At 56.4% G+C, this 57,671-nt stretch carries 51 protein-coding genes and 1 tRNA gene (2 of these 52 only partly in view); 25 read left to right on the top strand and 27 right to left on the bottom strand.

The window, feature by feature from the left end; translation table 11 throughout:
- Positions 1 to 101 carry the 5' end (the start) of a zinc-finger domain-containing protein gene (locus NAC44_RS07800; RefSeq protein ID WP_250939806.1) on the bottom strand. Its footprint begins 145 nt before the window's first position, so the window shows 101 of its 246 coding nt (coding positions 1-101); the start codon lies at positions 99 to 101; its stop codon lies off the left edge, out of view.
- Between the two features lie 309 nt (positions 102 to 410).
- Here NAC44_RS07800 and NAC44_RS07795 point away from each other — a divergent pair, with 309 nt between their 5' ends.
- The 4 genes from NAC44_RS07795 (at position 411) to NAC44_RS07780 (ending at position 3,048) form a co-directional block, all read left to right on the top strand.
- Complete coding sequence (locus NAC44_RS07795) at positions 411 to 1,187, top strand: alpha/beta fold hydrolase (RefSeq protein WP_250939804.1); 777 nt, start codon at positions 411 to 413, stop codon at positions 1,185 to 1,187.
- A gap of 87 nt (positions 1,188 to 1,274) precedes the next feature.
- The gene (gene cysE, locus NAC44_RS07790) at positions 1,275 to 2,111 is read left to right on the top strand and encodes a serine O-acetyltransferase (RefSeq protein ID WP_250939802.1); all 837 of its coding nucleotides are present in this window, start codon (positions 1,275 to 1,277) and stop codon (positions 2,109 to 2,111) included.
- Positions 2,112 to 2,305: 194 nt separating this feature from the next.
- Positions 2,306 to 2,509, top strand: a complete 204-nt coding sequence (locus NAC44_RS07785) for a DUF3126 family protein (RefSeq protein WP_250939800.1) — start codon at positions 2,306 to 2,308, stop codon at positions 2,507 to 2,509.
- A gap of 188 nt (positions 2,510 to 2,697) precedes the next feature.
- Positions 2,698 to 3,048 (top strand): phasin family protein, encoded by a 351-nt coding sequence (locus NAC44_RS07780; RefSeq protein WP_250939798.1) that lies wholly within the window; start codon positions 2,698 to 2,700, stop codon positions 3,046 to 3,048.
- A gap of 84 nt (positions 3,049 to 3,132) precedes the next feature.
- Here the strand turns inward: NAC44_RS07780 and parE are convergent, their stop codons facing one another.
- Positions 3,133 to 5,169, bottom strand: a complete 2,037-nt coding sequence (gene parE / locus NAC44_RS07775; RefSeq protein WP_250939796.1) for a DNA topoisomerase IV subunit B — start codon at positions 5,167 to 5,169, stop codon at positions 3,133 to 3,135.
- A gap of 405 nt (positions 5,170 to 5,574) precedes the next feature.
- Here parE and NAC44_RS07770 point away from each other — a divergent pair, with 405 nt between their 5' ends.
- The gene (locus NAC44_RS07770) at positions 5,575 to 6,453 is read left to right on the top strand and encodes an alpha/beta hydrolase (protein WP_250939794.1); all 879 of its coding nucleotides are present in this window, start codon (positions 5,575 to 5,577) and stop codon (positions 6,451 to 6,453) included.
- Positions 6,454 to 6,740: 287 nt separating this feature from the next.
- Here the strand turns inward: NAC44_RS07770 and NAC44_RS07765 are convergent, their stop codons facing one another.
- Positions 6,741 to 7,175, bottom strand: coding sequence for a CBS domain-containing protein (locus NAC44_RS07765; RefSeq protein ID WP_250939792.1), 435 nt, complete (start codon positions 7,173 to 7,175; stop codon positions 6,741 to 6,743).
- Positions 7,176 to 7,362: 187 nt separating this feature from the next.
- On the bottom strand, positions 7,363 to 8,154 hold the full coding sequence (locus NAC44_RS07760) for a rhomboid family intramembrane serine protease (protein ID WP_250939791.1): 792 nt from the start codon (positions 8,152 to 8,154) through the stop codon (positions 7,363 to 7,365).
- 198 nt (positions 8,155 to 8,352) lie between these two features.
- Here NAC44_RS07760 and NAC44_RS07755 point away from each other — a divergent pair, with 198 nt between their 5' ends.
- Positions 8,353 to 10,269, top strand: coding sequence for an acid phosphatase (locus tag NAC44_RS07755; RefSeq protein WP_420839899.1), 1,917 nt, complete (start codon positions 8,353 to 8,355; stop codon positions 10,267 to 10,269).
- Positions 10,270 to 10,928: 659 nt separating this feature from the next.
- The gene (locus NAC44_RS07750) at positions 10,929 to 11,540 is read left to right on the top strand and encodes a PilZ domain-containing protein (protein WP_250939789.1); all 612 of its coding nucleotides are present in this window, start codon (positions 10,929 to 10,931) and stop codon (positions 11,538 to 11,540) included.
- A gap of 197 nt (positions 11,541 to 11,737) precedes the next feature.
- Here NAC44_RS07750 and NAC44_RS07745 read toward each other — a convergent pair whose 3' ends face one another.
- Positions 11,738 to 11,887 (bottom strand): DUF1127 domain-containing protein, encoded by a 150-nt coding sequence (locus NAC44_RS07745; RefSeq protein ID WP_250939787.1) that lies wholly within the window; start codon positions 11,885 to 11,887, stop codon positions 11,738 to 11,740.
- Between the two features lie 924 nt (positions 11,888 to 12,811).
- Between NAC44_RS07745 and NAC44_RS07740 the strand changes: the two genes are divergently transcribed.
- From NAC44_RS07740 to tig, 4 genes are all read left to right on the top strand, one after another.
- Positions 12,812 to 13,942: a DUF2157 domain-containing protein gene (locus NAC44_RS07740; protein ID WP_250939786.1), complete on the top strand. Its 1,131-nt coding sequence runs from the start codon at positions 12,812 to 12,814 to the stop codon at positions 13,940 to 13,942.
- Positions 13,935 to 14,510: a GDYXXLXY domain-containing protein gene (locus NAC44_RS07735; protein ID WP_250939784.1), complete on the top strand. Its 576-nt coding sequence runs from the start codon at positions 13,935 to 13,937 to the stop codon at positions 14,508 to 14,510. The genes NAC44_RS07740 and NAC44_RS07735 overlap by 8 nt, the downstream gene beginning before the upstream one ends.
- A gap of 140 nt (positions 14,511 to 14,650) precedes the next feature.
- A tRNA-Leu gene (locus NAC44_RS07730) sits at positions 14,651 to 14,735 on the top strand.
- 192 nt (positions 14,736 to 14,927) lie between these two features.
- A complete protein-coding gene (gene tig, locus NAC44_RS07725; RefSeq protein ID WP_250939782.1) occupies positions 14,928 to 16,364 on the top strand; it encodes a trigger factor in 1,437 nt (478 codons plus the stop codon).
- A 498-nt stretch (positions 16,365 to 16,862) separates the two neighbouring features.
- Here tig and NAC44_RS07720 read toward each other — a convergent pair whose 3' ends face one another.
- Positions 16,863 to 18,506 carry an acyl-CoA dehydrogenase family protein gene (locus NAC44_RS07720; protein ID WP_250939780.1) on the bottom strand — a complete coding sequence of 548 codons (1,644 nt, stop codon included), beginning with the start codon at positions 18,504 to 18,506 and terminating at the stop codon, positions 16,863 to 16,865.
- 275 nt (positions 18,507 to 18,781) lie between these two features.
- Here NAC44_RS07720 and NAC44_RS07715 point away from each other — a divergent pair, with 275 nt between their 5' ends.
- The 5 genes from NAC44_RS07715 to dprA all read left to right on the top strand — a co-directional run bounded on the left by NAC44_RS07715 (position 18,782) and on the right by dprA (position 23,627).
- Complete coding sequence (locus NAC44_RS07715; protein WP_250939778.1) at positions 18,782 to 19,342, top strand: nucleotidyltransferase family protein; 561 nt, start codon at positions 18,782 to 18,784, stop codon at positions 19,340 to 19,342.
- 246 nt (positions 19,343 to 19,588) lie between these two features.
- The gene (locus NAC44_RS07710; protein ID WP_250939776.1) at positions 19,589 to 20,530 is read left to right on the top strand and encodes an aspartate carbamoyltransferase catalytic subunit; all 942 of its coding nucleotides are present in this window, start codon (positions 19,589 to 19,591) and stop codon (positions 20,528 to 20,530) included.
- Between the two features lie 10 nt (positions 20,531 to 20,540).
- On the top strand, positions 20,541 to 21,833 hold the full coding sequence (locus NAC44_RS07705) for a dihydroorotase (protein ID WP_250939775.1): 1,293 nt from the start codon (positions 20,541 to 20,543) through the stop codon (positions 21,831 to 21,833).
- A gap of 9 nt (positions 21,834 to 21,842) precedes the next feature.
- Positions 21,843 to 22,472 (top strand): glycerol-3-phosphate 1-O-acyltransferase PlsY, encoded by a 630-nt coding sequence (plsY, locus tag NAC44_RS07700; RefSeq protein ID WP_250939773.1) that lies wholly within the window; start codon positions 21,843 to 21,845, stop codon positions 22,470 to 22,472.
- A 3-nt stretch (positions 22,473 to 22,475) separates the two neighbouring features.
- On the top strand, positions 22,476 to 23,627 hold the full coding sequence (gene dprA / locus NAC44_RS07695; RefSeq protein WP_250939771.1) for a DNA-processing protein DprA: 1,152 nt from the start codon (positions 22,476 to 22,478) through the stop codon (positions 23,625 to 23,627).
- Here dprA and NAC44_RS07690 read toward each other — a convergent pair.
- Positions 23,611 to 23,817: a hypothetical protein gene (locus tag NAC44_RS07690; protein ID WP_250939769.1), complete on the bottom strand. Its 207-nt coding sequence runs from the start codon at positions 23,815 to 23,817 to the stop codon at positions 23,611 to 23,613. The genes dprA and NAC44_RS07690 overlap by 17 nt on opposite strands.
- A 361-nt stretch (positions 23,818 to 24,178) precedes the next feature.
- Between NAC44_RS07690 and topA the strand changes: the two genes are divergently transcribed.
- From topA to NAC44_RS07670, 4 genes are all read left to right on the top strand, one after another.
- Positions 24,179 to 26,881, top strand: a complete 2,703-nt coding sequence (topA, locus tag NAC44_RS07685) for a type I DNA topoisomerase (protein WP_250939768.1) — start codon at positions 24,179 to 24,181, stop codon at positions 26,879 to 26,881.
- Positions 26,882 to 26,967: 86 nt separating this feature from the next.
- The gene (rnr, locus tag NAC44_RS07680) at positions 26,968 to 29,244 is read left to right on the top strand and encodes a ribonuclease R (RefSeq protein WP_420839906.1); all 2,277 of its coding nucleotides are present in this window, start codon (positions 26,968 to 26,970) and stop codon (positions 29,242 to 29,244) included.
- Positions 29,245 to 29,354: 110 nt separating this feature from the next.
- Complete coding sequence (locus tag NAC44_RS07675) at positions 29,355 to 29,795, top strand: DUF983 domain-containing protein (RefSeq protein WP_250939764.1); 441 nt, start codon at positions 29,355 to 29,357, stop codon at positions 29,793 to 29,795.
- Positions 29,796 to 29,831: 36 nt separating this feature from the next.
- Entirely contained in the window at positions 29,832 to 30,020 is a 189-nt protein-coding gene (locus NAC44_RS07670) for a hypothetical protein (protein WP_250939762.1), read from the top strand.
- Between the two features lie 13 nt (positions 30,021 to 30,033).
- Here NAC44_RS07670 and NAC44_RS07665 read toward each other — a convergent pair whose 3' ends face one another.
- On the bottom strand, positions 30,034 to 30,276 hold the full coding sequence (locus NAC44_RS07665; RefSeq protein WP_250939760.1) for a hypothetical protein: 243 nt from the start codon (positions 30,274 to 30,276) through the stop codon (positions 30,034 to 30,036).
- Here NAC44_RS07665 and NAC44_RS07660 point away from each other — a divergent pair.
- Both NAC44_RS07660 and rpmG read left to right on the top strand, forming a co-directional pair.
- Positions 30,266 to 31,450 (top strand): MFS transporter, encoded by a 1,185-nt coding sequence (locus NAC44_RS07660; RefSeq protein WP_250939758.1) that lies wholly within the window; start codon positions 30,266 to 30,268, stop codon positions 31,448 to 31,450. The genes NAC44_RS07665 and NAC44_RS07660 overlap by 11 nt on opposite strands.
- 93 nt (positions 31,451 to 31,543) lie before the next feature.
- Positions 31,544 to 31,711, top strand: coding sequence for a 50S ribosomal protein L33 (gene rpmG, locus NAC44_RS07655; protein WP_153436600.1), 168 nt, complete (start codon positions 31,544 to 31,546; stop codon positions 31,709 to 31,711).
- 1,251 nt (positions 31,712 to 32,962) lie between these two features.
- Here the strand turns inward: rpmG and NAC44_RS07650 are convergent.
- Positions 32,963 to 34,336: a PleD family two-component system response regulator gene (locus tag NAC44_RS07650; protein WP_250939757.1), complete on the bottom strand. Its 1,374-nt coding sequence runs from the start codon at positions 34,334 to 34,336 to the stop codon at positions 32,963 to 32,965.
- An 11-nt stretch (positions 34,337 to 34,347) separates the two neighbouring features.
- Positions 34,348 to 34,719, bottom strand: a complete 372-nt coding sequence (locus NAC44_RS07645) for a response regulator (RefSeq protein WP_250939754.1) — start codon at positions 34,717 to 34,719, stop codon at positions 34,348 to 34,350.
- Positions 34,720 to 34,840: 121 nt separating this feature from the next.
- Here NAC44_RS07645 and NAC44_RS07640 point away from each other — a divergent pair, with 121 nt between their 5' ends.
- Positions 34,841 to 35,149, top strand: coding sequence for a DUF3572 domain-containing protein (locus NAC44_RS07640; protein ID WP_250939752.1), 309 nt, complete (start codon positions 34,841 to 34,843; stop codon positions 35,147 to 35,149).
- Positions 35,149 to 35,814 (top strand): hypothetical protein, encoded by a 666-nt coding sequence (locus NAC44_RS07635; protein WP_250939750.1) that lies wholly within the window; start codon positions 35,149 to 35,151, stop codon positions 35,812 to 35,814. Before NAC44_RS07640 ends, NAC44_RS07635 begins: the two co-directional genes overlap by 1 nt.
- A gap of 80 nt (positions 35,815 to 35,894) precedes the next feature.
- Here the strand turns inward: NAC44_RS07635 and NAC44_RS07630 are convergent, their stop codons facing one another.
- Positions 35,895 to 36,170, bottom strand: a complete 276-nt coding sequence (locus NAC44_RS07630) for a hypothetical protein (RefSeq protein WP_250939748.1) — start codon at positions 36,168 to 36,170, stop codon at positions 35,895 to 35,897.
- 80 nt (positions 36,171 to 36,250) lie between these two features.
- Here NAC44_RS07630 and dnaE point away from each other — a divergent pair, with 80 nt between their 5' ends.
- On the top strand, positions 36,251 to 39,736 hold the full coding sequence (dnaE, locus tag NAC44_RS07625) for a DNA polymerase III subunit alpha (RefSeq protein WP_250939746.1): 3,486 nt from the start codon (positions 36,251 to 36,253) through the stop codon (positions 39,734 to 39,736).
- Between the two features lie 285 nt (positions 39,737 to 40,021).
- Here the strand turns inward: dnaE and NAC44_RS07620 are convergent, their stop codons facing one another.
- The 16 genes from NAC44_RS07620 to nuoH all read right to left on the bottom strand — a co-directional run.
- A complete protein-coding gene (locus NAC44_RS07620) occupies positions 40,022 to 41,251 on the bottom strand; it encodes a L,D-transpeptidase family protein (protein ID WP_274706817.1) in 1,230 nt (409 codons plus the stop codon).
- Between the two features lie 163 nt (positions 41,252 to 41,414).
- Positions 41,415 to 42,701, bottom strand: coding sequence for a DNA polymerase IV (locus NAC44_RS07615; protein WP_250939744.1), 1,287 nt, complete (start codon positions 42,699 to 42,701; stop codon positions 41,415 to 41,417).
- A 217-nt stretch (positions 42,702 to 42,918) separates the two neighbouring features.
- On the bottom strand, positions 42,919 to 43,608 hold the full coding sequence (locus NAC44_RS07610; protein ID WP_250939742.1) for an ABC transporter ATP-binding protein: 690 nt from the start codon (positions 43,606 to 43,608) through the stop codon (positions 42,919 to 42,921).
- Between the two features lie 16 nt (positions 43,609 to 43,624).
- On the bottom strand, positions 43,625 to 44,929 hold the full coding sequence (locus NAC44_RS07605) for a lipoprotein-releasing ABC transporter permease subunit (RefSeq protein WP_250939740.1): 1,305 nt from the start codon (positions 44,927 to 44,929) through the stop codon (positions 43,625 to 43,627).
- 19 nt (positions 44,930 to 44,948) lie between these two features.
- Complete coding sequence (gene proS / locus NAC44_RS07600; RefSeq protein WP_250939739.1) at positions 44,949 to 46,271, bottom strand: proline--tRNA ligase; 1,323 nt, start codon at positions 46,269 to 46,271, stop codon at positions 44,949 to 44,951.
- A gap of 719 nt (positions 46,272 to 46,990) precedes the next feature.
- Positions 46,991 to 47,266, bottom strand: coding sequence for a DUF1467 family protein (locus tag NAC44_RS07595; protein WP_250939737.1), 276 nt, complete (start codon positions 47,264 to 47,266; stop codon positions 46,991 to 46,993).
- Between the two features lie 88 nt (positions 47,267 to 47,354).
- Positions 47,355 to 47,780 (bottom strand): methylmalonyl-CoA epimerase, encoded by a 426-nt coding sequence (gene mce, locus NAC44_RS07590; protein WP_250939735.1) that lies wholly within the window; start codon positions 47,778 to 47,780, stop codon positions 47,355 to 47,357.
- A 75-nt stretch (positions 47,781 to 47,855) separates the two neighbouring features.
- Complete coding sequence (locus tag NAC44_RS07585; RefSeq protein WP_250939733.1) at positions 47,856 to 49,523, bottom strand: ribonuclease J; 1,668 nt, start codon at positions 49,521 to 49,523, stop codon at positions 47,856 to 47,858.
- Positions 49,520 to 50,302: a biotin--[acetyl-CoA-carboxylase] ligase gene (locus NAC44_RS07580; protein ID WP_250939731.1), complete on the bottom strand. Its 783-nt coding sequence runs from the start codon at positions 50,300 to 50,302 to the stop codon at positions 49,520 to 49,522. The genes NAC44_RS07585 and NAC44_RS07580 overlap by 4 nt, the downstream gene beginning before the upstream one ends.
- A 1-nt stretch (position 50,303) precedes the next feature.
- Positions 50,304 to 51,743 carry an NADH-quinone oxidoreductase subunit NuoN gene (gene nuoN / locus NAC44_RS07575; RefSeq protein WP_250939729.1) on the bottom strand — a complete coding sequence of 480 codons (1,440 nt, stop codon included), beginning with the start codon at positions 51,741 to 51,743 and terminating at the stop codon, positions 50,304 to 50,306.
- A gap of 18 nt (positions 51,744 to 51,761) precedes the next feature.
- Positions 51,762 to 53,273 (bottom strand): NADH-quinone oxidoreductase subunit M, encoded by a 1,512-nt coding sequence (locus tag NAC44_RS07570; protein ID WP_250939727.1) that lies wholly within the window; start codon positions 53,271 to 53,273, stop codon positions 51,762 to 51,764.
- Positions 53,273 to 55,270, bottom strand: a complete 1,998-nt coding sequence (gene nuoL / locus NAC44_RS07565) for an NADH-quinone oxidoreductase subunit L (protein WP_250939725.1) — start codon at positions 55,268 to 55,270, stop codon at positions 53,273 to 53,275. The genes NAC44_RS07570 and nuoL overlap by 1 nt, the downstream gene beginning before the upstream one ends.
- Before the next feature lie 7 nt (positions 55,271 to 55,277).
- Positions 55,278 to 55,586: an NADH-quinone oxidoreductase subunit NuoK gene (gene nuoK / locus NAC44_RS07560; RefSeq protein ID WP_250939723.1), complete on the bottom strand. Its 309-nt coding sequence runs from the start codon at positions 55,584 to 55,586 to the stop codon at positions 55,278 to 55,280.
- 31 nt (positions 55,587 to 55,617) lie between these two features.
- Complete coding sequence (locus NAC44_RS07555; protein ID WP_250939721.1) at positions 55,618 to 56,232, bottom strand: NADH-quinone oxidoreductase subunit J; 615 nt, start codon at positions 56,230 to 56,232, stop codon at positions 55,618 to 55,620.
- A 150-nt stretch (positions 56,233 to 56,382) separates the two neighbouring features.
- Entirely contained in the window at positions 56,383 to 56,874 is a 492-nt protein-coding gene (nuoI, locus tag NAC44_RS07550; protein WP_250939719.1) for an NADH-quinone oxidoreductase subunit NuoI, read from the bottom strand.
- A 40-nt stretch (positions 56,875 to 56,914) separates the two neighbouring features.
- A protein-coding gene (gene nuoH / locus NAC44_RS07545) for an NADH-quinone oxidoreductase subunit NuoH (protein WP_250939717.1) crosses the window boundary here: on the bottom strand, positions 56,915 to 57,671 show its 3' portion. Its footprint extends 287 nt past the window's final position; 757 of the gene's 1,044 nt are visible here — the last part of the coding sequence; its start codon lies off the right edge, out of view — the gene reads right to left on this strand; the stop codon is at positions 56,915 to 56,917.

Below are 57,671 nucleotides of genomic sequence, written 5' to 3'. Positions count from 1 at the left end.
TAAGGAACGGATGCGCCCGTGCACATGAATTCCTTCACGCCGATCTCGATCGCCTGATGTCCGCCGTCATTCTGGAAATGGGGAATGGTATGACCGGCCATGTTTCTGCTCCGAATTTTCCTTGGCTCTTTTCTGCTCTTACGGCAGATCGGAGACCATGCGTTATCACAATCGAGACATTTCCACGCGCAATCAAGGCATTTCCTGTCTCATTGGGGCCGGACATTATCCCCCTTTGGAGGAAATGTGTAGAGCATTTGCCAAGTGCGGCGATTGAATTTTCCCCGTTCTCATCCCCGGATGGAACCAGGCCGCAAACCTGCCTTCATAAATCCTGCCCTTCACAAGCCCGCACCGGAAGGTTAAGGGACACACACAAGATTTGATGTTCGATAAAGCCAGGTGACTTCATGGATCTCAACGCTCCGGCCTTTTCCCGTTTCCGTCACGATGGTCTGGAGATTGCCTATTTCGATGAAGGCGATCCCGCAGGCCCGCCGGTGCTGCTCATCCACGGCTTTGCTTCCAGCGCTCTGGTCAACTGGGTGCATCCCGGCTGGCTGAAAACACTGGGCGATGCCGGTTACCGCGTCATTGCGCTCGACAATCGCGGCCATGGGCAAAGCGACAAGCCGCATGACCCGGAGCTTTATCATCCGCACGCCATGGCAGCCGATGCGGTCGCGCTCCTTGATCATCTCGGCATTCCTGAGGCCCATGTGATGGGCTATTCCATGGGTGCGCGCATTTCCGCCTTTCTGGCGCTATCCGATCCGCATCGTCTGCGCTCGCTGGTGTTCGGCGGGCTCGGCATCGGCATGTGCGATGGCGTGGGCGACTGGGATCCGATTGCCGATGCGCTGCTTGCACCTTCGCTAGATGATGTCACGCATGAAAAGGGGCGCATGTTCCGCGCCTTTGCCGAGCAGACGAAAAGCGACCGGCTGGCGCTCGCCGCCTGCATCAGAACCTCGCGCGACCTTGTCAGACGCGACGAGATCGCCAAAGTCGATGTGCCGACGCTGATCGGGGTCGGCACCAAGGACGATATCGCCGGATCGGCACAGGAACTTGCCAGCCTCATGCCCATGGCGACGGCACTCGACATTCCAAACCGCGACCATATGCTGGCCGTTGGCGACAGGGTGTTCAAAAAAGCGGTGCTGGAATTTTATCACGCTTTTTAAGGCATGAGGGACGGCTTTTTTCTCCGACCTCTGGTTTCATGAGCACAGGCACTCTATAATAAGTCTCAACATCACGAGGAGACTGCCATGGCTGTCAAACACGATCTGGCTTCACACGATCTTTCACGTGAGCTGGTCAAGCCGATGGACCCGATCTGGGACAGCCTGCGCCAGGAAGCGCGCGCGGCTGCCGATCACGATCCGTTGCTGGCCGCTTTTCTCTATTCCACGGTGCTCAACCACCGTTCGCTTGAGGAGAGCGTGATCTACCGCATCTGTGAACGGCTGGATCATCCGGACATGCAGTCGGTGCTGTTGCGTCAGACGTTTGAGGAAATGCTGCGCGACTGGCCGGAATGGGGCACGATCATTCGCGTCGACATTCAGGCCTATTATGACCGTGACGCCGCCTGCACCCGCTTTATCGAGCCGGTGCTCTATTTCAAGGGCTTTCACGCCATCCAGACCCACCGACTGGCGCATTGGCTGTGGAACAGGGGCCGCAAGGATTTCGCCCTTTACCTGCAAAGCCGTTCCTCCAGCGTGTTCCAGACGGATATCAACCCGGCAGCGCGGGTTGGCCGCGGCATTTTCCTCGACCATGCAACGGGCCTTGTCGTTGGCGAAACGGCCCGGATCGGCGACAATGTCTCTATCCTGCACGGCGTTACACTGGGCGGCACCGGCAAGGAAGGCGCAGACCGCCATCCGAAGATCGGCGATGGTGTGCTGATCGGTGCTGGCGCCAAGGTGCTGGGCAATATCGAAGTCGGCTGCTGCTCCCGCGTGGCAGCGGGGTCTGTGGTGCTGAAACCTGTGCCCTGCGGTGTCACCGTCGCCGGCGTTCCGGCAAAAGTGGTCGGTGAAGCTGGATGCGCCGAACCTGCCCGCTCGATGAACCAGATGGTGGCCGAGGGCATCTGATCATCCTTCCTCACATTTTTGCTAGAGGATAGCGACGGATGATCCGGCCCTTTTGCTTTACAGGCCCAAGCGTGCCATGCCAAAAGCAGCCCATCCGCACGCCGGACCCTTGAACGCAAGGGGTTCGGCGAACCTCCCAAAGGCCGGGTGCCCCCAGAATGGCCCTGCCCCTCAGACGCAGCATGGAGATCTTTGTGAAAGCTGACGAAATCAAGAAACTGGACGCCTATTTCAAGCGCATCTTCAATCCTTCGATGACCGTCAAGGCGCGTCCGCGCAAGGACGATTCCGCCGAAGTCTATTCCGGTGACGAGTTTCTCGGCGTCGTCTTCAAGGACGAGGAAGATGGTGACCTCTCCTATAATTTTTCCATGGCAATTCTCGGCGAGGATCTTTGATCGCCAACCGGCGGCCAGACTGATATATCCTTTTCTATTGAATGATATAGGCGGCGTTTCCTGACACAGGACGCCGCCTTTGTCATAAAAATGCAATCATTGAGGGTTTCCGCACCGCACAAATTCGCTTGACCTTAATTGAGACTCTGCTCTAAGCTCCCCGAAGAGATGAGGAAAGGAGTGCTCTCATGTTCAATTTTGAAGAAGCCAACAAGAAGGGCAAGGAAGCCATGGACGCGATGGTCAAGAACTACGCCGAGGCCGCGAAGGGCTTTCAGTCTATTGCCGCTGAAGCTTCCGATTATTCCAAGAAGTCCTTTCAGGATATGGTCAGCCACATGGAAGCTCTGACGGGCGCCCGCAGCTTTGAAGCTGTGATGGAGCTGCAGACCAAATATGCCAAGACCTCCTATGAATCCTTCGTGTCGGAAGCCACGAAGATGAGCGAAATGTATGCCGATCTCGCAAAGAGCGTCTACAAGCCTTATGAGGCTCCGGTTGCCAAGGCAACCAAGGCTGCCCAGACCGCCGCTGCCTGATCCATCATCCCGGAATTGACAAACACCCCGGATACCTTTCGGTGTCCGGGGTGTTTTTTTGAGCGGTGATGATCTGAACATCTATCAGATATCTAGATTATCGGCGAAGGCGGCGCGATCCTGAATGAAACGGAAGCGCGCTTCCGGCTTGGTGCCCATCAGCGCATCCACGGCATCGCGCGTGCCTTCAAAATCGGCATCATCGATCGCCACCCTGAGCAGGGTGCGCTTCGCCGGGTCCATGGTGGTTTCCTTGAGCTGCTGCGGCATCATTTCACCCAGACCTTTGAAGCGACCGACTTCCACCTTCTTGCCCTTGAAGACCGTTTCCATCAGCTCGGCGCGGTGCGCATCGTCACGGGCATAGACGGTTTTTGCCCCCTGCCGCAGCACGTAAAGCGGCGGCACGGCGAGATAGAGATGGTTGCCGCGAATAAGCTCCGGCATTTCCTGATAGAAGAAGGTGATCAGCAGCGAGGCGATATGGGCGCCATCGACATCGGCATCGGTCATGATGATGATGCGCTCGTAACGCAGGTCTTCATCGCGATATTTGGTGCGCGTGCCGCAGCCGAGCGCCTGGATGAGATCGGCGATCTGCTGATTGGCCATCAGCTTTTCCCGTCCGGCGCTGGCGACGTTCAAAATCTTGCCGCGCAATGGCAGAATGGCCTGATTGGCGCGGTTGCGCGCCTGCTTTGCCGAACCGCCAGCCGAATCGCCTTCCACGATAAAAAGCTCTGCGCCTTCTGCCGTGCTCTGTGAGCAGTCTGCCAGCTTGCCGGGCAGGCGCAGCTTGCGTACGGCGGTCTTGCGGTTGACTTCCTTTTCCTTGCGTCGCCGCAGCCGCTCTTCGGCGCGTTCGATCACCCAATCGAGCAGCTTGGCCGCTTCCGCCGGATTGTCGGCGAGATAATGGTCGAAAGGATCGCGCAGCGCGGTTTCGACAATGCGTTGGGCCTCCACCGTTGCCAGCTTGTCCTTGGTCTGGCCGACAAATTCCGGTTCACGGATGAAAACGGACAACATGCCGACCGCCGAGATCATCACATCCTCGGTGCTGATCTGCTGGGCACGCTTGTTCTGCGTCAGCTCGGCATAGTTTTTCAGCCCCTTGGTCAGCGCAATGCGCAGACCGGCCTCATGGGTGCCGCCTTCGGGGGTTGGAATGGTATTGCAATAAGAATGCAGGGCCGGATCGCCGCCATACCAGGTGATCGCCCATTCCAGCGCGCCATGGCCGCCGGTCTTCTCACTCTTGCCGGCGAAGATTTCACGGGTGACGGTAAACTCCTTGCCGAGCGTTGCCGCCAGATAATCCTTCAAGCCACCGGGAAAATGGAACACCGCCTTCTCCGGCACCTCACCGCCCGGCGGCAGAATGGCAGGATCGCAGGCCCAGCGGATTTCAACGCCACCGAACAGATAGGCCTTGGAGCGGGCCATGCGGAAAATCCGGCCTGGATCGAATTTGGCATGGGGTCCGAAAATCTGCGGATCGGGATGAAAACGCACCCGCGTTCCACGCCGGTTGTGCACATCGCCCAGCTCTTCCAGCCCGCCCTGCGGCACGCCGCGGGAGAAGCGCTGGCGGTAGAGCTTGCGATTGCGCGCCACCTCGACCTCGAGACTGTCGGACAGCGCATTGACCACGGAGACACCGACGCCATGCAGGCCGCCGGAGGTTTCATAGGCCTTGCCATCAAACTTGCCGCCCGCATGCAGCTTGGTCATGATGACTTCGAGCGTGGATTTGCCCGGCACCTGCGGATGGTTTTCAACGGGGATGCCGCGACCATTGTCCGTGACGGTCAGAAAGCCTTCCGCATCCAGATAGACCTCGATAAAGTTGGCATGGCCTGCCACGGCCTCGTCCATCGAATTATCGATGACCTCGGCAAAGAGATGGTGCAGCGCCTTTTCATCCGTGCCGCCGATATACATGCCGGGGCGCATCCGTACCGGCTCCAGCCCTTCCAGAACACGAATGGAGGACGCACCATACTCTTCCGTATTGGCAGGCGTGGAGGCCGCCTGCGCCACTGCCGGTTTTGGCTTTTGCTCCGCTTTTGCCGGGGCGCTCAAGGGAAGTTCGGCGAAGAGATCGTTGTTATTGTCCATGATATCGTTCTGTGATCCGGTTTCGTCGGCGGGCGTTCGGTATCGAATCCTCAAAGCCAGAGTTTCGATCTGGGAGTATCGGGTTTATCCGAAAACCAGCCCCCACGTTTCGGTCCGATGCCCTGGTTTCCTGTTTGTTCACTTCATTAGCGCGACAGCTTGCAATCATGCAAGAGACCTTCGCCCCCTGCAAAGAGGGCTGTAAGGACCGGCATCCCCGTAATATCAACGGGGATTGCCCAGCAACAGGCAATTCTCCGGCAAGCGACCTCGTTAAAAATCCGATGCGAAAACAGAAATTTGCACCATCCAGTCAAACACATCCCCTGTGAGGACAGTTGATGAAAGCTTTGCGTTTCCTGCCATTCCGTGGCAAGGCTCAGGCAGCAGGGAGTGCCCATCGTCATGAAGATGTCCACAGTTCATTTCAGCCTGAGAGGCGTGCTGACAGCATTTTCCCTGTTTGCATGGCCCGTTTCGGCGGCCAATCTCCTGCCCTTCAAGGATGCGCTGTTTTCCAGCCAAACGGTTCTCGAAAGCCATGATGGTGGCGATTTCCAGATTATCGATTATTCTATCAAGCGCGATCTGAAACAGCGCGATCTCGTCCCCGAATTACGTGTCCGCAAAGAGTATACCGATCTCGATGTCAGGCGCTATCAAAAGGATGAAGTGCTCGATCTTAATGGTACACCGCTGGCTGTCACCCGCACCGGGCCTGCCGATGGCGCAGCCTTCACGGTGATCTTCATCCATGGCCGCGGGGGAGACCGCCATCTCGGTTCCAGCGATATCCGCTTCGGCGGCAATTTCAACCGGCTGAAAAATCTGATTCTCCGCAATGGCGGGGTCTATTATACGCCAACGGTTCAAAGCTTCGATCAGAAGGGCGCTGATGTAATTGCCGCCCTGATCCACCAATCATCCCTGCGCTCGAAAGGCCGCCCGGTGGTGATTGCCTGTGCCTCCATGGGCAGCACGATCTGCTGGGGCATCGCCCGCAACAAGGCCGCCGTGCACGCTTTAAGCGGCATGGCCATTCTGGGCGGTTCCACAGATCCGGGTTATGCCAAAAGTGCGGCTTACAAGAGCAAGCTGCGACTCTGGTTTACCCATGGCAGCCAGGACCAGGTTTATCGTGACAGCAATCAGATCCGCTTTTATGAACATCTGCATAAAAGCGGTTATCCGGCCCGCTTCACCCTGTTTTTAACCGGTTCGCATGGAACACCGGTGCGCATGAGTGATTGGAAGGCCATGCTGAACTGGCTGTTGCCAACATAACGTATTGCCAAATTCGGGGCCGATTTTGGCAGAGAAAATCCAATCTCGTTTCTCCTGCCAAAAACGGCAACAAAATTCCTTACAGATGTGTGCGTTTTTTCAAACGCACACATCTGTAATTTTATATTTTTGTAAGTTTTTATCCGAAACTCTATAATCGCTTTGAGCTAGAGCGTTTCAGTGTTTCACGGAAACACCAAAACGCTCTAAGATTTTGAGTTTACACAATTCCGGACGCAAAACCGTGTTACACTTTTGCTGGAATTGCTCTAATCCATCTGAAAAGATCAGCCAGCGATATAGGCTTTCATCTGTTCGGTTTCGAGTTCAACCTCGCGGATGCGCTGTTTGACAACGTCCCCGATGGAGACGATGCCACTCAATCTGCCATCGCTTTCAACCGGAACGTGACGGAAGCGGCGGCTGCTCATCATCTCCATCAATTCGTTGACCGTGGTTTCCTCGGTGCAACGATAGACATTCGCTGTCATGATTTTGGACACCGGCTGCTCCAGGCTTTCAGGCCCGATGCGTCCAATGGCGGATGCAAGATCACGTTCGGTAAAAATGCCGAGAATGCGGTTTTCCATACCCACCACGACAACGGCGCCGATCTTGTTCTGATGCAAAATCTTTGCCGCATCGGCCAGTGTCACCGTCGGACCGACAGTGACGACATTGCGACCCTTGGCCGCCAGAATAGTCTTCACAGTCACAGACATAAGCTCCTCCTCAGCTTTTTCCGTGGGGATAACGCCATGAGTGCCCCCTTCCGATCACTCATATGTGAAGACTGCGCCTGTTTTTACCGAAACGCAATATTTGTCTGGGCCGGATCTGACAATTTTCAAGAGAGTGATTTCAAGAGAGAGGCCATTCAGCCCCGACATCACCGCACCACCGCGTCTGTCAACTCTGCGTTTCCAATGCCTTGCCGCGGACCGGATCGAAGAGGCCGAAACCGAGAAAGCCGACGAGAAAACCGCCCAGATGCGCATCCCAGGCGATCGGAGCGCCGGGATCACCCGCAAGCGTCACGCCAAAGGCGATGATGGCATTGGCAAAAACGAACATGACGATGAAGACGATGACGGTCTTTTGCTGAAGGGCCGCGAGAATGCTAAAACGCGGCGCCAGTTCGCCCGTATCCCGCAGCATCAGGCCCATGCGTCCCGGCCCGAACACGAAACGGCAGCAGGCTCCCATCAGACCGGAAATCACCCCTGAAGCGCCGATCAGCAGGCTGCTGTCTCCCCAATTGAGAGCCGCATGGAAAAAGGCGCTGGCAACGGCCGTCACCACCCAGAAAATCGCGAATCGGAACGCACCGATGCGACGCCAGACCGGCGTGCCGAAGGCCGCCAGCCATAAAGCATTGAAGCCCAGATGTTCGATACTGCCATGCAGCAGCGAATAGGTGACCGGCGTCCATAGCCAGGCAAAATCCTGATCGGCAAAGGAATAGACATAGCGCAGCGGCGAAAAGCCGAATTCCGACATGATCCATTCAGAAATTTCGTCGGAGAGAAACCAGCCTGTGCCGGAATAGATGATCAGCAGCACAACCAGAATCACCGTTATGCCACCTGGCAGATTGAAAAACGGCTCCTGAGACGGGTCGCCACGCTCGGTGACCTTCAGAAAAGGCTCCTCTTCATCTGGCCCTTCCGGGTCAAAGGGGCCTTTCGTCTTCTCATCCATCACGCAATCCTTGTCGTTGCCTCTCTCACCATAACGCCATGACGCGGAAAAAGAAAAGAGCGGTTTCTTGTGAGAAAACTGTAGCACACGCCCCCTATAGGTGGCGTGAAAATGCCGTAACAAATTTGCCCTTGATTGGTTCGGCAATTTGACGAACGATAGCACAACCTGAAATCCCCATTACGAGGACCCGCACCGATGAAGAGACGCCTCTCCCTGACCACCTTGCTGCTGATGGCAACGGCACTCTCGCCCGTCATGGCCGACGAGCTGAAGCTGCCGCAAGAGCCGAGCGGTATCGGCCATGCCGATCAGGCTCCAGCACCTCAAGGGGTTCCGGCCTATGTCGATACGGGCGCGACCAACCAGCGGGGCGATGCCTGCCATGCCACAGTGCAGACCAATGCAGGCGTGCGGGTTCTTTCCGGTTTTCTGGACCTGTGGACACCGCGCACGCCCTTTGTCGATGCCGATCAGGACGCGCCCGCCAAGGATGGCTGCCCGGCGGTGAAGAAAACCGATTGGGACGGCATTCCCGGCAGCGCCACCGATGGGGTGAAGAAACATCCAGACCTGCATCGCCGCAACATCGCCTATTCCATCAAGGTGACCCATGAACAGACGCCGGAACGCGATCTGGCGGCCTATCTCGATGACCGACGCGGCAAAAATGTCTCGATCACCAACGGACTGGGGCCGCTGGCCGATGCCTGGCGCAAAGGGGCGCATCAGACAACAACCATCACCTCCATGCCCGCCGATGCGGTAACGGTAAAATATGACGACAAGGGCAATAATCGTGGCGAGGGGTCAAAGACCAATGCCGATCTCGGCAAGGCCGTCGATCTGATCGAGGCCGGCAGCGACGATGGTTCGACCGAGCCGGCCAAGCGTTATTACAAATTCGCCCGGCCCTACCGTGCCAGCGATAAGGTGCGCGTCGTGCCTCAACTGGTCCCTGCGGAAAGCAAGAAGCCGGTTTCCGATGGCGCCTTTCCAAGCGGCCATACCGCCGAAGCCTATCGGGATGCGCTGGTGATGGGTTATCTCGTGCCGCAGCGTTATCAGGAAATGCTGACCCGCGCGGCCCTGCTCGGCGAAAACCGTATTCGCGCCGGCATGCACCAGACCTTCGACGTGATCGGCGGACGCATTCTTGCCACCGCCATCGTCGCCTATAACCTGAACCGGGAAAAATATGCGGCGCTGCGTCAAGACGCCTATGATCAAAGCCAGACCTATCTGATGAAGGCCACCGACACGGACAGCTTCAATGCGCTGCTCGCCTATGCCCATTCCCAGCCGAAATCAGAGGATCCTTTTGCCGATTATGCCTGGAACAAAGGCTTTTTCGAGCCTCGCCTCACCTATGGTTATCCGCAGATCGGCAAGCGGGATCTGGGGCCCGTCGTCCCGAAGGGGGCGGAAGTGCTTTTGGAAACCCGCCTGCCCTATCTCACCGCCGATCAGCGCCGGGTGGTGCTGAAAACCACGGAAATCGCTTCCGGTTATCCGATCGATGACGATGCCGAAGGCTGGGGCCGGCTCGACCTCTTCCGCGCCGCCGATGGTTATGGCGCCTTCGATGGCGATGTCGCCGTGACCATGGATGCGTCCAAAGGCGGGTTCAATGCTGCCGACACATGGAAAAACGACATCAAGGGCAAAGGCCGGCTGACCAAGGCGGGCTCGGGCGCATTGACGCTGTCCGGCAGGAACCACTATTCCGGCGGCACAATTGTGCAGGACGGTTCGCTGATTGCCGCCTCTGCAACGGCCTTCGGCAAGGGCGATCTCTATCTGGCAGGCGGCAAGGCCGTGATTGCCACGCCCAGGCTGACCATTGACGGCAATGTTACACAGCGCAAGACGGCCACGACAGAGATTGCTCTCAACGGAGGCACGCATCCTGAACTCACGATCGCCAAGGGCCTCTACATCGAAGGCGGCAAGCTGATCCTCACGCAAGGCAAGGCAAAGCTCAAATCCGGTATGACGCTGACTGTGATCTCGGCAGATCATCTCCATGGCCGCTTCGATGAGGTTGTGCTGGATGGACACAAGATCAAGACGACCTACGGCAAGAAGTCGCTCTCCGTCCGGATTGAAAGCTGACAGTATCCGGCACCCGGCGTTTTAAAAACGCCGGGTGCCGGAATGGCTGACCTGGTGCGTGATGCTTGAGCCTGGCAGGTTCAGATTGCATCAAAGCAGACGATGTTAGATCGTGTTTATGAGCAGCTCTCCTCTTTCCTGCCGGGCGGATCTTTTCCAGGGAGATCGGAGCGTGAGAACCACTATTGTTAAGGGCCTGTTGCTTACAGGCTGGGGAAAACAAGATTCTGTTAAGGCTTAGGGTCTAATATTTTAACATGCATCGTCACGTTTGCTTGCCTCAGCGGTTTGGCCGACGCTACGGTATAATTCCTGAAATCAATGTCGATTTAAGGAATTGTACAGCAGATTTAGCGTGTTACAGCATCCTGTCTGCGTCTGACAAAACGCATGATGCCAAAGCACAAAATGACGGGGCAGTCGCCCGAACCGGAGGGGTTCAGGGCAAAACATGCTGAATGTTGAAGGCTTACAGTGCCATTCCTGCGTTTTAGCAGTTGCATGGCGCTGTAAGACATCGGGGCTGAAGCCAGTGGGCGAAGGCTACGAGGAGACAAGAACGGCCTCTGGCATCGCGTCGATTGCGCAAATGCGCATGATGTTACCCGAGCCTGAAGATATGCCCGCGAGGGCTTGACGTGCACGAGAGAAAAACAGGCATGTATTCGTTTCAACCATCCCCCAGCAACAATGCGCAGCGCCCGCAATATCAAAGGGCGTTTCAGCGTGTGTCGGTAAGCCTGGAAGGGCGGCTGATGGTACCAAGCCAGGACGAATATGTGTGTATGACCGTGGATATGTCGCCGGGTGATGTGCGCTTCATCTGCGCCGCCCGTCCACTGCCTGGCGAACGGATCATTGCCTATATCGACCATGTTGGCCGGATCGAAGGCACGGTCGTGAAAACCACGGAAGACGGCTTCGTCATCTCGATTGTCGCCACCGAGCGCAAGCGGGAAAAACTTGCCGCACAATTAACCTGGATTGCCAACAAGCATGAACTCGGCCTGCCGGAAGACCGCCGTCACGACCGCTTGACGCCGCGAAACAACCGCAGCGAACTCATGCTCGACGATGGTCGTAAATATCCCTGCCGGATCATCGACCTGTCTTTGTCGGGCGCAGCAGTCGATATTGATATCCGCCCGCCACTCGGCACCAATGTCCGTCTTGGCAATATGCGCGGTCGGATTATCCGTCACTTCCTCGAGGGTGTGGCGATTGAATTCTCATCGCTGCAATCGCGCGAGACGCTGACCGAATTTCTATAATTGGCGCTCGCGCCTTTCTGATGATTGCGCGCTTTTTAAGCTGGTCACGGCCTGCCTTGCTTTCATTGTATTCAATGAAACGCGACATGCTCACATCTAACCCATACCGCAGGCTCAACAGGCCATAAACAAAAAACCTCCCGTTACGGGAGGTTTTGCAGCAGGCTCAATTCTTCGCGCCCAATGGCGCAGAACAATCAACCAAACTTGACGGCGTTGCGGGCAACGCTGTGAATGTCGTCGCGGCCAATGCCGAGATCGCGCAGTTCACGGTCGCTCATGCGGCCAAGTTCACTTACGGTCTGACGATACTTGCGCCAGTTGTTCAGCTTGCGTGTCAGGTTCATGATATGCCTCTTTCCAGCAATGTGCTGGCAACCTCGCCAGCCCTCGTTTCATGACCAGAATATAAGCCCTGCCCTTCCATCATTGAAGCGCCAATCCAACGCAGCACCCATGCACACAACGCATATCTCCTTACTGGAATGTAACCAATTGGTCATTTTTCAGGCATACTGCCTAGCCATTCAACATGACAATCACACATACCAAACAAGTCGCGCCCCTTAAAACTCATGGATGAGCATACACATCATGATGATCCAGGCCAGCATCGCATGATTTAAAGATTAGCTTTTATATTGAATAGGTTGACTGGAGAGACGAATAGCCTGCAGCCGACAGGTTGCCATCCCAGGGATAGCAGAGATGCTGCAATGCAACACCACATTATGACGCGGCCTTTGCACATCAGGCAGCGCAATGATGAGCATCATATGACGACAAGGGGGATATAAACACTCAAACGCCCACCGGGGGAGGAGGTCCGGTGGGCGCTTTGAGGAGAGGCTGACAAATGGGAGGAGGAGCTTGTCAGCCCGATCGATGCGCATTTGGGAGGAGGAGAGTGCGCATCGAAACTCGTTTGGCTTTCGCCAGTGCGAAAGAGTTTCCTCATTCGCTGTTGGATAGGTTATAGCGCCATTCCGGCGATTTGTGCAGTGCGATATTGGCATGTGAGCCATGCACTGATTGCAAAGGCCACGTAGTTCGGCTCCTGACTGCGACCGCAACCAGCTCTGGCTCTTGTTTTCAACTATGTCACTATCGTTACCTTCAGACATTTGAGGGCGACAGATTTTAGAGACTTTCGGCGTGCGCGTCCTATTTTGTCATAGAGACGCCCTACAGATAGGCAACGGACATGCAGTCACGGCACCGGCAGCCTCGGTATTGCGGCAGACGAGACCACCTGACGATCAGGAGAGACAATGTATCGTGCCCGCTTGAAAAAAGACCTGCAACACTGGCTGCGAATGGGCCTGATTGACGAGGCCGCCCTTGCCGCCATGCTGGATGACTATGACAGCCGCCCAGCTACCTTCAGCCTCGGTGCGGTTCTCCTGATGCTGTCGGCCGTGCTGTTGTCGGCTGCCCTGCTCCTGCTGATCGCCGCCAATTGGCAGGCTATCCCTGCCATGGTGAAAATCATCGCTATCCTCGTCTTGATCTGGGGTTTTTATGGGATGGCGGCCCTGTCTTTCGCCCGGGCCAGACCGGCTGCGGGTCATGCCTTTCTGGTGCTGGGCGCCTCGGCTTTCGGTGCGGGTCTGGCGCTTGTCGAGCAGCTTTACAACCTCTCTGGCGAGCGGCTGGACTTTCTTCTGCTTTGGCTGGCCGCAGCCGGCCTCTCCGCCCTTGTGTTCCGCTCAGGCGCGATGGTCGGTTTTGCCGCACTTCTTACCTTTGTCGTGCTGGGCGAGGCCTTCGATCAGGTGCAGTTTTCAGCCGCATGGCAAACGCTTTATCTGCCGCCAGCCCTTGCCGCCGCCCTTCTGGCAATCGCGCTGTGGACCCGGTTTCATCCGGCTTTTCATGCCGTCATGGCCGTCCTGACCGGCTGGCTGATCTGGCTTTACAGCCTCTATCCATCACCCGCCTTCGCAATCGGCATGGCCGCTGGCGGAGCCGGTTTCTTCGCCCTGCTCTCCTTGACCACAGCGCTCGGCCCGCTCAGCCGTATAATCGGGCTCTGGAGCCTGATCGTCGGCTTCAGCGGCCTTGTCATCCTGCATCATCTTTATCCATCCGGGGCCGGCCTGGCGCTGACGGCAGCGGCAACCGTGGCCCTTACCGTGATTGCCCTTGCCCTTCGAGGGCGTGAGGATGGCGCTATCCGCAGCCTTGCCTATCTCGGCTTTGCCGGGGAGACCCTCTATCTGTCGCTTATTACCGTTGATTCCATGCTGGGCACCTCCGGCTTCTTTCTGATTGGCGGCATTATCATCGCACTTCTGGCCATCGGCGTCAGGCGGGTGGAAATCCTGATGAAGCCTGTGCCGAAAGCCGGAGGATCAAGGCCGAAGATCCCTCTTTTCAACCGCAGAGGCGACCATGACTAACCGTCTGCTGCATGGCGTTTGCGCTGCCATCCTCATCAGCGCGCTGCAAACGTTCACCATCGGTTATCTCCTCTCAGACCACTCCAACGCTCTCCACGATGGCGCGGAACTCCGCCTGAAGGTCTTTGCGCAAGACCCGCGCAGCCTGCTTCTGGGTCATTATTTACGGATCACCACGCCCATCTCGCATGTCGCCATCGATCGTATCACCGGCACCTGGCCCAAACAGGGGGAGTTCCGCCCCCTTTATCTGCGGATTTTCCCCGATCCCAATGGCGCCGCCAGTATCAGCGAAGCCTCCTTTGCGCCGATGACGGCTGAAACTGGCAGCGTCATCCTGAAAAGCGAGCCGCTGGCCATGCCGGACAACCCGTCGCAGAGTGAACATCTTGCAATCCGCTATGGCATCGAAAAGGTGTACGTACCGGAAAACCTGGGAACAGAGCTTGGAGCCGCCCTTGCAGACGGCTCTCTCAGCCTGATCGTGACTGTTTCACCTCAGGGCAAGGCACAAATCCGCCAACTGCTGGTGAAAGACCGACCCGTCTTTACTGCGCCTGAATTTTAAGCATTGTCGACGATCCAGCTCCTTACCGGCAGCAGAGACGGGAAATTGTCATTTTTCCTTTGCGTGATGAAAAACGGGTGATATAGAGACGCGCGCTCCGGCGAGGTGATGCAGATATGCATCGTCGCCTTGTGAGGAGAGCGGGTATGGTGAAATTGGTAGACACGCCAGATTTAGGTTCTGGTGCCGCAAGGCGTGGGAGTTCAAGTCTCTCTACCCGCACCAGGATTTTTTCGCGCGGCATCGCAGCGGACGAGAAGACGTGCCTGGCCGGAAGCGATAGCGCTGATTTGCCCGAAGAAGCAGCGCGCTGCACAGGAATTGCGACAGGACCACGTCCGGAAAGAGTTCCGGCGACGTGCTCAATAAAAACCAACGGCTGTCAGAGCACGGCCGCCACGACATGAAGGTTAAGACATGCAGGTTATCGAAACGCTCTCTGAAGGGCTGAAGCGCGAACTCAAGGTCATCATCTCGGCTGCCGATATGGAAGCGCGGATGAATGAGCGCCTCACCGAAGTCAAGGACAAGGTCCGCATCAACGGTTTCCGCCCCGGCAAGGTACCTGCCAACCATCTGAAGAAGATGTATGGCAAATCGGTCATGGCCGAGCTGGTCAACGAAATCGTTCGCGACCGTCCGGCCTCGATCCTGTCCGAGCGCGGCGAAAAATCCGCCACCCAGCCGCAGGTCGCCATGACCGAGGACGAAGCGGAAGCCGAAAAGATCCTGTCCGCTGAAAAGGATCTCGAATTCACCCTCACCTATGAAATCATCCCGGCCATCGAACTGAAGCCGGTCGATGGCATCAAGGTGACCCGTGAAGTGGTCGAGGTCTCCGAAGACGAAGTCAACGAACAGATCCTCAAGATCGCCGAAAGCGCCCGTTCCTACGAAACCAAGGAAGGCGCTGCCGAAAACGGCGACCGCGTCACCATGGATTATCTCGGCAAGGTCGATGGCGTTGCCTTCGACGGCGGCAAGGACGAGGATGCCGAACTGGTGATCGGTTCCAACCGCTTCATCCCCGGCTTTGAAGACCAGCTCGTCGGCGTCAAGGCTGGCGACGAAAAGGTGATCACCGTCACCTTCCCGGCTGATTATCCGGCAGCAAATCTTGCTGGCAAGGACGCCACCTTCGACATCACCGTGAAGGACGTCGCCGCTGCGGCTCCGGTGGAAATCAATGACGAGTTGGCCGAAAAGCTTGGCCTCGAATCGGCTGACAAGCTGAAGGAAATCGTCCGCGGCCAGATCGAAGGCCAGTATGGCAATGTCACCCGTCAGAAGGTGAAGCGTCAGATTCTCGACCAGCTCGACGAAATGTACAAGTTCGACGCGCCGCAGGGTCTGGTCGATGCCGAGTTTGAAAACATCTGGCGTCAGATCAACACCGATCTGCAGCAGTCGGGCAAGACCTTCGAAGACGAAGACACCACCGAAGAAAAGGCCCGCGAAGACTATCGCAAGCTGGCCGAACGCCGCGTTCGCCTTGGTCTGGTTCTTTCCGAAATCGGCGAGAAGGCTGGCATCGACGTGACCGAAGAAGAAATGCAGCGTGCGCTTTACGCCCAGCTGCAGCAGTTCCCCGGTCAGGAGCGCGAAATCATCAACTTCTTCCGCAACACGCCCGGTGCATCCGCATCGCTGCGCGCCCCGATCTTTGAAGAAAAGGTCATGGACAAGCTGATCGGCGAAGTCAGCGTCACCGACAAGACCGTCACCAAGGACGAGCTGATGGCCGAGGACGAAGACGACGCCAAGGCAGAAGCCGCCAGCGAAGAGGCTCCGGCTCCGAAGAAGAAAGCTGCGCCGAAGAAAAAGGCTGCTGCCGCCGAAGGTGACGCTGAATAAGCCGATTGCTGCTACGGAATAAGGAAAGGCCGCCTTTTGGGCGGCCTTTTTCGTTTGATCAATCAATCTCCGGCAAAACCTGCCGTCATCCTCGGTCCCGTCCCGAGGATCTGCCGTGTCTTGATAAAATAGACGTGGTTAGAGCATCGTGCGATCAATATGATGCATTCTGTTTGCTCAAACTTGCCGTCCCACAAGGCGGATGGCGCAGCGCGATGCTATGTCATCGGGCAAGCCATCTAACGCAGTGGGGGGCAAGTTTCAGCAAACCCGAAGGGCCGCATGTCTTTACGTCCTGATCAAGATTTTTCCCTCGCACGTACCAAGCGGTATGCCCTTCGGCAAAAATCTTGATCAGCCCATAAATTCATTGCGGCAGAATGCGTCATATTGATCGCACGGTGCTCTAGATGCTCGGGACATTGCCGAGCCTTACGTCAAAACTTTGGAAGACTTTTGGTGCCCCCATGGACACCCCAAAGAGACAGACCTGCCTGATCAATCTACCGGCGGATAGAGCAGATCGATCAGATAGCGGCCATCGAAACGGGCATCGAGCACGCCGTAAGTGTTACGCCAGCCACCGGTAAGGCGGGTTTCGAGAAAGGCGTCGGCAATCTTGCCTGCACCCATGCGGTAAAGCTCGGCAGCGGCGGCGGCAAGCGCCATCTGCTCGACCAGCAGGCGGGCGGCGCCCTCATCGCGCTCGCAGAGCGCCATGGCGGCGCGCAGAACTTCAATGGTCTTGCGGCCGGAGGGTCCGAGATCGCGCTCCAGTTCGGCAAAGACCATATCGAACAGGTCGCGCCCGCGCGACAGCACCCGCAGCACATCGAGCGCCATGACATTGCCGGAGCCTTCCCAGATGGCATTGACCGGGGCCTCGCGATAATGGCGGGCAATGGCGCGCTCTTCGACATAACCACTGCCGCCGATCGATTCCATCGCCTCATAGATCAGCGGCGGGGCCATCTTGCAGACCCAGTATTTCACCACGGGCGTCATCACCCGGGCATAAGCGGCATCAGCCGCACTGTCACCGGCGCGGTCGAAGGCTTCGGCCAGCCGGAAGGTCAGCGCGGTCGCAGCCGCCACGTCGAGCGCCATATCGGCCAGCACCCGGATCATGATCGGCTGGTCGATCAGCTTCTTGTCGAAGACGACACGGCCACGCAGATGATGCACGGCCTCCGCCATCGAGGCGCGCATGATGCCGGCAGACGCCAGCGCGCAATCAAGCCGCGTCAACGTCACCATTTCCAGTATAGTGCGGATGCCGGCACCGGGATCACCGATCAGAAAACCGAAGGCATCGGTAAATTCCACCTCGGAAGAGGCATTGGAGCGGTTGCCGATCTTGTCTTTCAGCCGCTGAAACCTCAGCCCGTTGCCGCTGCCATCCTCCAGCAGACGCGGCACGAGAAAGCAGCCCATGCCCTCCTGCATCTGCGCCAACATCAGAAAACCGTCGCTCATCGGCGCGGACATGAACCATTTATGGCCGGAAAGCCGATAAATGCCCTCGCCCGCCCTTGTTGCCGTCGAGAGATTGGCGCGCACATCGGTGCCGCCCTGTTTTTCCGTCATGCCCATGCCGAGCGTTACCGCCGTCTTTTGCATGGCCGGACGGTTGGAACTGTCATATTTGCGCGAAAGAATCTTCGGCGCCCATTCCTTCTGCACCCGGGGCGCGGCCATCAGGGCTGCCACCGAGGCGCTGGTCATGGTCAGCGGGCACAAATGGCCGCATTCGAGCTGGGCGGTGAGATAAAAGCGCACGGCGCGCGCACGATGCTCCTGCCCACGAATGTCCGGCTGATGTTCCCAGACCGCACTGTGCAGCCCGTTGGCCATGGAGCGACGCATCAATGCGTGCCAGGCCGGATGAAATTCCACCATATCCAGCCGCTCGCCGCGCGGCCCGTGGGTGCGCAGTTGCGGCGGGTTCTGATTGGCCATCCGCGCCAGTTCCTGCGCCTCCATTGAGGTTACATACTGGCCAAGCGCATCGTAATCCTCGCGCAGGCCGCGATTGAGCCCCGCCGTCAGATCGACCAGAAGCGGATCGGTGCGAAAGGCATTCACCCCGGACCAGGGCCTGGGCTGATTGAGTTCCAGCAATTTTTCTTCTGTCCGGTTCATGCGCTTTCCAAATAACGGGATTTAACCGGTTTCAAACACACGCAAAACCGGAACCTTTCCCGTGTTTAACACGATTTGGCAAAATTGCGACAGCAAGCGATCAATTTCGCCAGGATAATCGCCAGAGGCAGACGCAATCTGCCGCTTCCAGTCTGGCATGGCTGTGGATTTTCCTGCGGTTGCGCCACGTCGTCATGGCCCGAAACACCCCCGAACCATGTTGACAGGAATGGCGAGAGACCTGAACATATAAAGAACAAATGAGGTTTCGACTCATGTATTTTTCTGAAGGACAATTTATTGAGACAGTCAGACGAAATGCAATGAACCGTCTGATTCTGGATGCGCTTTCTGCACTTGAACTCCCACAGGCCACCCTTACGGCAGGCTGCCTCGTGCAAACGATATGGAATATCAAAACCGGCAAAGACCCGGATTGGGCCATCAAAGATTATGATCTCTTTTATTTCGATGACACCGATCTCTCATGGGCGGCGGAAGATGCCCTGATCCAAAAAGCAAAGGCACAGCTTGGCGACCGGGCAGAGAAGATTGAAATCAGAAATCAGGCCCGGGTTCATCTCTGGTATCGGGAAAAATTCGGGTTTCCATGCCCACCGCTCAAACGTGTTGAAGACGGCATCGATCGCTATCTGATTTTGTGTACCCGCTTCGGTATCAGTCTTGAAAACGGTTCTGTCTATGCCCCGGACGGTTATGACGATATGTGGAATGGCATTCTGCGTCTAAACCCGCACAATCCCCTGCGCGATCTCTTTGTCCAGAAGTGCAAGGATTATCAGAGCCGGTGGCCGTGGCTTGTGATGGTGGATTGAGGCTTGCAACACGTGACCAAAGCATGCTGCCTTATTGCCACGAGCAGGATTTTGACCCGAAAACCGGTGACCACTTTTCGGAAATCCTGCTGTCACCCTTGCCCCTCGTTCCGCCAGCCAGTATAGACCGCCCGACTGCTTCAGACGGCTGCGGTTTCGCGATCATCCCGTATGGCGTCAAAGCCTTTCATCTCGTCTGCCCCATCGCCAGAACCGGGTGAGGACAGACATCAGGAGGACATGCGCATGGTCTTCTTTCCCCATCGCCATCTGATTGGCATCAAGGGGCTTACCGAAGCCGATATCACCATTTTGCTCGACAAGGCCGACGAGGCCGTAAAAATCAGCCGCCAGCGCGAGAAAAAAACCTCGACGCTGCGCGGGCTGACCCAGATCAACCTGTTTTTCGAAGCTTCCACCCGCACGCAATCCTCCTTCGAGCTGGCGGGCAAGCGGCTGGGTGCCGATGTGATGAACATGTCGGTCGGCAATTCCTCGGTGAAAAAGGGGGAAACCCTGATCGACACCGCCATGACGCTGAATGCCATGCGCCCCGACGTGCTGGTGGTGCGCCATTCCTCGGCGGGGGCTGCCGCCCTTCTCGCGCAAAAAGTCGCCTGCTCGGTGATCAATGCCGGTGACGGCCAGCATGAACATCCGACCCAGGCCCTGCTCGACGCCCTGACCATCCGCCGCGCCAAGGGCAAGCTGTCGCGCATCATCGTCGCCATCTGCGGCGATGTGCTGCATTCGCGCGTTGCCCGCTCCAACATCCTGCTCCTGAACGCCATGGGCGCGCGCGTGCGCGTCATTGCGCCGCCGACGCTTCTGCCCTCGGGCATTGCCGAGATGGGCGCGGAAGTCTTCACAGACATGAAGGAAGGCCTGAAAGACGCCGATGTCGTGATGATGCTGCGCCTGCAACGCGAGCGCATGTCCGGTGCTTTTGTCCCCTCCGTGCGTGAATATTTCCACTTCTATGGACTTGATGCCGAAAAACTCAAGGCGGCGAAGGAAGACGCGCTGGTCATGCATCCTGGCCCGATGAACCGGGGCGTGGAAATTGCCTCCGATGTCGCCGATGGCCCGCAAAGCGTGATCGAGCAACAGGTGGAAATGGGCGTTGCCGTGCGCATGGCGGTGATGGAAGCCCTGCTGGTGTCCGAAAACAACGGTCCCAGAAGCTGAGGAAGGCATGATGTCAAAACCGCTCGTTCTTAAAAATCTCCGCATCATCGACCCTTCCCGCAACCTCGATGAAACCGGCACCGTCATCGTCGGCGCTGATGGCCTTATCCTTGCCGCTGGCGCAGATGCACTGAACCAGGGCGCACCGGAGGGTGCCGAGATCCGCGATTGCCGCGGCCTGATCGCCGCACCCGGCCTTGTCGATGCGCAGGTTTTCATCGGCGAACCGGGGGCCGAACACCGGGAAACGCTGGAATCAGCGGGCCGCGCCGCGGCTGCCGGTGGCGTCACCTCGATGATCATGATGCCGGACACCGATCCGGTGATCGACGATATCGCTCTCGTCGAATTTATCCGAAAAACGGCGCGCGACACCGCACCTGTCCATATCTATCCCGCCGCGGCCCTGACCAAGGGGCTACATGGCGAGGAAATGACCGAAATGCGGCTGATGCGTCAGGCCGGCGCCGTCGCCTTCACCAATGGCCGCCATGGTCAGCGCGATTCGCTGGTTTTGCGCCGGGCCATGACCTATGGCCGTGATTTCGGCGCCGTGATCATGCTGGCTAACCGGGAGGACTATCTCGGCAACGGCGTGATGAACGAGGGGCTGCTGGCCAGCTGGCTCGGTCTTTCCGGCGTGCCGAAAGAGGCTGAACTCATCCCGCTGGAGCGTGATCTGCGCCTTGCCGGGCTGACAAAGGCCCATTACCACGCAGCGACGATTTCAACACCGGAATCGGTCGAGGCCATCCGGCTGGCACGCGGACGCGGCGTCAACGTCACCTGCGGCATTTCCATCAATCACCTGTCGCTGAATGAAAACGACATCGGCGAATATCGCAGTTTCTTCAAGCTCTCCCCGCCGCTGCGCTCGGAAGACGACCGTGTAGCCATGGTTGAAGCGCTAGCACGCGGCGAGATCGATATCATCGTCTCCTCGCACGATCCGCAGGATGTCGATACCAAGCGCCTGCCCTTTGCCGATGCCGCCGATGGCGCGGTCGGGCTTGAGACCCTGCTTGCAGCGGCACTTCGGCTCTATCACAGCGGTCAGGTGCCGTTGATGCGGCTGATCGATGCGCTCTCTACCCGGCCCGCACAGATTTTCGGCCTCGATGCCGGAACGCTGAAACCGGGGGCGAAGGCCGATATCGTGCTGATCGATCCGGACGAGCCGTGGATTCTGGCGAAAGACGCGCTTCTGTCCCGCTCGAAAAACACACCCTTCGAGGATGCCCGCTTTTCCGGTCGTGCCGTTGCCACCTATGTCGGCGGCAAGCTCGTCCATTCCGTTTTGTAAGAGGCCGTCATGCCCAGCATCGATTACAGCCAGATCCCTCATACCGCACTGATCGCCTCGCTGGCGATCGGTTATCTGCTCGGCTCCATTCCCTTCGGCCTGCTGCTCACCCGCATGGCTGGCCTTGGCGATGTGCGCAAGATCGGTTCGGGCAATATCGGCGCAACCAATGTGCTGAGAACCGGCAACAAGAAACTGGCCGCCGCCACCCTGCTGCTCGACGCGCTGAAGGCGACCTTCGCCGCCCTTCTGGCGCAAAAGCTGTTCGGCTCGGATACGGTGCATCTTCCCGGCCTGCTTGGCGGCTTTGCCGCCTTTATCGGCCATCTGTTTCCTATCTGGCTGCGCTTCAAAGGCGGCAAGGGTGTCGCCACCTATATCGGCACGCTGCTTGGCATTTTCCCGCTGATGGTGCTGGTCTTCGCCATTGTCTGGCTGTCGGTTGCCTATCTCAGCCGCTATTCCTCGCTGTCCGCACTGGTTGCAACCCTTGTCATTCCGGTTGCGTTGTGGCTATTGGGTCAGCAGGAAGCAGCACTCGTGACCGCCGCGATGACCGTCATCACCTGGGGCAAGCACAAGCCCAATATCGAGCGGCTGATTTCCGGCACGGAAAGCAGGATCGGCAAAAAGGGATAGGCCATGTCACTTCGCAGCGCAGGACGTTCGGGCATTGCGCTGACGGAGAAGCAGAGGATCGCCTGGCTTAGGCTGATCCGCAGCGACAATGTCGGGCCCGCCACCTTTCGCGATCTGATCAACAATTTTGGCACCGCTGAACGGGCGCTCGACATGCTGCCGGAACTGTCACAGCGCGGCGGGGCGACGCGGGCCATCCGCATCGCCAGCCGGGATGAGGCTGAACGCGAGCTGGAGTTCGCCCGCCGCTTCGGCGCGCGCTTTGTCGGCATCGGTGAGCCGGATTATCCGCCGGCGCTGCGCCAGATCGACGCCGCACCGCCGCTTCTAGCAATGAAAGGCGATGGTGAAACCGCGACCCGGCCCTCCATCGGCATTGTCGGCTCGCGCAATGCCTCAATCAGCGGCGCGAAAATGGCAAGCCTGATTGCCCGTGACTGCGGCGTTGCCGGTTATACCATCACCTCGGGCCTGGCGCGTGGCATCGATACCAGCGCCCATAGAGCGAGCCTTGACAGCGGCACCATGGCGGCGATGGCAGGCGGGCTAGACCAGCCCTACCCGCCCGAAAATGTCGAGCTTCTGAAAGATATCTGGAACGGCAAGGGCGTGGCGATCAGCGAAATGCCCTTTGGCTGGGAACCGCGCGCCCGCGATTTCCCCCGCCGCAACCGGCTGATTGCCGGCACATCACTTGGGGTTGTGGTCATTGAGGCCGCCAGCCGTTCCGGCTCGCTGATCACGGCAAGACTGGCGGGCGAATTTGGACGGCTGGTCTTTGCCGTTCCCGGCTCGCCGCTCGATCCGCGCTGCCATGGCACCAATGGCCTGTTGAAAAATGGCGGGATCGTCACAACCGAACCGCGTGACATTCTCGAAGCACTCGCTCCCTTGAGCAAAATCGACCTCTTCACCGAGCCACGCGTCGAAGAACCTGCCTATGAGGAAAGCGAAACCTTCAATGCGCCCCCTGACGAGCGCGAGCGGATGACCATTATCGATTCGCTTGGGCCAACACCTGTCGAGGTCGATGACATCATCCGCCATACCGGCCTTGCCGCCAATGCCGTTTACCTGGTGCTGCTGGAACTGGATATTGCCGGACGGCTGCAACGCCACCCCGGCGGGCTCGTCTCCATCACGCTTGCGGGGTGACCCGCTGGCGCGATAAGCCCGGACGCACACGATTTTGTAGATCACCCGCCTCCTCATAGGCCATTTCGATCAGATAGCAGAGCATCTGAGCCTCTTCCCTTTCAGCAACCAGACGTAACTCCCCCAGCATTTGCCGAATATAGGCGATGGTTTCACGGCTATCAGTTTTGCCGGCTCTTTGACTATTCATTGCAGGTATCCGTTGCAAATTTCAACCTAAAAATGTATTCAACCCGGTACACACTTAACGATACAGAAATTATCATTGATTGCAATAGCAATAAAAACATATCTTAGGTTGTGGTGACGTGTAGAGCATAAAATGCATGAAGGGGCTTGACCCGGAGACGATCCCTGTTCATGTCGGAAAACCGCATCTGGTTCTTGCGGCTAAAATGCCCATATGATCGCCATACTGTATGGTTTTCACCTGAAGTCAGAATCGATTTAAGATGAAAATATGCAGGTGACTTAAAGTGTTACAGCGTCTTGTCTGCGTTTATGGAACGCGGCACTGCCAACGTTGTAACGGGAAGTTTATCGGAAACACAATGAACGTCGTAGTTGTCGAATCTCCAGCCAAAGCCAAGACCATCAACAAATATCTCGGTTCGGGATATAAGGTGCTGGCGTCTTTCGGCCATATCCGTGACCTTCCCGCCAAGGACGGCTCCGTTCTGCCGGATCAGGATTTCGAGATGCTGTGGGAGGTGGATGGCGCCTCTGCCAAACGGATCAAGGATATTGCCGATGCGGTCAAATCCTCCGATGGCCTGATCCTCGCAACCGACCCGGATCGTGAGGGTGAAGCCATTTCCTGGCATGTGCTGGATGTGCTGAAGAAAAAGCGGGTCCTTGGCGACAAGCCTGTCAAACGCGTCGTCTTCAACGCCATCACCAAGAAGGCTGTTCTCGATGCCATGGCTGCGCCGCGCGACATCGATCTGGCGCTGGTCGATGCCTATCTTGCGCGCCGCGCGCTGGATTATCTGGTCGGCTTTAATCTGTCGCCGGTTCTGTGGCGCAAGCTGCCGGGCGCCCGCTCGGCAGGCCGGGTGCAGTCTGTGGCGCTGCGCCTCGTCTGCGACCGCGAAAACGAGATCGAACGCTTCGTCACACAGGAATACTGGAATATTTCCGCACTGCTCAAGACCCCACGCGGCGAGAGCTTCGAGGCCCGGCTGGTGGCTGAAGGCGGCAAGAAATTGCAGGCCCGTGGCATCGGCAATGGCGAAGAGGCCAACCGGCTGAAGACCCTGCTCGAAGGCGCAAGCTACGGGGTGGAAACGGTCGAGGCCAAACCCGTCAAACGCAACCCGTCACCACCCTTTACAACCTCTACGCTACAGCAGGCCGCTTCCTCCAAGCTCGGCTTTTCTGCATCGCGCACCATGCAGGTGGCGCAGAAGCTTTATGAAGGCGTCGATATCGGCGGCGAAACGGTCGGTCTGATCACCTATATGCGTACTGACGGCGTGCAGATGGCGCCGGAAGCCATCGATGCCGCCCGCTTTGCCATTGGCGACCAGTTCGGCCAGCGCTACCTGCCGGAAAAGCCGCGCTTTTATTCCACCAAGGCGAAAAACGCCCAGGAAGCGCATGAAGCGATCCGCCCCACCGATTTCAATCGCAGCCCGGACAAGGTACGCCGTTTTCTCGATGGCGACCAATTGAAGCTTTACGATCTGATCTGGAAGCGCGGTATTGCCAGTCAGATGGCCTCTGCCGAGATCGAACGCACCACGGTCGACATTCTCGCCGACAATGGCGGGCAGAAGGCCACTCTTCGCGCCGTCGGCTCCGTCATTCGCTTTGATGGTTTCATCGCGGCCTATACCGACCAGAAAGAGGATGGCGAACAGGCCGATGACGACGAGGATGGCCGCCTGCCGGAGATCAATGCCCGCGAGACATTGGCCAAGGAAAAGATCAACGCCTCGCAGCATTTCACCGAACCGCCGCCGCGCTATTCGGAAGCATCGCTGATCAAGAAGATGGAAGAACTGGGCATTGGCCGTCCCTCCACCTATGCCGCGACGCTGAAGACGCTGAGCGACCGCGACTATGTCACCATCGACAAACGAAAGCTTATCCCCGAGCCCAAGGGGCGGCTGGTGACGGCTTTTCTCGAAAGTTTCTTCACCCGCTATGTCGAATATGATTTCACTGCCGATCTTGAGGAAAAGCTCGACAAGATTTCCGCTGGTGAACTGAACTGGAAGGATGTGCTGCGCGACTTCTGGCAGAATTTCTTCGCCCAGATTGAGGATACCAAGGAGCTGCGCGTTACCAATGTGCTCGACGCGCTGAACGAGGCGCTGGCGCCACTGGTCTTCCCCAAGCGTGAGGATGGCTCGGACCCGCGCATCTGCCAGGTCTGCGGCACGGGCAACCTGTCGCTGAAGCTCGGTCGCTACGGCGCCTTTGTCGGCTGCTCCAACTATCCCGAATGCAATTATACCCGCCAGCTTTCTTCGGAAGGCGGTGCGGAGGCAGAAGCTGTCGGCAATGAGCCGAAGGCTTTGGGACAGGACCCGGCAACCGGGGAAGAGATCACGCTGCGCTCGGGCCGCTTCGGGCCTTACGTCCAGCGTGGTGACGGCAAGGAGGCCAAGCGCTCTTCCCTGCCGAAAGGGTGGGCGCCTGCCGAGATCGACTATGAAAAGGCAATGAACCTTCTGTCCCTGCCGCGTGAGGTTGGGGCGCATCCGGAAACAGGCAAGATGATCACCGCAGGCCTTGGCCGTTACGGGCCTTTCATCCTGCATGACGGCACCTATGCCAATGTCGAAAGTATTGAGGACGTGTTCACCATCGGCCTCAACCGCGCCGTGACGGTTCTCGCCGAAAAGCAGACGAAGGGCGGTGCCCGCGGACGCGGGGCAACAGCCGCAGCGCTGAAGGAGCTGGGCGACCACCCCGATGGCGGCGCGATCACCGTGCGCGACGGGCGCTATGGCCCTTACGTCAATTGGGGTAAGGTGAATGCCACCCTGCCCAAGGGCAAGGACCCGCAGAGCGTGACGGTGGAAGAGGCATTGGCGCTGATAACCGAACGCGCCGCCAAGGAAGGCACGGGCAAGGCCAAGAAGGCTCCGGCCAAAGCGAAGACGGCCAAACCCGCCAAGACCGCAAAAGCCGAGGGCGACGAGGCGGGCGAAGACAAACCGAAAAAGGCAGCTGCTAAACCCAAGGCCAAAGCGGCCAGCAAGTCCAAAGCGGCGCCGAAGACAAAGAAGAAGAGCTCAGAGTGACGAAACCGCCGCGCCCGACCATCCGCACCACCGGCACCGGAAAATCCCGGAGCCGCAAGGCGGAGGGTGCAACAGACGCGCCAGCCTTGCCGATCATCCATGGGGCGGTTCCGCCCCGTGATGTGCTGTTGAGCTTTATCACGGACAATCCAGACCGCGCCTCCAAACGCGAGATCGCCAAGGCCTTCGGCCTCAAGGGCGATGCCCGTGTTGAGCTGAAGGCGGCTTTGAAGGCACTGGAAGAGGACGGCCTCGTCCAGAAGAGCCGCAAATCGCTGACCCGGCCCGGTGCGCTGCCGCCGGTCACCGTGCTGGATATCACCACCCGCGACAAGGATGGCGAGCTGATCGGCCGCCCCGCCGAATGGCCGGAGGATGCGGGCGTTGCTCCTGCGGTTGCCATTCGCCAGTCCTCGTCCGATCGTAACAAGGGCAAGTCGCCGGTCGGTGGCCTGGGCGACCGGGTGCTCGCCAAGATTTTTCCCTCCAAGGATCGCGCCGGTCCCGCCTATACCGCCCGCGTCATCAAGGTGATCGACAAAAGACGCGGCGCGCTGCTTGGCGTCTATCGCGATCTGGGTGGCCACGGCGGTCGCCTGATGCCGATCGAACGGCGCGGCGAGGAAATGGTCATCGACGCCGCCGATCTCGGCGAGGCAAAAGACGGCGATCTGGTCGAGGTCGAGGTGCTGCGCTCCTTTGGCCGTCAAGGCCTCTCTCGGGCGCGGGTGCTGTCGGTTGTCGGCTCGGTGGCCTCGGAAAAGGCGATCTCGATGATTGCCATTCACGCCCATGGCATTCCCTATATTTTCCCGCAGGGCGTTCTCGATGCGGCAGAGGCGGCGAAACCCGCCAGCATGGCGCATCGCGAGGACTGGCGGCATGTGCCGCTGATCACCATCGACCCGCATGACGCCAAGGACCATGACGACGCCGTCTATGCCGAACCGGACCCCTCGCCCGACAATCCGGGCGGCGTGATCGTCACCGTCGCCATTGCCGATGTCTCCTATTATATCCGCACCGGCTCCGCTCTGGACCGTGAGGCACTGAAGCGCGGCAATTCCGTCTATTTCCCCGACCGGGTCGTGCCGATGCTGCCGGAGCGGATTTCCAACAATCTCTGTTCGCTGCGTGAGGGCGAGGATCGCCCGGCGCTGGCCGTGCGCATGGTGTTTTCCCATGAAGGCCGGAAGGCCAGCCACACGTTCCATCGGGTGATGATGAAAAGTGCGGCGAAACTCTCCTACCAGCAGGCGCAGGCCGCCATCGACGGCAGGCCGGACGACAAGAGCGGACCGCTGCTGGAGCCGATCCTGAAGCCGCTCTGGGCCGCTTACGCCATTTTGAAAAAGGGTCGCGACCGCCGCCAGCCGCTGGAACTGGACATGCCGGAGCGCAAGATCGTGCTCAAGGCCGATGGCACGGTGGACAGGGTTTTTGTGCCGGACCGTCTCGATGCGCATAAGCTGATCGAGGAAATGATGATCCAGGCCAATGTCGCTGCGGCCGAAACACTGGAGAAGAAGCGCCAGCCGCTGATTTACCGCGTGCATGATGCGCCTTCTCTGGCCAAGCAGGAGACGCTGCGCGAGTTTCTCGCCACTATCGGCTTTTCGCTGGCCAAAGGGGCGGCACTGCGCGCCAATGCCTTCAACGGCATTCTCGACAAGGCGGCAGGCACACCCCATCAGATCATCGTCAATGAAATGGTGCTGCGCTCCCAGAGCCAGGCGGTCTACAGCCCGGAAAATATCGGCCATTTCGGTCTCAACCTGATGAAATACGCCCATTTCACCTCGCCGATCCGCCGCTATGCCGACCTCATCGTGCATCGGGCGCTGGTGGGCTCACTGGGGCTTGGTGAAGGCGGCATCACGCCGGAGGAAGAGGCAAGCCTCGACGACATCGCCGCCGAAATCTCCACCTTCGAACGGCGCGCCATGGCTGCCGAACGCGACACGATCAACCGCTTGGTCGCTCACCATCTGGCGGGCCGCATCGGCGAGGAATTCGACGGCCAGATTGCCGGGGTCACCAAGGCGGGCCTGTTCATTTCTCTGCCGCAATTCGGCGCGGACGGCTTTGTGCCCGTCTCGACGCTGGGCCGCGATTATTTCATCTATGACGAGGCGCATCAGGCCCTGACCGGGGAAAAGACGGGGCTTGGCTATCAATTGGGCGATGCCGTCAGCGTGCGGCTGAAAGAGGCCTTGCCGCTGGCAGGTGCCCTGCAGTTTGAAATGCTGAGCGAGGGGCGCAAGATGCCGGCGGGCACGCGCTCCTTTCACAAGGCAACACGGCGCAGCGGCAGACCGGGACCGCGCAAACCGGGCACACGGCCACCGCGCGGACGGCGTTAGAGCGCAGCCAAGGTACAGTGAAATCCGGTTTCGCGTTCCTAAAGCACGTCCGATGACCCAGCATTCACCAGACGCGCTATAGCTGCACAAAACCGTTTGGGAGGACGGCCATGGACGAGCAAGGAGACAGGCAAGAGAGCGAGATCAGGCGGTTTGGCGGTGAACCAGACCCGGATAGGCCATTGGGACGGGCTATTCGACGTGGGCTTGCCTGCATCTGCCCGGCCTGCGGCGAGGGCAGACTGTTTTCCGCCTTTCTCAAACCGGTGGAGCGCTGCGGCCGCTGCGGCGAGGATTACACACCGCAGCGGGCCGATGATCTGCCGCCCTATATTGTCATCATCATTGTCGGCCACGTGCTGCTTGGCGGCTATATGATGACGGACCTGCTGTTTCCATGGTCACCCTTCGTGCACCTGGCCATCTGGACGCCGCTGGCCGTGCTGGTATCGCTGGCCATCATCCAGCCGGTCAAGGGCGCGGTGGTGGCGTTGCAATGGGCCTTGCGCATGCATGGCTTTTCCGGCGCGCCTGATCCCATGGACCCATGATCCGGCAAGAGGGCCAAATGACGCTTTTGCCTTGACATGATTCGACATTCCGGTGTGAACATGCGCGCCGGTAAACTGCACAGGCTGCTGGTGGTTTTGATGATGCCGTCATTTGCTCTCACCGGCGCAGCAAATGGGGCGCGCATGGCAGAATCAAACCACGAGACTGGCTGGCCATGGTTCTTTTCTGTTCTCTTCCAAGGACTGTTTAAGAACTTTTCATGAGCGTCTGTCAGGTTCACATTGAACCAGCCAGACTCTCGATTTCTTTGTTTTCGTTTGTCTTGATCTGGAAAACCGGTTCCCACTTTTCCCTGACAAACTCTAAAGCAATGGTCTTGGCGCATCGGGTGAAAAACCGGTAAGCACTCTTTCGCCAGATACTCCAATTCCATTCTTTCGCCAGCAACATATGGTCTGGCGGGCGGCTGGAACGCAGTAACGCCGCAATGACGCTACAAGGATGGCCGATGGCAGACATGAAAGAGACCGCAAACCAGCACCGCGAGGACATTCACTGGCCATCGCTGATTGCGGCCATATCGTCCATTTCCGCCGTTGGTATCGCCATCGGGCTTGGTCTGCCGCTGCTCAGCACCATTCTGGAAAAACGAGGCATTCCCTCGACCCTGATCGGGCTCAACTCCGCCATGGCCGGCGTTGCCGCCATGCTGGCAGCACCGATCACCACGAAGCTTGCCCATTCCTTTGGCGTGGCGCAAACGATGATCTGGGCCACTGTGTTTGCTGCCCTGAGCGCGCTTGGATTCTATTATGCCGAAGCATTCTGGATGTGGTTTCCGCTGCGGGTCGCTTTTCACGGCACGACGACGACGCTCTTTATCCTCTCGGAATTCTGGATCAATGCCGCGGCGCCCCCATCCCGCCGGGGGCTGGTGCTCGGCATTTACGCCACCGTACTCTCGGTCGGCTTTGCCGCCGGTCCGCTCTTGTTTTCGCTGGTGGGCAGCGAAGGCATCCTGCCCTTTATCATCGGCGCAGTGGCGATCCTCGTTGCCGCTATTCCCGTCTATATCGCCCGCAATGAAAGCCCGGCGATGAATGAAAAGCCGGAAATGCATTTTCTGCGCTATATCTTTCTCGTTCCGACGGCCACCGTGGCAGTCTTCGTCTTTGGCGCGGTGGAAGTGGGTGGATTGTCGCTGCTGCCGATCTATGCCATGCGCACGGGCTTCAGCGAGGACAATGCTGCTCTGCTGCTGACTGTGATGGGGGTTGGCAACATGGTGTTCCAGATCCCGCTCGGTCTTATCTCCGATAGAATGAAAGACCGGCGCATTCTACTGGCGCTTCTGGCTTTTATCGGTCTCTGCGGTTCTGCCGCCCTGCCGGTTTTGTCGCATAGCTGGTATGCCATGGCCATCGTCCTTTTGTTCTGGGGCGGTTGCGTTTCCGGCCTGTATACGGTTGGCCTCAGCCATCTCGGTTCGCGACTCACCGGCTCCGATCTCGCCGCCGCCAATGCCGCCTTCGTTTTTTGTTATGCTATGGGCACCGTTGCTGGTCCGCAGGTGGTTGGTGCCTCCATCGATATGGCCGGCACGGCGGGTTTTGCCTGGTCAATCGCCGGTTTCTTCTCGCTTTATGTGGTGCTTTCCGTCGTCAGGTTGTTTTTCCCGGCCTGGCGGGCTTGACTTTTTGCTGGCGATTTGTAGTTTCCCGCCAGATTTGCTGTGGGCCTCTCCGGGCGTCCACGGCTCGTTTATTGTTTAAAAGGCAGGACGACCATGGCTAAGGCTACAACGATCAAGATCAAGCTTCTGTCGACGGCCGATACGGGTTTCTTCTACGTCACGACGAAAAACAGCCGTACGATGACGGAAAAGATGACAAAGACCAAGTACGACCCGATCGCAAAGAAGCATGTCGAGTTCAAGGAAACCAAGATCAAGTAATCTTGGTTTTCAGACACAGCATCAAAACGCGCTTCAAGGCGCGTTTTTTTGTATCAGCGGTCTGCCAGAGAATTTTCAGCACCTTCAATCTGCCAGATCAACAGGTGACGCTCGCAATTGCTTTTTTGACACATCCGGTCAACGAAAAGTGGTCAACACTTTTTCACCTGATACTATATCCTTATAGGATCTCTAGAGCAGTTCCCGGAAAAGTGTGAAACGGTTTTCCGGGACAATGCTAATCTGTTGCGTCTCTTTGCCCTCAACACAGCGACAAGCAATGAGCAACAAAAGCAGAGATAACGCTGCTCACAATCTATGAAATTGAAGAGAGATGGTCAGCAGATCCTTGATCTACCAGAATAGGGGGTCGGCGGGCATGCAATAACGGCACGAGGAACCGCAAGACATCGCATGCCTGCCGACCGACCCCACGACCCAGGAGATGCGGCGGACCTGAGCACCATGGGGTATTCTTTAGCCCTTGCGGGAACGTATCTGATATGTACCAAATTTGCTCATATATTGAAAAAAAGCAACACTTTCTTAACTGTCGCATTTTTTCATCAATGTTATGGTTAAAATTCTTATCGTGTATATATCAAATTTACAAGCTAAAATTGATTACTCACTCGCTTCATTTGCTCTTACCAGGCATTATAATTGCATATTTAATTTTCACTAATAAATAAATAGACATTATTTTCAAACTGCATTTCTTTTTATCTAATATAAATTGGCTAAAGCTCCCTTTTAACCACCATTATACCCTATATATGTAGGGATTTTAGTGCGTCACGCGCAGAAAAACCCATACACCTATCAACGGTACACGCGGCACCGAAGACCATTATAACGTCTACGCCCTTTTTTCTTCGATCCGACGCTCTACTGCATAATTTTCACCTTAAATCGGGTGAGATTTAAGGTGAAAATTATGCAGTCGATGAAAAGTGTTACAGCCACCTTTGTGCGCCATGTTTGGCGCACGGCGCTGTAAGTCTTTGTTTATAAGGCATGTCGCGTTTCATTATCCTCAATGAAACGATAATATTGCGACAAAATCAGAGATGGAGCCTGTTAAACTGGATCCGGTTCACTGCGACAGGCTTTTAAAAATTTCCGTGCATACGGCTGAAAACCGTAAACTGCTTTAGGTGATTTACGACAATCCAACTCGTTTCAAGACGTGAATATCGCTGCAATTTCGTGTTCGTATGTTATAAATCGGATCGGGCTTATTGTTCAAACTCATGCAGCAGCAGAGACCACTCGATTTCGTCCCTCTTTCTTTGCCTGATAAAGCGCCTGATCTGCCTGACGGAGCAATTGTTCCTGAGACAAACTGTTCTCATCGGTAACTGTGGCAATTCCGATCGAGGCTGTCATCGGCAAACGCTTTCCAGACGACAAAAGAAAAGGGTCCTGCTCTATGATTTCCCGCAAGCGCTCGGCCACTTTTCCTGCCACCTCGGCCTGTGTGTCCGGCATCACCACAACAAATTCTTCACCACCGTAGCGGCAGGCCAGATCGGCACCACGCACAGCAGAACGAATGCGTGCAGCAAATTCTCGCAGGACCTCATCACCCACATCATGTCCGTGCAGATCATTGACCTGCTTGAACCGGTCGATATCAATCAGGCATACGGAGAGCGGACGTTTACGGGTTCTTGCTCTTTGTAGCAAAATCTCCAGATGGCGATCGAGATACCGCCGGTTACTCAGCCCGGTCAGGCTGTCGGTCACGGCCATTTCAATCGTGTGCTCAACCGTACTGCGCAAGCGATCATGGTAGCGTTTCCGCCGGATCTGGGTCATGGAGCGGGCTAACAGTTCATTCGGCTCCACAGGTCGCATGATGTAATCATTCACACCGAGATCCAGCGCCCTAGCAATCACCTGTTCCTCGCCGGCCTCAGCCATCATCAACACCGGTATGAAGCGGGTGCGCTCGACAGAGCGAAGCTGCGAGCAGAGCCGCAAGGGGTCATAATCCTGCAGGGCCGCGTTGACGACCACCAGATCATAATTGGCTTCAGCCGCCTCGAAGAGTGCAGCCTGCGCATCCGACAAGGTCTTGACCTCAGCGATCGGCTTCAGGATCTTGACGATCCTTTCCTGCGAACTTGCCCGGCTATCGACGAGCAGCACCTGCGCTGCCTCTTCAAAACCAGTATCAGCACGTCCGGAGAGGGTTTCCATGCCGATGCGACGTGCGGCCTCATCATGCAGACGCAGTTCATCACTGATGGTCTTCAGCCGTACCAGACTTCTGACCCGCGCCAGCAACTGGAAATCATTGACTGGCTTGGTCAGAAAATCATCCGCTCCCGCACGCAGGCCCCTGACCCGGTCCGAAGGCTGATCAAGCGCCGTCACCATCACAATCGGAATATGCGCAGTGCGCGGATTGCTTTTCAATCGCTCACAAACGTCAAAACCGTCCATACCCGGCATCATGATATCGAGCAGGATGACATCCACCTGGGTACGAGCACACAGATCCAGTGCCGTATACCCGTCATAGGCAGTCAAAACGTCGAAATATTCCGCCAGCAGACGTGCTTCCAGCAATTTGACATTGGCCGGAACATCATCCACGACCAAAATACGGGCTGTCATGCGTTTTCTCCTTACGCATCTCCCAGATAGGTCCGGATTGTTTCAAGAAATTTAGGAACGGAAATCGGCTTGGAAACATAAGCCTCGCAACCACCCTGACGGATCCGTTCCTCATCTCCTTTCATGGCAAAAGCCGTGACCGCAATCACCGGAATAACATGAAGTTCACTATCCTGCTTGAGCCATTTCGTCACTTCAAGGCCAGAGACTTCCGGAAGCTGGATATCCATCAAGATAAGATCAGGCTGATATGTGCGGGCAAGATCAAGAGCCTCCATCCCGTTGCGGGTCTGGATGGTTCTGTAACCCGAAGCCTCGATCAGGTCACGAAAGAGCTTCATGTTGAGTTCATTATCTTCAACGATCATGACCGTCTTGGGCATTTTCAATCCTTGCCTTCCCCTCCCCCATGGTGGAAGAGAGAAGTAACATACGTAAAGATTCATTCTTTTGCGGACGCCATTTTACCATGACTTGGTTGAGAAAAAGGTAATTCGTGACACAATGCGAGACAAGCCTTCGATAAAATCCATAAGCCCTGAAGCAGCAGAAACCCTTGCGATCAAATTGCTGAGGTGGCTGGTGACGGAACCCGATCTGCTGGGCCGGTTTCTATCACTGACCGGTGTGGAGCCGACCGAGGTGCGCCAAGCCATCAAAGATCCGGATTTTCTGGCAGGGCTGCTTGATTTCATCATGCAGCATGAGCCGGATCTGATGGCGTTTTGCTCCGGCACAGCGACAAAGCCGGAAGATGTTGCGGCCGCCTGGCGGCATTTCGTCAAACCCGGCCTTGAGTCGGGAGACTATTGATGGTTGAAAACGCGGCCCTGCACGCTATCACGCTGTCGCAGCGACCTCTGCTGGTATGCGATATCGACGACGTCGTTCTGGAATTTCTGCGACCGTTTGAAGTTTATCTGCAGCAGCTCGGGCACAGGCTGGCGCCAAATTCCTTCCGACTTCATGGCAACATCCTGTGCCAGACAAGTCAACAGCCACTTGCCGATCAGCAGGTGAGCGAGATCATTCTCGAATTTTTCAATCGGCAGGAGGAGTGGCAAACCGTTTTCAGCACAGCTCAAGACAGTTTGCAGATCATTTCAGAACGAGCCGATATTGTCTTTCTGACATCGATGCCGACGCAATTTTATCCGCAACGCCGCCGGCTGCTGGATCGTCTGGGATTGCCCTATCCGCTTCTGGCAAGCGAAGAACCGAAAGGGCCAATCGTCAAGGCGCTGCATCGCGCTCGCTCCTTACCTACCGCCTTTGTCGACGACATGGCTCACAATCTCCATTCCGTTGGTGAGCACATGCCGGACTGCCTGCTGGTGCAGCTCGGTCCGAAATTCGAAATCCACCGCCATGCGCCACCGCCACCGGCAAACGTCATCTGCACCAGTGACTGGACTGAAGCCAGTCATCATGTTCTGGCGCATTTTGACCGGCATGATCTGCCACCCGAAGCGCTCTAACTCTTTGTTTCTATGCAATTCAATGCACATAATCATATTACGGTTTTTCTGGAAATGCTCTAGCCTCCCGCCCAATAAGACTATAGGAGACTGACGCCATCAATCTCGTTTTGTTCTTTTTTGTTGACGATCGTACAAAAATAGAACAAAATAAAAACATAAAGAGATTGGAGAGGCAGATGAGTGAAATTTTGCATGACATCGCGGCATTCGTCTCGATTGCTGTTTTTATTGCCAGCCTGTCGCTGATGGCGCTTGCCTTCTGAAACGTGGATAAAGCCAATAGACAAGGTCTTATGGTGGACAGCGCGCTGCCAGCCTGAAACAATCAGGGAACGATACGAGTCCGTTTGCATCGAAATTACGCTCCAGGGTCATAAGCCCGGGTATGGAGCATGAGCGGACTCTTTTTCTTCAGGATGGAAAGGGCAAGTGAATGGCTGATCAGATCGGGCAGCACAGTTCTCAGTCAGAAGGTCCTGGCTTTGTTCATTTGCGGTTGCATTCCGCCTATTCCTTGCTGGAAGGCGCCTTGCCGCTGAAAAAGGTGCTGTCAAAGGCGATGGCCGATGCCCAGCCAGCCATTGCCATCACGGATACGAACAATCTTTTCGTCGCGCTTGAATTCTCCCAAAAAGCGCTGGGAGAAGGCTTGCAGCCGATTATCGGCTGTCAATTGTCTATCAATATGGACGAGACACCAGAGGAAAAGCGCGGTCAGGCGGCTTTACAGAAATTTCCCGCGATTGTTCTTCTGGCGGCGGATGCCGGTGGCTATGAACGTCTGGTCGATCTCGTCAGTCGCGCCTATCTCGGGGGGGAGAGCGATCAGGCCGTTCATATCAACCTCGCATGGCTTGAAGAAACAGGAACGGATGGGTTGATCGCCTTGACGGGTGGCGCGGGCGGCCCGGTCGATATGGCGCTGCAGGAAGGGCATGCTTCCGTTGCAAAATCCAGACTTGAGGCGCTGAAGTCCCTTTTCGGTGACCGGCTTTATGTCGAATTGCAGCGGCATCAAGGCTATGATCGTGCCCATGAGAGCCGGATGCTCGCATTGGCCTATGCGCTTGATGTGCCGATCGTGGCGACAAACGAAGCCTTCTTTCCCTCCAGAGACGATTATGATGCTCATGATGCATTGATGGCGGTGGCGCATAACGCGATCGTCTCCGATGACCGGCGCTTTCGGCTGACGCCGGATCATTACCTGAAAAGCCGCGCCGAAATGCAGGCCCTGTTTCACGATTTGCCGGAAGCACTGGCCAATACGGTGGAGATTGCCACGCGCTGCTCCTTCATTCTCGATACGCGAAAACCGATCCTGCCGCGGTTTACCGGCGGCAGCGACGATCCGGAAGAAGCGGAGCGTGCGGAAGCCTCAGAACTGCGCCGACAGGCGGTCGAAGGTCTGGATATGCGGCTCGGAACCCTTGGCATGGCGCCGGGTTTTGTCGAAAAGGATTATCGCGAGCGGCTGGATTTCGAGCTTTCCGTCATCGAAAGGATGAAATTTCCAGGCTACTTCCTGATCGTGTCCGACTTCATCAAATGGGCCAAGGAGCATGATATTCCGGTGGGTCCGGGGCGCGGTTCGGGTGCAGGCTCGCTGGTTGCCTATGCCTTGACGATCACCGATGTCGATCCTCTCCGATTTTCCCTGCTGTTCGAGCGCTTTCTCAATCCTGAACGCGTGTCGATGCCAGACTTCGATATCGACTTCTGTCAGGATCGACGGGAAGAGGTGATCCGCTACGTTCAGCGCAAATATGGCCGCGAGCAGGTGGCGCAGATCATCACCTTCGGGTCGCTGCAGGCACGTGCGGCCCTGCGCGATGTCGGGCGCGTCCTGGAAATGCCCTATGGTCAGGTCGACAAGATCTGCAAGCTGGTGCCGAACAATCCGGCCAATCCGACGCCTCTCTCAAAAGCAATCGAAGAAGAGCCCAAGCTTCAGGAAGAGGCGGAAAAGGAGCCAGTTGTCGCCCGGCTGCTCGACATTGCCCAGAAGATCGAGGGGCTCTATCGCCATGCTTCCACTCATGCCGCCGGGATTGTGATCGGCGACCGGCCCCTGTCGAAACTGGTGCCGATGTATCGCGATCCGCGGTCGGACATGCCGGTCACCCAGTTCAACATGAAATGGGTCGAACAGGCCGGACTGGTCAAGTTCGACTTTCTCGGGCTGAAAACCCTGACCGTTTTGAAGACGGCGGTGGATTTCTGCAAGCTGCGTAATATCGACATCAACCTGTCTGCCATACCGCTGGATGACACCAGGACCTATGAGATGCTGTCGCGCGGCGAAACGGTCGGAGTGTTCCAGGTGGAAAGTGCCGGGATGCGCAAGGCGCTGATCGGCATGAAGCCGGACTGTATCGAGGACATTATTGCGCTGGTTGCGCTTTATCGCCCCGGCCCTATGGAAAATATTCCGGTCTATAACGCGCGAAAGCATGGCGAGGAGGAGATCGAATCGATCCATCCGACGATCGACCACCTGCTGAAGGAGACGCAGGGCGTTATCGTTTATCAGGAACAGGTCATGCAGATTGCCCAGGTTCTGTCCGGCTATTCGCTCGGAGAGGCCGATCTGCTGCGCCGCGCCATGGGTAAGAAGATCAAGGAGGAGATGGACAAGCAGAGGGCGCGTTTTGTTGACGGCGCCATCAAGAATGGCGTGAGCAAACAGCAGGCCGATAACATTTTCGACCTTCTGGCCAAGTTCGCCAATTACGGCTTCAACAAGTCCCATGCCGCTGCCTATGCCATCGTCTCCTATCAGACGGCCTATATGAAGGCGCATTTCCCGGTCGAATTTCTGGCGGCATCCATGACGCTCGACATGTCCAATACGGAAAAGCTAGTGGACTTCCGCCAGGATGCCGCACGTCTTGGCATTGACGTCGTTCCGCCCTCGGTTCAGACATCCTTCCGTCATTTCCAGACAGGGCCTCAGCGCATCTATTATTCTCTTGCCGCCCTGAAAGGGGTTGGCGAAGCCGCCGTCGATCATATCGTTGCCGTGCGGGGTGAGCAGCCATTTGCCGATCTCGAAGATTTCTGTCTGCGGATCGACCCGAAACATATCAACAGGCGGGTGTTTGAAAGCCTGATTTCGGCGGGTGCCTTCGATTGTTTCGGCCATGACCGGGCGCAACTGATTGCCGGCCTTGACCGGATCATCGGCTATGCGCAAAGGGCGCAGGAAAACAAGACAAGCGGTCAGTCAGACATGTTCGGTTCCGGCGGGGCCACCGGGCCTGAGCGTATTTCCTTGCCCGCCTATACACCTTGGCTATCGTCGGAAAAACTGATGCGCGAGTTTCAGGTGCTCGGCTTTTATCTGTCGGCCCATCCGCTCGACACCTATCGCGCCATGCTTGAAAAAATGCGGGTGCAGAATTTTGCCGATTTTTCCGCCGCGGTGAAGCAGGGCGCAACGGCGGGGCGACTGGCCGGAACCGTCATCTCAAAACAGGAGCGCAAAACCCGGACCGGCAACAAGATGGGCATTGTCACCTTTTCCGACGCCTCTGGCCAGTATGAGGCAGTGCTGTTTTCCGAAGGACTCAACCAGTATCGCGATCTTCTGGAAGCGGGCAATTCGCTGTTGCTGACGGTAGCGGCGGAAGAACGTCCCGAAGGCATTGGTCTGCGAATTCAGACCGCACAATCACTTGAAGAAAAATCCCTGCAGATGCAGAAGGCATTGCGGGTTTTCCTGCGCGACAGCGGACCGCTGCGGCATCTGGCTGGCCATTTGAATGCCCGAGGCGATTGCCTTGTCTCCTTCATCGTCATCAAGGAAGAAGGTCGCCGGGAGATTGAGGTTGAACTGCAGCAACGCTATCGCATCACATCGGAAGTGGCAGCCGCCATGCGCTCGGCTCCGGGTGTCATTGATGTGGAACTGGTGTAAGCACGTCCTTCTCATCATTCCTGCTGCATAACGCCTTAAACTGGAATCGATTTAAGGCGTTATGCAAAAAGCTTACTGCATAATTCCTTAAATCGAGTGAGATTTAAGGTGAAAATTATGCAGCAGATTAAAAGTGTTACAGCGGCCTTTGTGCGCCATATTTGGCGCACGGCGCTGTAAAATGTTCCAGCATTTCATGTGCCCTTGATCAAACGCATATAGCTGTAAAGCATGTTGCGTTTCCTCGTTCGCAAGATAAGGCAACATGGTGTTTGGCTTCGGTATTCAGTTTTTTGCATCACCCGGCAGAAGAATGGTGAAGTCTGTTCCCACGCCCGTTTCCTTGCCATAGCCCTGATCGGTGATGATCAGGCTTGTGCCCTCACCCATTTTTTTTTCAATCCGGCTGCGGATCTCAGGCGGAATGGTCATGCGGTCAAGGTCAGCGGTCAGCCCGTCGCGCTTCGTCTCTGCCACCTTGACGATGCTTTTGCCGGACATGGCAGCATCAGCTGGCTCCAGTGTCACCGCATGCCATTGGACCTCACCCTGCTCAGGATTCATCTTCGTGGCTTCAAGAAAATATGTGCCGAGCGGTTGATCGGGATAGTCGATTGTGATCGGCGCATCGAAAAGCGGCTTGAAATTTTCTCTGACAAATATCTGCCCGGCTGGTGGCAGCTCTTGCCCGGCAGCACCATAAAGGCTTTTGACGAACGCCTCAGACAGCATGGGCCCGCTTAGGGGAAGTTTTTTCCAGCGCTTGAACCCGAGAATCGCATCACGTGTCATCGATCCGGCAATGCCGTCCACGCCGCCTGTATCAAATCCCATGGAGAGGAGCAGTGCCTGAATATCCTTCAGCTTTTCCTTTTCACCACGCAAAGTGATCAAGATACTGATGGCCTTGCGCTCCTCATCCGCTGTTTCCGGCGCCGTCATGGCAGAATGGGGAACGTCAAGCATCGCCACTTCAACGATCCCGCTCCGCAAGGGCCAGTTTGCCCCGCGCAGCTTGAGGTCAGCGAACAATTCGGTTCTATCGCGTTGGGGCGTAAACAGATTGGCATGGGAAAAGGCATAGGGCTTTTCTTCCTGCCCGGTGATCAGAACATGGGCTCCAAGCTCAGTCAGATCATAAAGCTTGCGAGCAAAGGCAGCAGGCAGGCGCACGCAACCATGCGAAGCGGGATAGTTGGGCACACTGCTGGCCTCATGCAGGGCAAAACCTGACCATGTGATGCGCTGCATCCAAGGCATGGGCGCATTGGAATAGAGGTTGGATTCGTGATATTCCTGCTTTTCGATGACGGAAAATATCCCTGATGGCGTTAGATGGCCCTCTTTACCGGTAGAAACGCGGGATGAGGCAATCATCGTGTCGCCCTGATAAACCGCCAAAGACTGGTTTTTCTTAGAAACGATGATTTGCAGGTCGGACGCACCGCTTGCCTGAGCCTCTGGCGCCACAGCCAAAAGGCATATCAACACAGTGGCCAATGAAGTGCGAACCATAAACTAGCCTCAAAACTCAATACAAATTCAACGCCGTCCGCTTTACGAAACGCAATCAAATGAGGACAGGCCTGCCCTCTGCCTCATCTTGATCGGATAACCCTGCGTCAAAATGAAACGAAGTGTTTAAGGAGAGCTTTACAAGCTTTGTTCTGTAACAGTTTTATGATTTTCTACCCGTGAAGGTAAAACCGGTTTCCACCATTCCCTTGCCGAATTTATCGCGCAACCTGTCCATAGCGGCTTCGGCCTTCGCGCGGCGTTCAGCATCCGGATCGACAAGATCAGGCGGATCGGCACGGGTCAGATCGGCAAAATCGCTGACCCCAATCCCCAGCAGCCGGAATTTCGTGCCATCGACTTCCTTTTCCAGCAATTGCAGGCCGGTTCGAAAAATCCTGTCGGCCAGGCGTGTCGGATCGTCTAGGCGGCGATTGCGCGTTCTCAGTTTAAAATCGGCTGTCTTCAGCTTCAAAACGACGGTATGGCCGGCAAGGCCTTGTTTTTTCAGTCGCCATGCCACTTTTTCAGACATTTTGCGCAAAACAGGCACGAGGCTGTCCATGCCGGAGAGATCGTCATTGAAGGTGGTTTCGGCCGACACGCTGCGGGCCGGGTCATTGGTATGAACCTCCCGCGTATCCATGCCGTGCGCCAGATGATAAAGACGCTGGCCCATGCTGCCATAGCGCCGCATCAGATCGCTTTCATCCATGGTTTGCAACTGGCCGATCGTGGTAATCCCATCGCGTGCCAGCGTGGTGGCAAAGGCCTTGCCGACACCCCAGATCATCGTCACGGGCCTGGGTTTTAAAAATTCCAACGCTTCTGCCTGACCGATCACGGAAAAACCGCGCGGCTTGTTCAGATCCGAGGCGACTTTTGCAAGAAATTTACAATAGGAGAGCCCAACAGACAGGGTGATGCCGATTTCCGCTTCTACCCGCTTGACCAGTTTTGCCAGAACCAGCGCGGGTGGAGCGTGATGCAGCTTTTCCGTGCCAGCCAATTGCAGAAAGGCTTCATCGATCGAAAGCGGCTGCACGAGGGGCGTCAGTTCTTCCATCATGGCGCGGACCTGCCGCCCGACCATGCTGTATTTCTCCATATTCGGCTTGATCACCACGGCATCAGGACAGGCCTCGAGCGCCTTGAACATCGGCATGGCTGAACGGACGCCATGGATACGGGCGATGTAACAGGCCGTGGAGACGACGCCCCGCTTGCCACCGCCGATGATGACCGGCTTATCGATCAGTTCGGGATTGTCACGCTTTTCCACCGAGGCGTAAAAGGCATCACAATCGATATGAGCAAGCGAAAGCTGAAACACTTCCGGATGACAGACCAGACGCGGGCTGCCACAGCGCTGACAACGCCGCTCTTCGCCCGACTGTACGGACAGACAATCACGGCAAAAGCCCGATCGGGACTGCGTTGCGTTCGACATGGCGCCATCACGCTATCTGGAACAGAATGTGAACACACTGATTAAGCACAATTTCGTCAGCACGCAAGCTCTCACGCTGACTGATCCCCTGCAAAAAGCAAAAGCATGGAGGCCACAGCATGCCGCGTTCTTGTCCGTTTTCGCGAACCTGCTTTCAGTCTGCGTTTTGCCGCAACCCCGTCATCGCATGACTGAGGGCAATGAACCGCACTCTTCTTCAGATTTTCATGTCGATCACTTTGCCATCGGCAATCGTGACGCATCGGTCCATGCGATGGGCAAGATCATGGTTATGCGTGGCGATGAGCGCCGCCAGACCCGACTGGCGCACCAGTGCTTCGAGCGCGGAAAAGACATAGGCTGCCGTCTCCGGATCGAGATTGCCGGTCGGTTCATCGGCCAGCAGCAGCAAGGGGGCGTTGGCGACAGCGCGGGCTATCGCGACACGCTGCTGCTCACCACCGGAGAGTTCGGCAGGACGATGGTCGCCCCGATGGCCGATGCGCATATAGTCCAGCAGAGCCTTGGCCCGCTTTTTCGCCTCAGGAATGGTGAGACCGGCAATCATCTGGGGCATCATGATGTTTTCCAGTGCGGAAAACTCCGGCAGAAGATGATGAAACTGGTAGACAAAACCGATGCTGGAGCGACGGATTGTCGTACGTCCCTCATCCGAAAGGCTCGAGCAGCTCGTGCCGCCAATCAGAACATCTCCTTCTGTCGGACGCTCCAGAAGGCCAGCAATATGCAAAAGCGTCGACTTGCCTGTGCCCGATGGAGCAACAAGGGCGACGGTTTCACCTTCATACAGCTTCAGACCGGCATTCTTGAGAATGGAGAGGGCAGAATCACCCGAACCATAAAGACGCGAGACGGATGCAAGTTCGAGAACAGGCTTTTTTGCCATGCTGCTCCGGTCCTTATTATTCATATCGAAGGGCCTGCACGGGATCGAGGCGTGCGGCGCGCCAGGCAGGGAAAATTGTCGCCAGGAAAGACAGCGTCAGGGACATGATCACCACCGATACGGTTTCACCGAAACTCATATCCGCCGGCAATTTGCTGAGGAAATAAAGCTGCGGATCGAAGAGAACCGTGCCCGAGACCCAGGAAAAGAACTCCCGGATCGACTCGATGTTGAGGCAGACGATCACCCCGAGGAAAACCCCGGCAAGTGTACCGGCAATGCCAATGGCTGCCCCGGTCATGAAAAAGATCCGCAAAACCGAGCCCGATGTCGCGCCCATGGTCTTGAGAATGGCAATATCGCTGCCCTTGTCTTTCACCAGCATGATCAGGCCGGAAATAATGTTCAGCGCCGCCACGAGAACGATCAGCGTCAGGATCATGAACATCACATTACGCTCCACCTGAAGGGCGGAGAAGAAGGTCTGGTTGCGGCTCTGCCAGTCGGTGATGAACACCTGCCGTCCGGCCGCCTCTTCAACCTTCGGCTTCAGGCTATCGACATCATCCGGATTGGTAACGAAGAGCTCAATCGACTGCACAAGACCATCGGCATTGAAATAGAGCTGCGCTTCCTTGAGCGGCATGAAGATGATTGAGGAATCATATTCCGACATGCCGATCTCGAAAATGCCTGAGACCTTGTAGGACTTGACCCGCGGATTGACACCCATCGGCGTGACATCGCCCTCCGGCGACACCAGGGTAATGCTGTCGCCAACCTTCAATCCCAGATCATTGGCCATGCGCGAGCCGATCAGAACGCCCTCGCCCGCATCGAAACCGTCCATATTGCCGGCCTTGATATGTTTCGAGACTTCCGTGAGCTTCATCAGGTCTTCAGCTCGGATGCCGCGCACCAATGCACCGGTTCCAGCACCGGCCTTGCCGGACGCCAGCGTTTGGCCCTCCACAAGCGGCAGAGCCAGCGTGACACCCGGAATGGCAGAGAACTTTTTCGCCAGTTCATCGTAATCGGTAAACGGCCGATCGATCGGCTGCACGATCATATGACCGTTGATGCCCAGAATGCGGTTGATCAGTTCGGTGCGGAAACCGTTCATCACCGCCATGACGATAATCAAAGTCGCCACGCCAAGCATGATACCGATAAAGGAAAATCCAGCGATCACCGAAATGACGGCTTCCTTGCGCCGCGCCCGGAGATAACGCCAGGCCACCATGCGCTCGAATGCCGAAAAGGGTTTAGCGGATGCCAGCAATGCGGCCTCTGCCGCCGGGGCGCTTCCGGAACTGCTCAATCTTGCCTCCTGCCGGGCTTCAACCGGCAAAGCGGTTGAGTGCGGCCTCGATGGTCATGGTTTCCCGTGCGCCGGTCTTGCGCTGCTTGACCTCAACCTCGCCAGCCGCCACGGAACGGGGACCGACAATGATCTGGTAAGGAATACCGATCAGATCGGCCATGGCGAATTTCGTCCCGGCGCGGTCATCGGTATCGTCAAGCAGGACATCTTTCCCGGCCTTGCTCAGCGAGGTGTAGAGTGTCTCACACGCATTGTCGCAGGCACCATCCCCAGCCTTCATGTTGATGATGACGGCATCGAAAGGCGCAACCGATTCCGGCCAGACGATACCATTTTCGTCATGGGAGGCTTCGATAATGGCGGGAACAAGGCGGGTCGGCCCAATTCCGTAAGACCCCATGTGGACAAGATGTTCCTTACCATCCGGGCCTTGCACCTTCGCCCCCATGGGCTCGGAATATTTCGTGCCGAAATAGAAGATATGACCAACTTCGATGCCGCGGGCAGAAATCTGTGCGTCCTCAGGCATGGCGGCATAAGCGGCCTCGTCATGCATTTCCGATGTGGCGGCATAATCGGCAGTCCACTCGTCAAAAATAGCCTGCATGGCGGCGACATCGTCAAAATTGACATCGACTGGCGGGACCGCACGTTCCAGAAAGCTCTTGTGGCAGAAGACTTCCGATTCACCCGTATCGGCCAGAATGATGAATTCATGGCTGTGATTGCCACCGATAGGGCCGGTATCGGCACGCATGGGAATGGCGCGCAGGCCAAGCCGGTCAAAGGTGCGCAGATAGGCGGCAAACATCTTGTTATAGGAGTGGACGGCCTCATCCTTGGTCAGATCGAAGGAATAGGCATCCTTCATCATGAATTCGCGCGAGCGCATCGTGCCAAACCGCGGACGGATTTCGTCTCTGAACTTGAGCTGGATATGATAGAGGTTGAGCGGCAGGCTCTTATAGGATTTGACATAGGAACGGAAAATATCCGTGACCATTTCCTCATTGGTCGGGCCATAGAGCATTGGACGGTCCTGCCGGTCGCGAATGCGCAGCATTTCCTTGCCGTAGGCGTCATAGCGACCGCTTTCCTGCCACAATTCTGCCGATTGCAGCGTCGGCATCGAAAGCTCGATGGCACCTGCCCGGTTCTGCTCTTCACGAATGATGCCGTTCACCTTGTCGAGAACCCGCTTGCCAAGCGGCAGCCAGGAATAAATCCCCTGCGATTGCTGGCGGATCATGCCGCTGCGCAGCATCAGCCTATGGGAAACGATCTCCGCTTCCTTGGGGTTTTCCTTCAAGATGGGCATGAAATAGCGTGAGAGACGCATACCGGTTTCCATTGATACGGTTGACGCCGACGGGCGGAATCAAACCTCTATTCCTTTGTTCTTCACGCCTTCTAGCGGTTTCGCACAGAGAAGAAAACCCGGCTTTCCCGCATATTACGCCCCTCACGGGCTTGTTCACCATAGTTTCATCAATCAAAGGCAATGATCTGGCGCCACACGCCTGCTATCCGGCGCGATGACACGCACAATACACATCCCATAAGTGCGATGCTCAATGTCTTCCCATAAATTATCACGGGTTTTTCCCGCTTTGACCGGATCAAAACCGAAACGTAAGGCATATTTTACATTTTCTGAAAACCGTCGCAAAATTGCAAAAAATTTGATGACAAAGCGAGAATCTTGGTCTAGTTTGAGCCTATAAAACAGGCAGGAAGATTAAATTTCTGCCGCAATCGCGGAAAGTCTTGGGAGGATCAGATCTTAGGCGCGCTCTGTCGCTGCCCCTTAATTGGTGAAAGATCACGCGAAACTACACTGAACAAGGCCTTCGGGCCTTGTTTTTTTTTATTTGGGATAGCGTATCCCCCAGATCATAAAGAAAACGAAGGCAATCTTGGCTGTAAATCCAAAGCGGGTTACGGATTATCAATCCTCAGTCAACACGCTTTGCGTCTTTGTTCTATAACTGTGCGTTGTTGTTTCATTGTGAGCAACGAAACGCGGCCAAATTTCTATGCTGTTTTAATGCACCTGCTTCAATTGTAATGAAGATCGGGCATGAATTGCGGGATATCGGCAAAACTGAACCCGAACAGGAATGACAAGGCTTCACAACCGGCCAAAATCGCGGCAGATACCAGACTTGTCGCAATCACCACTTTCAACAGCGAAAACCGGGCCGGGGCGCTACTCACCGTTCCCGGAACGACCATGTTCTCTTCCTCCTGCGTGCGGACACCGAACGGCAGTACGGCAAAGAGAGTGATCCACCACATGACGAAGTAGATCGCAGCGTAAGATATCCAGGGCATGTCCACCTCCTCCACAGAGTATCCACCGCGAGGCGTTACGACCGGATCTTGGCCCGAGCCCACACTTTTCCTGTTTCAGCAAATCCTATCACATATTTTCCGCTGACGGCGGCACTTCCTCAAGCTCGATCAGGGTGCCCTGGAAATCCTTGGGATGCAGGAACAGCACCGGATTGCCATGAGCGCCGATTTTAGGCTCACCATTGCCAAGCACACGTGCGCCCATGGCAGTTAGCCGGTCACGCGCGTCAACCAAGTCTTCCACGTCATAACAGATATGGTGAAGACCTCCCGATGGGTTCCGCTCCAGAAAGGCAGCAATGGGTGATGCTTCACCATAGGGCTCTAAAAGCTCGATCCTGGTGTTTGGTGCATCGACAAACACCACCGTAACCCCATGCTCCGGCAAAACCTGCGGTGCAGAGACGCTGGCCCTGAAGCCATCACGATAGGCTTTTACCGCAGCTGCAAGATCCGGCACGGCAATGGCAATATGGTTGACCCGTCCGAGCAATGAAAACCTCCCTGTTTCAGCACCCGTTGTCAGGCTGCCGTGTCAAAGAACGCGGCAGCCTCCATCATGATAAGCTTATACCTTGTGAACGAAAACCGTCACCACAGGTTTTTTGCCCCAGCATTCATTGGCTGTTGAGCGCACGGCGCGGCGAATGCTTTCCTTCAGACCAGAAAGATCCTTGCGCCTTGCGCGCGGAATGCTTTCAACAGCGCTCAACACCGCGTCATAGAGGATATCCTCCATCGCATCGCCTTCGGCGTCTTCAGCAGGAAGCCCCTTTGCCACGATCTCCGGATCTTCGCGGAAGTCGTAACGCTCATCAAGCAGCACACTCACCGAAACATGACCGACAAAGGCCAGCTTGCGCCGCTCACCGATGCCCATTTCATCGAAATCGCCCAGCAGCTTGCCATCCTTGAAAATCCGGCCATGCGGTGCTTCATCAATCACCTCTGCCGGGCCGGGCGCAAGCCGCAGCACCTCGCCATTGCGAAGCCGCGGCACTTCGGCAATCCCGGCCTGCAGCGCCAGTTCTCGCTGAGCTGTCAGATGGGCCGCCTCACCATGGACCGGAACCAGAATCTTCGGGCGCGTCCATTCATACATCTTCAGCAGTTCATGGCGGCGTGGATGACCAGAGACATGCACCAGCGCCTCACTATCGGTCACGATCCTGACACCCTGTTCGATCAGGCCGTTCTTGATGTCGTTGATGGCTTTTTCGTTGCCGGGAATGGTGCGCGAGGAAAACACAACCGTATCCCCTTGCGTCAGCGCCACATGACGCATTTCATCGCGTGACAGCTTGGCCAGCGCCGCCCTCGCCTCGCCCTGGCTTCCGGTCAGGATCACCACAATCCGGTCGCGCGGGATATAGCCATATTCGTCCTCGGCAACAAAGGGCTTAAGGCCCTGCATCAGACCGATATCATCGGCAACAGCCACGACCCGTTTCAATGAACTGCCAAGCAGCAGAACATCGCGACCTGCCGCCTCTGCGGCTTGGGCAATCGAGCGGATACGCCCGACATTGGAGGAGAAAGTGGTGATGGCCACCCGACCTTCCGCCGACTCGATAATCTGCTTCAGCCCTTCCGACACGGAGATTTCCGAAGGAGAAACACCATCGCGCATGGAATTGGTGCTATCGCACATCAGCGCCAGCACACCTTCCTCTCCCAGCGCCCGGAACCTTGCCTCATCGGTCAGCGGACCGAGAGAGGGTTCCATGTCGATCTTCCAGTCACCGGTATGGATCGCCGTGCCCAGCGGTGTGCGAATGACCAGAGACATCGGTTCCGGGATCGAGTGATTGACACCGACAGCCTCGACGACGAAGGGTCCGGCATAAACCTTGTCGCCCGGCTTGAAGGATGTGATCGGAATATTGGCACGACTGCCTTCATAATCCCGCTTGGCTTCCAGCATGCCTGCGGTAAAGGCGGATGCATAGACCGGCACGTTCAGTCCCGGCCAGAGATCGTTCAACCCGCCATAATGATCTTCATGGGCATGGGTGATGAAAATCCCTTTGAGATTTTTCTTTTCGGCAATCACATAGCGAATATCTGGTAAAACCAGATCGACGCCGGGCAGATCCGGTCCCGGAAAGGTCACACCACAATCCACCATGATCCATTCGCGACGCTTGGCCGGCCCGTAACCGTAAAGCGCCAGATTCATCCCGATTTCACCGACGCCGCCGAGCGGCAGAAACACAAATTCGTCCTGTTTTGTCATTCTATCCTTGGCCCATCCGGCTCGAAAAACACATCACCGGCCGCAACAGCCATGACGCCCAACGAGCCTCTGTCGAGCAATAAGTAACCCTGCTCATCGATACCGGAAAAAATGCCGGAAATCGATTTGTCGGGAAAATTTACCTTGATCATTTCTCCAATACCACAGGCATGGTCACGCCATCGTGCAACCACACGGGCAATACCGCGCCCCGCATCCCATTCCGCCAAAACGTCAGCCATGGTGCGAAACAGATGCGCAAACACCTCTTGCGGCCCCAATGCGCATCCATGCTCTGACAAACAAGCGGTCCTATAGGGTGTTCCTACCGGTTTGTCGGCAATGTTAATCCCGATACCGAGGACGACAGCCTGACGTCCGTCAGCGAGCCTCTCAGCCTCCACCAGAATACCGGAGGTTTTCGCTCGCCCGATCAGAACATCGTTCGGCCATTTGATTTCCAGAGAAGGGCCACCTGGGGGCAAGACAGCGGCCACAGCGTCACGAACAGCAAGTGCCGCCGCCAAAGGAAGAGACCCCACATCCGAAACCGGCGCGGGGTCCAATAACAGCAGTGAAGCGTAAAGATTACCCGGTTCCGACGCCCAGGCACGACCGCGCCGCCCTCTTCCACCAGTCTGACGTGTCGCCGTAATCCACAAATGACCGGGATCACCGTCTCGAGCGCGCAATAAACAGCGTTGATTGGTCGAATCGACCTCAGACAAAGCTTCATGGCGGAAGGCGTCAACCGCCTTCCGTGATGTCAGCAACCCCATCTCAGTGGAACAGGGTCTGGGCTGCCGCACTTGCGGCGCTGCCGATCGGACCGCCAATAAAATTGTAAGCAATCACAAACAATCCGGACAGACCGAAGACAAAACGCAAGACACCAGAGGCACCGGCAAGTTCGATCTTCGCTTCATCGAACCACATCACCTTGACGACCCGCAGGTAGTAATAGGCCCCGATAACCGAAGACAACATGCCAATGATGGCAAGAGCGTTGAGATGCGCCTCGATGGCGGCAACAAAGACGAAATACTTCCCCCAGAAGCCAGCAAGCGGCGGAATACCGGCCAGCGAGAACATCAAGGCGGTCAGAACAAGCGACATAAAGGGACGGGTCTGAGAAAGACCGGCCAGATCGTCGATCGATTCCAGCGCTTCGTCCTTGTCATTGCGCATGGCCATGATGCAGGCAAATGTGCCAAGATTCATCACGAGATAAATCAGCATGTAGAGAAGAACGCCCTCTACCCCAGTCTTTGTACCAGCGGCCAGACCAACAAGTGCATAGCCCATATGACCGATGGAAGAATAAGCCATAAGACGCTTGATGTTGCGCTGACCAATGGCCGCAACGGACCCCAGAAGCATGGAAGCAATCGAGATGAACACGACAACCTGCTGCCAGTCAAAAGTGACCGGGTGGAAGGCCGCTGTCACGATACGCACGAAGATGGCCATGGCACCGACTTTGGGAGCAGCTGCCAGAAAGGCCGTCACGGGCGTGGGTGCCCCTTCATAGACATCCGGTGTCCACATGTGGAATGGAACGGCGGAAATCTTGAACGCCAGACCAGCCAGCACAAACACCAGGCCAAAAACGAGACCCAGATTGATGCTGCCAGAACCAAGAACGCTGGCGATACGGTCAAATTCAACATTGCCAGTAAAGCCGTAGACCAGAGACATGCCATAGAGCAGCATACCGGACGACAAGGCACCCAGAACAAAATATTTCAGGCCTGCCTCGGTCGATTTGACGTTGTCGCGATTGATAGCGGCAATGACATAAAGCGCCAGAGATTGAAGTTCGAGCGACAGATACAGCGAGATCAGGCTGTTGGCCGAAATCATCAGCATGATGCCGAGAGTGGCCAAAACCAGAAGAACCGGGAACTCGAACTTGTCGAGATTGTTCTTCTTCGCCTGCCCAGCCGCCATGATCATGGCAAAGACCGAGCCAATCAGCGCCAACACCTTCATGAACCGGCCAAAACCATCGGCGATATAAGCACCGCCGAAAGCCTGACCATCCGTTCCATTGGTGACAAGCAAGCCGCCCGCCACGATCAGCAGGGCTACAGCCAGCCCGTTGACCAGAGATGCGCGGCCCGTGAACACGCCAATCATCAGCAAAACCAGCGCACCCACGGCCAGAAGCAATTCCGGTGCAATGAGATGCAGGCTTGCAAGGAGGATTTCAGCAGTCATATCAAAGCATCCTGTTCGTCAGTTGACCAACATGGCCACATTTTGAGCGGCGTGCAGGGCAGCAGTATAATTGTGAAGAAGAACATCGACTGACGCTGTCGTCGCATCGAAGATTGGCGCCGGATAGACCCCGAACAGGATCGTCAGTGCAATCAGCGGATAAAGTGTGAATTTCTCACGTACCGACAGATCGAGAAGCGCTTTCAGGCTTTCCTTTTCCAATGCACCGAAAATAACCCGGCGATAAAGCCACAATGCATAGGCGGCAGAGAAGATCACACCGGTGGCGGCGAAGAGCGCTACCCAGCTATTGGCCTGGAAAACACCGATCAGGGTGAGGAATTCCCCGATGAAACCCGAGGTTCCCGGCAGACCGACATTGGCCATGGTAAAGACCATGAAGGCCAGCGCGTATTTCGGCATGTTGTTGACGAGACCACCATAGGCAGCGATTTCGCGGGTATGCATCCGGTCGTAGATCACGCCAACGCAGAGGAAAAGCGCGCCGGAAACGAAACCGTGGCTGATCATCTGGAACAGTGCCCCCTGAAGACCCTGCTGATTAGCCGCAAAAATACCCATGGTGACATAGCCCATATGCGCCACCGAGGAATAGGCAATCAGCTTTTTCATGTCTTCCTGCATCAACGCCACCAGAGAGGTGTAGATGATGGCAATGACAGACAGAGCGAACACAAAAGGCGCAAAATAGTGCGAAGCCAGTGGGAACATGGCGAGGGAGAAACGGATGAAACCGTAACCGCCAAGTTTCAGCATGATCCCAGCCAGTATGACCGAACCTGCAGTTGGTGCCTGCACGTGCGCATCCGGCAGCCAGGTATGGACCGGCCACATCGGCATCTTCACCGCAAAGGATGCGAAGAAGGCAAGCCATAGAACGATCTGCAGGCTTTGCGGGAAGTGATGCTGCAACAGGGCCGGAATGTCGGTTGTACCCGCATTCCAGTACATCGCCATAATAGCCAGCAGCATCAGAACCGAGCCGAGCAGCGTATAAAGGAAGAACTTGTAGGAGGCGTAAACGCGATCCTTACCGCCCCAGACACCGATGATGATGAACATCGGAATCAGGCCCGCTTCGAAGAAAACATAGAAGAGCACGATATCGAGCGACACGAAGACGCCGATCATCATCACTTCCAGGATCAGGAAAGCGATCATGTATTCCTTGATGCGTTTTTGCACCGAGGTCCAGCTGGCCAGAACGCAGAACGGCATCAGGAAAGCCGTGAGAACGACAAACAGCATGGAGATGCCGTCTACGCCAAGATGATAGGAAATTCCGCTACCGAGCCAGGCGTGTTGCTCGACCATCTGAAAGCCGGGATTGGCATTATCAAAGCCCGTCCAGACGAACAGGGACACGACGAAGGTAGCAACCGTTGTCAGAAGCGAAATGTTGAGCACATTTCGCCGTCCAGCCTCTGTGTCACCCCGCACCATAAGCAGCAGAGCGACGCCAACCAGTGGTAGGAAGGTGACCGTTGAAAGAATTGGCCAATCGGTCATCAGATGGAACTCCCAATCATCATCCAGGTAACGAGGGCAGCGATACCCAGCAGCATCGCAAAGGCATAGTGATAGAGATAGCCGGTCTGAAGACGAACCACACGCTGGGTCAGACCTGCTACGGAAGCAGCCACGCCATTCGGACCATAAGCATCGATGGTGGCAATATCGCCCTTCTTCCAGAGGAAACGACCGATGGCCTTGGCTGAGCGCACGAAGAGCAGGTCATAGAGCTCGTCGAAATACCACTTGTTCAGCAGGAACTGGTAGAGAGCCCACTGGCTCTTTGCGAGCTTTTCGGGTGTCTTCGGCGATTTGATATACATATACCAGGCCAGCACCAGACCGATCAGCATGGCAATGAAGGGGCTCAGATGAACCCAGGTGGGCACATGCTCGTGGTTTTCGAGGATTTCGTTATGGGCAGAGGTGAACAAGGCCCCCTTCCAGAACTCTCCATAGGCTTCACCGAAGAAGTAGTTATGGAAGATGAAACCGGCAAACAAAGCGCCAAGCGTCAGCACATAAAGCGGGATCAGCATGACCTGCGGGCTCTCATGCACATGATGCATCACTTCATGAGAGGCACGCGGCTTGTTGAAGAAGGTCATGAACGCCAGACGCCATGAATAGAAGCTGGTGAACAGGGCGGCAACCACCAGAAGAATGAAGGAGAACATGCCAACCGAAGTATGCGCGGCATAAGTCGATTCGATGATCGCATCCTTGGAGAAGAAGCCGGCCGTGCCGATATTGGTACCTGGAATGCCAACGCCTGTCAGCGCGAGATTGCCGATGGTCATGGCCCAGAAAGTAACCGGGATATGTTTACGCAAGCCACCCATGTGGCGCATATCCTGTTCACCATCAACGGCATGGATGACCGAACCGGCGCTAAGGAACAGGAGAGCCTTGAAGAAGGCATGGGTGAAGAGATGGAACACGGCAGCGCCATATGCTCCGACCCCTAGTGCCGCAAACATGTAGCCGAGCTGCGAGCAGGTCGAATAGGCAATGACACGCTTGATGTCGTTCTGCACAAGACCAACCGTTGCGGCAAAAAAGGCTGTGATCGAGCCGATAATGGTTACGACCGTCAGTGCGTCCGGAGAGAGTTCGAACAAAGGTGACATACGAGCCACCAGGAACACACCTGCCGTGACCATGGTGGCCGCATGGATAAGTGCGGAAACCGGTGTCGGGCCCTCCATGGCGTCAGGCAACCAGGTGTGCAGCAGAAACTGCGCCGATTTACCCATAGCCCCCATGAACAGTAGTAGACAGGCGGCGGTAATCGCGTGGCCCTTATCAAGGCTCATGCCGAAGAGGGTAATGACGGTTTGTGAAGCATCCGCAGCGCCAGCCTTTGGCAGATAGGTCTGGGCGGCAGCAAAGATCGTGTCGAAATTGATCGAGCCAAACAGGACGAAAACCGTGGAAATACCAAGGATGAAACCAAAGTCACCGACACGGTTGACGATGAAGGCCTTCATTGCCGCAGCATTGGCCGAAGGCTTCTTGAACCAGAAACCGATCAGCAGATAGGATGCAAGACCGACGCCTTCCCATCCAAAGAACATCTGCAAAAGGTTATCCGAGGTAATCAGCATCAGCATCGCAAACGTGAACAGCGACAGATAGCTGAAGAACCTTGGACGATGCGGATCATGATGCATGTAACCGATCGAATAAAGATGCACGAGCGTCGAAACCGTATTGACCACGACCAGCATGACGGCCGTCAGCGTATCGATCCTCAGTGCCCATTCAACATCGATGCCGCCGACCTGCACCCAGCGCAGCACGGGAGCCTTGATCATTTCGGCGTGACCGCCGAAGCCGACCTGGAGAAAGACATACCATGACATGGCGGCAGCCAGAATCATGAAACCTGTGGTCAGAAATTCCGAGGCTTTGGCTCCGATCTTGCGGCCAAAAAAACCGGCAATGATCGCGCCAAGCAGGGGAAGAAAGACGATTGCCTTGTAAAGTAACATAGCCCTATCAGCCCTTCATCATATTCACGTCTTCGACGGCGATCGATCCGCGGTTGCGGTAGAAGACAACTAGGATGGCGAGACCGATGGCAGCTTCTGCTGCAGCAACGGTCAGAATGAACAGCGCGAAAACCTGACCGACAATGTCATGCAGGAAGGACGAAAACGCCACCATGTTCAGGTTTACCGCAAGCAGGATGAGCTCCACCGACATCAGAATGACGATGATGTTCTTGCGATTGAGAAAGATGCCAAAAACGCCGAGCATGAAGAGAATGGCGCTGACGGTTAGATAATGGGAAAGTCCGATTTCCATATGACGTATCCTTGAAATCCCGCGCCTAATCTCACAAACCCTGACCGGGCTTGACCTTGACAACCTTGATGGCGGTTGCCGGACCACGCGCCACCTGATCGGCGATGACCTGACGCTTGATATGCTGGCGGTGGCGCAAGGTGAGCACAATCGCACCAATCATCGCGACCAGAAGAACAAGACCGGCAATCTGGAAGAAGAAAACATAATTTGTATAGAGAACGTCGCCGAGCGCCGCGGTATTCTGACGCTGGCTCAAAGCCGGGATCGGCATCGAAATCGCCTGCTTCGCCGTGGGCGAAAGCGTCGAACCGCCGATGACGAAGACCAGTTCAGCCGCAACAACCGCGCCGATCAACGCTGCAAGCGGCGCGTATTTCAATGCACCCGAACGCAGTTCTGAAAAGTCGATATCCAGCATCATCACGACGAAGAGAAACAGAACAGCGACAGCCCCGACATAAACCACGAGCAGGATCATGGCCAGGAACTCGGCCCCGGTCAGCATGAACAGGCCCGATGCATTGACGAATGTCAAAATCAGGAACAAGACCGAATGGACCGGGTTTCGGGATGAGATGACCATGAACGCCGACGCAACCGCGACAAAGGCGAACAGGTAGAAAAATAGTGCCTGAAGACCCATGATGGTGCCTTTTCATCTTCCTCGGGAGCGCGACGAAGAGCCCTCTCCCCTGAAGTCCGACAGATCCTCGACGGACCAGCCAAACACGTCGTTTCAATTGCAGAACGGGGGCATTGAAAGACCATTCAGGCCCCCGATCCAATCCATCACTCAGCGATAAGGCGCATCCATCGCAATGTTACGGGCAATTTCCCGTTCCCAGCGGTCGCCATTGGCGAGAAGCTTGGCCTTGTCAAAATAAAGCTCTTCGCGGGTTTCCGTGGCAAACTCGAAGTTCGGACCCTCGACAATCGCATCTACAGGGCAGGCTTCCTGGCAGAAACCGCAATAGATACATTTCACCATATCAATGTCATAGCGAACCGTTCGGCGGGTGCCATCGTTGCGGCGGGGACCTGCCTCAATGGTAATCGCCTGCGCGGGACAGATCGCCTCACAAAGCTTGCAGGCAATACAACGCTCTTCGCCATTCGGATAGCGGCGCAGAGCATGCTCGCCACGAAAGCGCGGACTCACAGGTCCCTTTTCAAAGGGGTAATTGACGGTCGCCTTCTGTTTGAAAAAGTAACGCATCGAAAGGAAGAATGCGCTGACGAACTCTTTCAGGAACAGAGAGCGGACGGCCTGAGACATACTTGCCATCTTCAAACTCCAGATCTGCCGGGGGTTGCGGGAGCGGTGCTCATGCCCACCCCGTCAGCTTCAGTACGAATGCAACAATCACGACCATGGCAAGCGACAGCGGCAGGAACACTTTCCAGCCCAGACGCATCAACTGGTCATAGCGATAACGTGGAACGATTGCCTTGGTAATGGCGAACATACCGAAGACCAGCGCAGCTTTGATGACAAACCAGATGATGCCCGGAACCCAGTTGAGAACGGCGATATCAACCGGCGGAAGCCAGCCGCCAAGAAACAGAATGGTCGTCAGCGCGCACATCAGGACGATGGCGGCATATTCGCCGAGCATAAACATCATGTAAGGGGTCGAGCCATATTCCACCATGAAACCGGCGACAAGTTCGGATTCGGCTTCAGGAAGATCGAAGGGCGGACGGTTTGTTTCAGCCAGTGCCGAGATGAAGAACACGACAAACATTGGGAAGAGCGACAGCCAGTGCCAGTCCAGGAAAGAAGATGGCAGGCCGAGCATGGTGCCGAGACCACTTTTCTGCGACAGCACAATATCCGTCAGGTTTAAGGAGCCGACGCACAGCAGAACCGTGACAATGACGAAGCCGATAGAAACTTCGTAGGAAACCATCTGCGCTGCTGAGCGAAGCGCGCCAAGGAAGGGGTATTTCGAGTTCGATGCCCAACCACCCATGATGATGCCGTAGACTTCCAGCGAGGAAATGGCAAAGACATAGAGCACGCCAACATTGATATTGGCGATCACCCAGCCATTGTTGAGCGGGATAACCGCCCAGGTCGCC

It is taken from the genome of Allorhizobium sonneratiae, assembly GCF_023700755.1.
In the GTDB taxonomy this organism is placed as follows: Bacteria; Pseudomonadota; Alphaproteobacteria; order Rhizobiales; family Rhizobiaceae; genus Allorhizobium; species Allorhizobium sonneratiae.
This window is presented reverse-complemented; position numbering and strand designations above follow the sequence as displayed.

Excerpts from the sequence above, each read along its gene's own strand:
- NAC44_RS07795 (WP_250939804.1), top strand. The coding sequence starts at position 411 with ATGGATCTCAACGCTCCGGCCTTTTCCCGTTTCCGTCACGATGGTCTG.
- cysE (WP_250939802.1), top strand. The coding sequence starts at position 1,275 with ATGGCTGTCAAACACGATCTGGCTTCACACGATCTTTCACGTGAGCTG.
- NAC44_RS07780 (WP_250939798.1), top strand. The coding sequence starts at position 2,698 with ATGTTCAATTTTGAAGAAGCCAACAAGAAGGGCAAGGAAGCCATGGAC.
- parE (WP_250939796.1), bottom strand. The coding sequence starts at position 5,169 with ATGGACAATAACAACGATCTCTTCGCCGAACTTCCCTTGAGCGCCCCG.
- NAC44_RS07770 (WP_250939794.1), top strand. The coding sequence starts at position 5,575 with ATGAAGATGTCCACAGTTCATTTCAGCCTGAGAGGCGTGCTGACAGCA.
- NAC44_RS07765 (WP_250939792.1), bottom strand. The coding sequence starts at position 7,175 with ATGTCTGTGACTGTGAAGACTATTCTGGCGGCCAAGGGTCGCAATGTC.
- NAC44_RS07760 (WP_250939791.1), bottom strand. The coding sequence starts at position 8,154 with ATGGATGAGAAGACGAAAGGCCCCTTTGACCCGGAAGGGCCAGATGAA.
- NAC44_RS07755 (WP_420839899.1), top strand. The coding sequence starts at position 8,353 with ATGAAGAGACGCCTCTCCCTGACCACCTTGCTGCTGATGGCAACGGCA.
- NAC44_RS07750 (WP_250939789.1), top strand. The coding sequence starts at position 10,929 with ATGTATTCGTTTCAACCATCCCCCAGCAACAATGCGCAGCGCCCGCAA.
- NAC44_RS07745 (WP_250939787.1), bottom strand. The coding sequence starts at position 11,887 with ATGAACCTGACACGCAAGCTGAACAACTGGCGCAAGTATCGTCAGACC.
- NAC44_RS07740 (WP_250939786.1), top strand. The coding sequence starts at position 12,812 with ATGTATCGTGCCCGCTTGAAAAAAGACCTGCAACACTGGCTGCGAATG.
- NAC44_RS07735 (WP_250939784.1), top strand. The coding sequence starts at position 13,935 with ATGACTAACCGTCTGCTGCATGGCGTTTGCGCTGCCATCCTCATCAGC.
- tig (WP_250939782.1), top strand. The coding sequence starts at position 14,928 with ATGCAGGTTATCGAAACGCTCTCTGAAGGGCTGAAGCGCGAACTCAAG.
- NAC44_RS07720 (WP_250939780.1), bottom strand. The coding sequence starts at position 18,506 with ATGAACCGGACAGAAGAAAAATTGCTGGAACTCAATCAGCCCAGGCCC.
- NAC44_RS07715 (WP_250939778.1), top strand. The coding sequence starts at position 18,782 with ATGTATTTTTCTGAAGGACAATTTATTGAGACAGTCAGACGAAATGCA.
- NAC44_RS07710 (WP_250939776.1), top strand. The coding sequence starts at position 19,589 with ATGGTCTTCTTTCCCCATCGCCATCTGATTGGCATCAAGGGGCTTACC.
- NAC44_RS07705 (WP_250939775.1), top strand. The coding sequence starts at position 20,541 with ATGTCAAAACCGCTCGTTCTTAAAAATCTCCGCATCATCGACCCTTCC.
- plsY (WP_250939773.1), top strand. The coding sequence starts at position 21,843 with ATGCCCAGCATCGATTACAGCCAGATCCCTCATACCGCACTGATCGCC.
- dprA (WP_250939771.1), top strand. The coding sequence starts at position 22,476 with ATGTCACTTCGCAGCGCAGGACGTTCGGGCATTGCGCTGACGGAGAAG.
- NAC44_RS07690 (WP_250939769.1), bottom strand. The coding sequence starts at position 23,817 with ATGAATAGTCAAAGAGCCGGCAAAACTGATAGCCGTGAAACCATCGCC.
- topA (WP_250939768.1), top strand. The coding sequence starts at position 24,179 with ATGAACGTCGTAGTTGTCGAATCTCCAGCCAAAGCCAAGACCATCAAC.
- NAC44_RS07675 (WP_250939764.1), top strand. The coding sequence starts at position 29,355 with ATGGACGAGCAAGGAGACAGGCAAGAGAGCGAGATCAGGCGGTTTGGC.
- NAC44_RS07670 (WP_250939762.1), top strand. The coding sequence starts at position 29,832 with ATGATTCGACATTCCGGTGTGAACATGCGCGCCGGTAAACTGCACAGG.
- NAC44_RS07660 (WP_250939758.1), top strand. The coding sequence starts at position 30,266 with ATGGCAGACATGAAAGAGACCGCAAACCAGCACCGCGAGGACATTCAC.
- NAC44_RS07665 (WP_250939760.1), bottom strand. The coding sequence starts at position 30,276 with ATGTCTGCCATCGGCCATCCTTGTAGCGTCATTGCGGCGTTACTGCGT.
- rpmG (WP_153436600.1), top strand. The coding sequence starts at position 31,544 with ATGGCTAAGGCTACAACGATCAAGATCAAGCTTCTGTCGACGGCCGAT.
- NAC44_RS07650 (WP_250939757.1), bottom strand. The coding sequence starts at position 34,336 with ATGACAGCCCGTATTTTGGTCGTGGATGATGTTCCGGCCAATGTCAAA.
- NAC44_RS07645 (WP_250939754.1), bottom strand. The coding sequence starts at position 34,719 with ATGCCCAAGACGGTCATGATCGTTGAAGATAATGAACTCAACATGAAG.
- NAC44_RS07640 (WP_250939752.1), top strand. The coding sequence starts at position 34,841 with ATGCGAGACAAGCCTTCGATAAAATCCATAAGCCCTGAAGCAGCAGAA.
- NAC44_RS07635 (WP_250939750.1), top strand. The coding sequence starts at position 35,149 with ATGGTTGAAAACGCGGCCCTGCACGCTATCACGCTGTCGCAGCGACCT.
- NAC44_RS07630 (WP_250939748.1), bottom strand. The coding sequence starts at position 36,170 with ATGCAAACGGACTCGTATCGTTCCCTGATTGTTTCAGGCTGGCAGCGC.
- dnaE (WP_250939746.1), top strand. The coding sequence starts at position 36,251 with ATGGCTGATCAGATCGGGCAGCACAGTTCTCAGTCAGAAGGTCCTGGC.
- NAC44_RS07620 (WP_274706817.1), bottom strand. The coding sequence starts at position 41,251 with ATGGTTCGCACTTCATTGGCCACTGTGTTGATATGCCTTTTGGCTGTG.
- NAC44_RS07615 (WP_250939744.1), bottom strand. The coding sequence starts at position 42,701 with ATGTCGAACGCAACGCAGTCCCGATCGGGCTTTTGCCGTGATTGTCTG.
- NAC44_RS07610 (WP_250939742.1), bottom strand. The coding sequence starts at position 43,608 with ATGGCAAAAAAGCCTGTTCTCGAACTTGCATCCGTCTCGCGTCTTTAT.
- proS (WP_250939739.1), bottom strand. The coding sequence starts at position 46,271 with ATGCGTCTCTCACGCTATTTCATGCCCATCTTGAAGGAAAACCCCAAG.
- NAC44_RS07595 (WP_250939737.1), bottom strand. The coding sequence starts at position 47,266 with ATGCCCTGGATATCTTACGCTGCGATCTACTTCGTCATGTGGTGGATC.
- NAC44_RS07585 (WP_250939733.1), bottom strand. The coding sequence starts at position 49,523 with ATGACAAAACAGGACGAATTTGTGTTTCTGCCGCTCGGCGGCGTCGGT.
- NAC44_RS07580 (WP_250939731.1), bottom strand. The coding sequence starts at position 50,302 with ATGGGGTTGCTGACATCACGGAAGGCGGTTGACGCCTTCCGCCATGAA.
- nuoN (WP_250939729.1), bottom strand. The coding sequence starts at position 51,743 with ATGACTGCTGAAATCCTCCTTGCAAGCCTGCATCTCATTGCACCGGAA.
- NAC44_RS07570 (WP_250939727.1), bottom strand. The coding sequence starts at position 53,273 with ATGACCGATTGGCCAATTCTTTCAACGGTCACCTTCCTACCACTGGTT.
- nuoL (WP_250939725.1), bottom strand. The coding sequence starts at position 55,270 with ATGTTACTTTACAAGGCAATCGTCTTTCTTCCCCTGCTTGGCGCGATC.
- nuoK (WP_250939723.1), bottom strand. The coding sequence starts at position 55,586 with ATGGAAATCGGACTTTCCCATTATCTAACCGTCAGCGCCATTCTCTTC.
- NAC44_RS07555 (WP_250939721.1), bottom strand. The coding sequence starts at position 56,232 with ATGGGTCTTCAGGCACTATTTTTCTACCTGTTCGCCTTTGTCGCGGTT.
- nuoI (WP_250939719.1), bottom strand. The coding sequence starts at position 56,874 with ATGGCAAGTATGTCTCAGGCCGTCCGCTCTCTGTTCCTGAAAGAGTTC.